The 57,671-nt window shown below is 61.5% G+C and carries 48 protein-coding genes and 1 other RNA gene (1 of these 49 running past the window's edge); 24 read left to right on the top strand and 25 right to left on the bottom strand.

From position 1 onward, the window contains the following. A protein-coding gene (locus DHV10_RS08655) for an ABC transporter permease (protein ID WP_109485957.1) crosses the window boundary here: on the bottom strand, nucleotides 1-2,135 show its 5' portion. Its footprint begins 430 nt before the window's first position; 2,135 of the gene's 2,565 nt are visible here — the first part of the coding sequence; it begins with the start codon at nucleotides 2,133-2,135; the stop codon falls past the left edge of the window. A 312-nt stretch (nucleotides 2,136-2,447) separates the two neighbouring features. Between DHV10_RS08655 and DHV10_RS08650 the strand changes: the two genes are divergently transcribed. Further along, nucleotides 2,448-3,722, top strand: a complete 1,275-nt coding sequence (locus tag DHV10_RS08650; protein ID WP_109485956.1) for an MFS transporter — start codon at nucleotides 2,448-2,450, stop codon at nucleotides 3,720-3,722. 140 nt (nucleotides 3,723-3,862) lie between these two features. On the opposite strand, the gene DHV10_RS08645 is transcribed toward DHV10_RS08650, so the two are convergent. Together DHV10_RS08645 and DHV10_RS08640 are read right to left on the bottom strand one after the other, a co-directional pair. Then, nucleotides 3,863-6,631 carry an ABC transporter permease gene (locus tag DHV10_RS08645; RefSeq protein WP_109485955.1) on the bottom strand — a complete coding sequence of 923 codons (2,769 nt, stop codon included), beginning with the start codon at nucleotides 6,629-6,631 and terminating at the stop codon, nucleotides 3,863-3,865. Beyond that, nucleotides 6,631-6,975, bottom strand: coding sequence for a PadR family transcriptional regulator (locus tag DHV10_RS08640; protein ID WP_109485954.1), 345 nt, complete (start codon nucleotides 6,973-6,975; stop codon nucleotides 6,631-6,633). The genes DHV10_RS08645 and DHV10_RS08640 overlap by 1 nt, the downstream gene beginning before the upstream one ends. Before the next feature lie 234 nt (nucleotides 6,976-7,209). Between DHV10_RS08640 and DHV10_RS08635 the strand changes: the two genes are divergently transcribed. Together DHV10_RS08635 and DHV10_RS08630 are read left to right on the top strand one after the other, a co-directional pair. Further along, complete coding sequence (locus tag DHV10_RS08635; RefSeq protein ID WP_109485953.1) at nucleotides 7,210-9,234, top strand: mechanosensitive ion channel; 2,025 nt, start codon at nucleotides 7,210-7,212, stop codon at nucleotides 9,232-9,234. Between the two features lie 215 nt (nucleotides 9,235-9,449). Continuing rightward, nucleotides 9,450-10,001 carry a DUF1697 domain-containing protein gene (locus DHV10_RS08630; protein WP_162601340.1) on the top strand — a complete coding sequence of 184 codons (552 nt, stop codon included), beginning with the start codon at nucleotides 9,450-9,452 and terminating at the stop codon, nucleotides 9,999-10,001. 8 nt (nucleotides 10,002-10,009) lie between these two features. Here DHV10_RS08630 and folP read toward each other — a convergent pair whose 3' ends face one another. After that, nucleotides 10,010-10,915, bottom strand: a complete 906-nt coding sequence (gene folP / locus DHV10_RS08625; RefSeq protein WP_239461403.1) for a dihydropteroate synthase — start codon at nucleotides 10,913-10,915, stop codon at nucleotides 10,010-10,012. A gap of 82 nt (nucleotides 10,916-10,997) precedes the next feature. On the opposite strand from folP, the gene dacB reads away from it, so the two are divergent. After that, entirely contained in the window at nucleotides 10,998-12,692 is a 1,695-nt protein-coding gene (dacB, locus tag DHV10_RS08620) for a D-alanyl-D-alanine carboxypeptidase/D-alanyl-D-alanine endopeptidase (RefSeq protein ID WP_109485951.1), read from the top strand. A 12-nt stretch (nucleotides 12,693-12,704) separates the two neighbouring features. Here dacB and DHV10_RS08615 read toward each other — a convergent pair whose 3' ends face one another. Genes DHV10_RS08615 through DHV10_RS08605 form a run of 3 tightly spaced genes read right to left on the bottom strand, consistent with a single transcriptional unit; the run spans nucleotide 12,705 to nucleotide 15,873 of the window. Next, nucleotides 12,705-13,820 (bottom strand): ABC transporter permease, encoded by a 1,116-nt coding sequence (locus DHV10_RS08615; protein WP_109485950.1) that lies wholly within the window; start codon nucleotides 13,818-13,820, stop codon nucleotides 12,705-12,707. After that, nucleotides 13,817-14,746: an ABC transporter ATP-binding protein gene (locus DHV10_RS08610; RefSeq protein ID WP_109485949.1), complete on the bottom strand. Its 930-nt coding sequence runs from the start codon at nucleotides 14,744-14,746 to the stop codon at nucleotides 13,817-13,819. The genes DHV10_RS08615 and DHV10_RS08610 overlap by 4 nt, the downstream gene beginning before the upstream one ends. Further along, nucleotides 14,743-15,873 carry an HlyD family secretion protein gene (locus tag DHV10_RS08605; RefSeq protein WP_109485948.1) on the bottom strand — a complete coding sequence of 377 codons (1,131 nt, stop codon included), beginning with the start codon at nucleotides 15,871-15,873 and terminating at the stop codon, nucleotides 14,743-14,745. The genes DHV10_RS08610 and DHV10_RS08605 overlap by 4 nt, the downstream gene beginning before the upstream one ends. A 262-nt stretch (nucleotides 15,874-16,135) precedes the next feature. On the opposite strand from DHV10_RS08605, the gene DHV10_RS08600 reads away from it, so the two are divergent. From DHV10_RS08600 to DHV10_RS08575, 6 genes are all read left to right on the top strand, one after another. Next, the gene (locus tag DHV10_RS08600) at nucleotides 16,136-16,498 is read left to right on the top strand and encodes a c-type cytochrome (RefSeq protein WP_109485947.1); all 363 of its coding nucleotides are present in this window, start codon (nucleotides 16,136-16,138) and stop codon (nucleotides 16,496-16,498) included. Nucleotides 16,499-16,517: 19 nt separating this feature from the next. Then, nucleotides 16,518-16,931: a hypothetical protein gene (locus tag DHV10_RS08595; protein ID WP_109485946.1), complete on the top strand. Its 414-nt coding sequence runs from the start codon at nucleotides 16,518-16,520 to the stop codon at nucleotides 16,929-16,931. 73 nt (nucleotides 16,932-17,004) lie between these two features. Then, nucleotides 17,005-19,062 (top strand): S9 family peptidase, encoded by a 2,058-nt coding sequence (locus DHV10_RS08590; RefSeq protein WP_109485945.1) that lies wholly within the window; start codon nucleotides 17,005-17,007, stop codon nucleotides 19,060-19,062. Between the two features lie 219 nt (nucleotides 19,063-19,281). Beyond that, nucleotides 19,282-20,196, top strand: a complete 915-nt coding sequence (gene lipA / locus DHV10_RS08585; protein ID WP_109485944.1) for a lipoyl synthase — start codon at nucleotides 19,282-19,284, stop codon at nucleotides 20,194-20,196. Between the two features lie 55 nt (nucleotides 20,197-20,251). Beyond that, nucleotides 20,252-20,839: a ribosome recycling factor gene (gene frr, locus DHV10_RS08580; RefSeq protein ID WP_109485943.1), complete on the top strand. Its 588-nt coding sequence runs from the start codon at nucleotides 20,252-20,254 to the stop codon at nucleotides 20,837-20,839. 287 nt (nucleotides 20,840-21,126) lie between these two features. Then, the gene (locus tag DHV10_RS08575) at nucleotides 21,127-21,666 is read left to right on the top strand and encodes a DinB family protein (RefSeq protein WP_109486507.1); all 540 of its coding nucleotides are present in this window, start codon (nucleotides 21,127-21,129) and stop codon (nucleotides 21,664-21,666) included. A gap of 14 nt (nucleotides 21,667-21,680) precedes the next feature. On the opposite strand, the gene DHV10_RS08570 is transcribed toward DHV10_RS08575, so the two are convergent. Both DHV10_RS08570 and gcvT read right to left on the bottom strand, forming a co-directional pair. Further along, the gene (locus tag DHV10_RS08570; protein WP_162601339.1) at nucleotides 21,681-22,799 is read right to left on the bottom strand and encodes a glycoside hydrolase family 76 protein; all 1,119 of its coding nucleotides are present in this window, start codon (nucleotides 22,797-22,799) and stop codon (nucleotides 21,681-21,683) included. 1 nt (nucleotide 22,800) lies between these two features. Next, nucleotides 22,801-23,955 carry a glycine cleavage system aminomethyltransferase GcvT gene (gcvT, locus tag DHV10_RS08565; protein ID WP_109485941.1) on the bottom strand — a complete coding sequence of 385 codons (1,155 nt, stop codon included), beginning with the start codon at nucleotides 23,953-23,955 and terminating at the stop codon, nucleotides 22,801-22,803. 117 nt (nucleotides 23,956-24,072) lie between these two features. Between gcvT and DHV10_RS27005 the strand changes: the two genes are divergently transcribed. The 4 genes from DHV10_RS27005 (at nucleotide 24,073) to DHV10_RS08550 (ending at nucleotide 29,918) form a co-directional block, all read left to right on the top strand. Further along, the gene (locus DHV10_RS27005) at nucleotides 24,073-24,246 is read left to right on the top strand and encodes a hypothetical protein (RefSeq protein ID WP_162601338.1); all 174 of its coding nucleotides are present in this window, start codon (nucleotides 24,073-24,075) and stop codon (nucleotides 24,244-24,246) included. Between the two features lie 74 nt (nucleotides 24,247-24,320). Next, entirely contained in the window at nucleotides 24,321-26,120 is a 1,800-nt protein-coding gene (locus DHV10_RS08560; protein ID WP_109485940.1) for a hypothetical protein, read from the top strand. Between the two features lie 185 nt (nucleotides 26,121-26,305). Further along, on the top strand, nucleotides 26,306-29,335 hold the full coding sequence (locus DHV10_RS08555; protein ID WP_109485939.1) for a DUF2339 domain-containing protein: 3,030 nt from the start codon (nucleotides 26,306-26,308) through the stop codon (nucleotides 29,333-29,335). A 16-nt stretch (nucleotides 29,336-29,351) separates the two neighbouring features. Next, on the top strand, nucleotides 29,352-29,918 hold the full coding sequence (locus tag DHV10_RS08550) for a hypothetical protein (RefSeq protein WP_109485938.1): 567 nt from the start codon (nucleotides 29,352-29,354) through the stop codon (nucleotides 29,916-29,918). Between the two features lie 2 nt (nucleotides 29,919-29,920). Here DHV10_RS08550 and DHV10_RS08545 read toward each other — a convergent pair whose 3' ends face one another. Next, nucleotides 29,921-30,337, bottom strand: a complete 417-nt coding sequence (locus DHV10_RS08545; RefSeq protein WP_162601336.1) for a hypothetical protein — start codon at nucleotides 30,335-30,337, stop codon at nucleotides 29,921-29,923. A gap of 189 nt (nucleotides 30,338-30,526) precedes the next feature. Between DHV10_RS08545 and DHV10_RS08540 the strand changes: the two genes are divergently transcribed. Both DHV10_RS08540 and DHV10_RS08535 read left to right on the top strand, forming a co-directional pair. After that, nucleotides 30,527-30,838, top strand: coding sequence for a hypothetical protein (locus tag DHV10_RS08540; protein WP_109485936.1), 312 nt, complete (start codon nucleotides 30,527-30,529; stop codon nucleotides 30,836-30,838). Between the two features lie 224 nt (nucleotides 30,839-31,062). After that, nucleotides 31,063-33,006, top strand: coding sequence for a PP2C family protein-serine/threonine phosphatase (locus tag DHV10_RS08535; RefSeq protein ID WP_109485935.1), 1,944 nt, complete (start codon nucleotides 31,063-31,065; stop codon nucleotides 33,004-33,006). Between the two features lie 106 nt (nucleotides 33,007-33,112). Here DHV10_RS08535 and DHV10_RS08530 read toward each other — a convergent pair whose 3' ends face one another. The 3 genes from DHV10_RS08530 to DHV10_RS08520 form a co-directional block, all read right to left on the bottom strand. Continuing rightward, complete coding sequence (locus DHV10_RS08530) at nucleotides 33,113-34,210, bottom strand: Rieske 2Fe-2S domain-containing protein (RefSeq protein WP_109485934.1); 1,098 nt, start codon at nucleotides 34,208-34,210, stop codon at nucleotides 33,113-33,115. A gap of 81 nt (nucleotides 34,211-34,291) precedes the next feature. Beyond that, a complete protein-coding gene (locus DHV10_RS08525; protein WP_204101372.1) occupies nucleotides 34,292-35,311 on the bottom strand; it encodes a hypothetical protein in 1,020 nt (339 codons plus the stop codon). 244 nt (nucleotides 35,312-35,555) lie between these two features. Next, complete coding sequence (locus DHV10_RS08520; RefSeq protein ID WP_109485933.1) at nucleotides 35,556-37,754, bottom strand: winged helix-turn-helix domain-containing protein; 2,199 nt, start codon at nucleotides 37,752-37,754, stop codon at nucleotides 35,556-35,558. 502 nt (nucleotides 37,755-38,256) lie between these two features. On the opposite strand from DHV10_RS08520, the gene DHV10_RS08515 reads away from it, so the two are divergent. Then, on the top strand, nucleotides 38,257-38,880 hold the full coding sequence (locus tag DHV10_RS08515) for a hypothetical protein (protein WP_162601335.1): 624 nt from the start codon (nucleotides 38,257-38,259) through the stop codon (nucleotides 38,878-38,880). A 263-nt stretch (nucleotides 38,881-39,143) separates the two neighbouring features. Beyond that, nucleotides 39,144-41,570, top strand: a complete 2,427-nt coding sequence (locus DHV10_RS08510; RefSeq protein WP_109485931.1) for an ABC transporter permease — start codon at nucleotides 39,144-39,146, stop codon at nucleotides 41,568-41,570. Nucleotides 41,571-41,622: 52 nt separating this feature from the next. Here the strand turns inward: DHV10_RS08510 and DHV10_RS08505 are convergent, their stop codons facing one another. From DHV10_RS08505 to DHV10_RS08470, 8 genes are all read right to left on the bottom strand, one after another. After that, entirely contained in the window at nucleotides 41,623-42,213 is a 591-nt protein-coding gene (locus DHV10_RS08505; protein WP_162601334.1) for a DinB family protein, read from the bottom strand. Nucleotides 42,214-42,544: 331 nt separating this feature from the next. Continuing rightward, nucleotides 42,545-43,753, bottom strand: a complete 1,209-nt coding sequence (hpnI, locus tag DHV10_RS08500) for a bacteriohopanetetrol glucosamine biosynthesis glycosyltransferase HpnI (RefSeq protein WP_239461401.1) — start codon at nucleotides 43,751-43,753, stop codon at nucleotides 42,545-42,547. A gap of 98 nt (nucleotides 43,754-43,851) precedes the next feature. Then, entirely contained in the window at nucleotides 43,852-45,108 is a 1,257-nt protein-coding gene (locus DHV10_RS08495) for an ABC transporter permease (protein WP_109485928.1), read from the bottom strand. 121 nt (nucleotides 45,109-45,229) lie between these two features. Next, nucleotides 45,230-46,486 (bottom strand): ABC transporter permease, encoded by a 1,257-nt coding sequence (locus tag DHV10_RS08490; protein ID WP_109485927.1) that lies wholly within the window; start codon nucleotides 46,484-46,486, stop codon nucleotides 45,230-45,232. A gap of 48 nt (nucleotides 46,487-46,534) precedes the next feature. Next, on the bottom strand, nucleotides 46,535-46,915 hold the full coding sequence (locus DHV10_RS08485; RefSeq protein WP_109485926.1) for a four helix bundle protein: 381 nt from the start codon (nucleotides 46,913-46,915) through the stop codon (nucleotides 46,535-46,537). Nucleotides 46,916-46,995: 80 nt separating this feature from the next. Continuing rightward, a complete protein-coding gene (locus tag DHV10_RS08480; RefSeq protein WP_109485925.1) occupies nucleotides 46,996-48,222 on the bottom strand; it encodes an ABC transporter permease in 1,227 nt (408 codons plus the stop codon). A gap of 310 nt (nucleotides 48,223-48,532) precedes the next feature. Then, a complete protein-coding gene (locus tag DHV10_RS08475; protein WP_109485924.1) occupies nucleotides 48,533-49,045 on the bottom strand; it encodes a hypothetical protein in 513 nt (170 codons plus the stop codon). A gap of 279 nt (nucleotides 49,046-49,324) precedes the next feature. After that, on the bottom strand, nucleotides 49,325-50,320 hold the full coding sequence (locus tag DHV10_RS08470) for an alkaline phosphatase family protein (RefSeq protein WP_162601333.1): 996 nt from the start codon (nucleotides 50,318-50,320) through the stop codon (nucleotides 49,325-49,327). 124 nt (nucleotides 50,321-50,444) lie between these two features. Between DHV10_RS08470 and DHV10_RS08465 the strand changes: the two genes are divergently transcribed. The 3 genes from DHV10_RS08465 (at nucleotide 50,445) to DHV10_RS27530 (ending at nucleotide 53,110) form a co-directional block, all read left to right on the top strand. Continuing rightward, nucleotides 50,445-51,821: a flavin monoamine oxidase family protein gene (locus DHV10_RS08465; protein WP_109485923.1), complete on the top strand. Its 1,377-nt coding sequence runs from the start codon at nucleotides 50,445-50,447 to the stop codon at nucleotides 51,819-51,821. A 203-nt stretch (nucleotides 51,822-52,024) separates the two neighbouring features. Next, nucleotides 52,025-52,867 carry a helix-turn-helix transcriptional regulator gene (locus DHV10_RS08460; protein ID WP_109485922.1) on the top strand — a complete coding sequence of 281 codons (843 nt, stop codon included), beginning with the start codon at nucleotides 52,025-52,027 and terminating at the stop codon, nucleotides 52,865-52,867. 93 nt (nucleotides 52,868-52,960) lie between these two features. Next, complete coding sequence (locus DHV10_RS27530; RefSeq protein ID WP_204101371.1) at nucleotides 52,961-53,110, top strand: hypothetical protein; 150 nt, start codon at nucleotides 52,961-52,963, stop codon at nucleotides 53,108-53,110. 57 nt (nucleotides 53,111-53,167) lie between these two features. Here DHV10_RS27530 and DHV10_RS08455 read toward each other — a convergent pair whose 3' ends face one another. The 3 genes from DHV10_RS08455 to DHV10_RS08445 all read right to left on the bottom strand — a co-directional run bounded on the left by DHV10_RS08455 (nucleotide 53,168) and on the right by DHV10_RS08445 (nucleotide 55,176). Further along, nucleotides 53,168-54,094 carry an NAD-dependent epimerase/dehydratase family protein gene (locus DHV10_RS08455; RefSeq protein ID WP_109485921.1) on the bottom strand — a complete coding sequence of 309 codons (927 nt, stop codon included), beginning with the start codon at nucleotides 54,092-54,094 and terminating at the stop codon, nucleotides 53,168-53,170. Nucleotides 54,095-54,257: 163 nt separating this feature from the next. Then, a complete protein-coding gene (locus tag DHV10_RS08450; RefSeq protein WP_109485920.1) occupies nucleotides 54,258-54,683 on the bottom strand; it encodes an antibiotic biosynthesis monooxygenase in 426 nt (141 codons plus the stop codon). A gap of 61 nt (nucleotides 54,684-54,744) precedes the next feature. Continuing rightward, on the bottom strand, nucleotides 54,745-55,176 hold the full coding sequence (locus tag DHV10_RS08445) for a dUTP diphosphatase (RefSeq protein ID WP_109485919.1): 432 nt from the start codon (nucleotides 55,174-55,176) through the stop codon (nucleotides 54,745-54,747). A 209-nt stretch (nucleotides 55,177-55,385) separates the two neighbouring features. Between DHV10_RS08445 and rsgA the strand changes: the two genes are divergently transcribed. The 3 genes from rsgA to DHV10_RS08430 all read left to right on the top strand — a co-directional run bounded on the left by rsgA (nucleotide 55,386) and on the right by DHV10_RS08430 (nucleotide 57,418). After that, complete coding sequence (gene rsgA / locus DHV10_RS08440; protein WP_109486505.1) at nucleotides 55,386-56,414, top strand: ribosome small subunit-dependent GTPase A; 1,029 nt, start codon at nucleotides 55,386-55,388, stop codon at nucleotides 56,412-56,414. 30 nt (nucleotides 56,415-56,444) lie between these two features. After that, an RNA gene (gene rnpB / locus DHV10_RS08435) (RNase P RNA component class A) lies at nucleotides 56,445-56,881 on the top strand. A gap of 309 nt (nucleotides 56,882-57,190) precedes the next feature. Then, the gene (locus DHV10_RS08430; protein WP_109485918.1) at nucleotides 57,191-57,418 is read left to right on the top strand and encodes a hypothetical protein; all 228 of its coding nucleotides are present in this window, start codon (nucleotides 57,191-57,193) and stop codon (nucleotides 57,416-57,418) included. Here the strand turns inward: DHV10_RS08430 and DHV10_RS08425 are convergent. Beyond that, the gene (locus DHV10_RS08425) at nucleotides 57,415-57,666 is read right to left on the bottom strand and encodes a hypothetical protein (RefSeq protein ID WP_109485917.1); all 252 of its coding nucleotides are present in this window, start codon (nucleotides 57,664-57,666) and stop codon (nucleotides 57,415-57,417) included. The two genes, DHV10_RS08430 and DHV10_RS08425, sit on opposite strands and share 4 nt — an antisense overlap. Nucleotides 57,667-57,671: the final 5 nt, after the last annotated feature.

Genomic DNA, 57,671 nt, shown 5'->3' with positions numbered 1-57,671 from the left:
TCCACACCGTAGAGCACAAGATTCGGATCGACTGCCGCCAGCGCCTTCCGGACTTTCTCTTCCATTCCCGGAGGATCTCCCGGCGCCCAGATCACGATGTTGTAGAGGAAATGCGAGTACTTCTCGCCCTCCTGCTCCTTCGGATCTTCGAGCCGAGCCGTCTGCAGCTCAGAGACCCACGCCATGGGCGTCACCGGTTCCTTGTAGTCGTACGTCATGTACCGGATGTCGCGGACCACGCCGACAATTTCGTACAGCCCGGCGTTCTTGATACGACCGAAGCCAAAATGCTGCCCGATGGGATTCTGGCCTTTGAAGAACCGTTTCACAAAGGCTTCGTTCACGACCGCAACGGTGCGCGTTGCCGCGGTGTCGTCTTCGTTGAGCGGCCGACCCATCACGGTTTTTGCGCCGATCGCGTCGAAGAACCCCGGCATCACGCGCGACCATCCAGCGCTTGTGTTTTCCTTCGGTCCCGGTTCGGGCCGGCCCTGAATGCGAACACCCGAGTTCCAGCTGTCGCCCGTCATGGGCGCATACAGCGCAGGCGCCGCCATGCGCACTCCCGGTATGTTCATCAGCCCTTCATCAACGCGACGAAAGACCTGCTCCATCTGCTCCGGCTTGTAGTTCCCCAGCGTTGGATTGATCCACGCGATATAGCGCCCCTGCGTCTCGAATCCAAAATCCTGATGCTCGAGATTGCGCAGGCTCTGGATCAGCAGTGCCGCCGCCGACAGCAGCACCAGAGACATGGCCGCCTGCGCGATCACCAGCGTCTTCTGCGCCCACGTCCGGCCCTGGCCTACGGAACGATTTGCTCCGCGCAGCGCCTCCACGGGATCCGCATGTGAAGTCAGCCAGGCGGGAGCTGTCCCGAAAATCACGCCCGTCACCACGGAGAGCGCCAGCGTAAACAGCAGCACCGTCCACGACGGGTCGGCATTCACCGGAACATAGTTGTTCGGTCCGCCGATCTGAAACGCGAGATGCAGAATCAACCGCGTTCCGCCATACGCCACAGCGACGCCGAACGCGCCGCCAATCACCGCCAGCAGCACGCTCTCCACCAGCGCCCTGCGCACCAGCCGCATGCGCGACGCTCCCATCGCTACGCGGACCGAAATCTGCGTACGGCTTCTCAGGCCGCGCGCCAGCATCAGGTTCGCCAGGTTGCCGCATGCCACCAGCAGCACGCATCCCGCCGCGATCAGCAACAGCTTCAACCCATCCCGATATTGCTCGCGCATCTCCGCGACACCGGCCGCTCCCGGAACGAGATGCAGCGTCTGCTGTTGCCAGAGCGGCTTCTCCACCGGCTCCATATCGGCCACATGACTCGCAAGCCAGTCGTGCAGTTCCACCCGCAGCTTCGCCTCCAGAACGGTCGGCGACACGCCCGGCTTCACGCGCCCCAGCAGATCAAGGTAGTTCAAGTTCGGCTGCTTGATGCGCGACACGGCTCCGGCGAGCACATCCTCGGCCGAAAGCGGCATCCAGAAATCCGGCATGCCGTTGCCGGCCAGCTTTGCTCCGTAAAACCCGGGCGGCGCCACCCCGATCACGGTGAATGCATGTCCGTTGATCTGGAAGCTGCCTCCAACGACCGATGGGTCCGAACCGTACCGCGCCTCCCATGTCCGGTAGCTCATCACCGCAACCGGCGCAGCGCCGATCTGATCGTCGGCGTCCGTCATCAGGCGTCCCGCCCAGGGCTGCACGCCAAGGGTGCGGAAAAAGTTGCCCGAAACCTCCTGCCCGTTGAACGTCTGCACCGCCGCCTGCGATCCGGCGCGGCGCACTCCCAGCTGCGCATTTCCCGCCTGCAGCGCTGCCAGATCCGCAAACTCCGGCGTATGCTCGCGAAAATTCTTGTACGCCTCCCACGAGAACAGCGAGAAGTTGCCGTCGAAACCCTGCGTGTATCCGCCCCAGTTGCAGCAGCGAAGCTTGTCGCCGATCCGCCACAACTCCTCCGGCTTGGCTACAGGCAGCGACTTGAGCATCACCTGGTGCACCAGGGTAAAGATGGCGGTGGTGGCCCCGATCCCCAGAGCCAGCGTGATCACAACAGTCGCCGAGAAACCCGGCGCCTTCCTCAACTGCCGCAGTGCGTCGCGCAAATCAGCAAGCATACATTCACTTCCTGAGCAGAAATCTTGATGCCCTCATACCCGTGTGGCCCGTCAAATCACGCCGAAGCCTCGGCGCAAGCGGACCCTTAGGGGGCAGATCCATGAAAGAAACCTGCACGAGAGGCACCGTTCCCCAAACGGCGCCTTCTCTCAAAACAGAAGGCTTATGCAAGATCATGCACAAGCCCCTTGTCCGAATTTCACCATCTCTGTTCACAACCGAACACTGTCGCTACTCCTGCAGTCTCCTTCCCGCGGCCCGGTGCCGGATTCCGCTCGCCAGCAGACGAGTGCTAGACTTCATCATTCCTCATGCCTGAAGCTGAATCGCAACGAAGTTCGCGGGAACTCTACGTGTACTTCAGCCTGCTCGCGCTGCTGGTGAACGTCACGAGCCCGCAGTGGGTGCTGGACATCCCGACCTCCTACATGCTGAAGGATCTGCTGCATGCCACTGCGTCACAGGTCTCCCGCTTTCGGCTGATCACGGGCATCCCTCTTTACCTGGGATTTGCTTTCGGACTCGTTCGCGATTCATGGAACCCGTTTGGCTGGAGAGATCCCGGCTACTTCCGCATCTTCGTGCCGCTCACGCTTATTGCTCTCGCAGGAGGAGCATTCTCGCAGGTCACATACTCCGGCCTGGTGTTCGGCATGCTGTTTGCCACCGTGTCTTACAGCTTCATTGCGGCGGCATTTCAGGGCTTGCTTGCGCTCGTCGGACAGGAAGACCAGATGCCTGGCAGGCTAAGCACGCTATCGAACATGGCCATGTGCACTGCCGCCGTTCTGGGGTATTTCGCCTCTGGCTGGATGTCCACGACGCTTTCACCTCGCCAGGTCTTTCTATTCGTCATGGCCCTGACCGCGCTTCTTGGCGCCTTTGCATTCTGGAAGCCGCAATCTGTCTTCAGGAATACCTACCAGAACCCTCACGCTCAACGGACCAACTTCTCAGGCGAAGTGAAGCGGCTCGCGAAACATCGCGCCATCTATCCTGTCATCCTCATCGCTCTGCTCTGGTTCTTCACGCCTGGAGTAAACACGCCGCTTCAGTACTACTTCGCGAATCAGCTTCATGCGCCGGACTCCGTCTACGCCAATTTTTCTGCAGTCATGTATGTCGGATTTATCCCGACAACACTGCTGTATGGCGTTCTGTGCACCCGGTTCCGGCCCAGCAAGCTCCTTTGGTGGTCGATGATCGTTGGGGTTCCGCAGTTCATCCCCATGGCCTTCATCCACACCGGAGGACAGGCTCTCGTCGCGGCATTTTTGATAGGTCTGCTGGGCGGTTTGGGAAACTCTGCTGTGATCGACATGGCGATCCGCGCCTGTCCCGCAGGTTTACAGGGAACGCTCATGATGATTGTCATGTCGCTGTATCCGCTGTCGTCTCGCATGGGAGATGTTCTTGGCTCCTGGCTTTTCGGCCTGAGCCCCACGCACGGATTTCAGTACTGCGTCGTAGCCATCACCTGCGTGTATGCGCTCATCCTGCCCCTCATCCCGCTCCTGCCGAAACAGATCATCGCAACTGCCGACGGAGAACAGAGCTTGGAGGATGAAGCGCTACTCCTCGCATAGCTCAGCCAATCGCACGGTTCGACGAGCCTCTCAGAAAACCGCGCAGTCGAGCGCACTAAAGACATCTGAAGGATCGGGCGCTTCGAACTGCACCGAACTCCACAGCAGACTGGAGAAGCGAACACCCGGTGCGGACGACTCTATTCCACCCGCAGGGCCTGAACGGGGTTGATGGATGCGGCCCGACGCGCGGGGATGAGCCCAGCTACTGCCGCAGCGAGCGCAAGCAACGCAACGGCTCCCGCCATGACCGATCCTTCCACGGACTTGATGTCGTAGAGCTGTGAGCTGAGGTACTTCATGCACAGCAGCGTAGTCGGGATGCCGAGAGCAAGGCCCGCAAGCGCCTGCACCATCGCGCCGCGCATCACCATGAACGTTACCTTGCTTCTTGCAGCTCCCAGTGCCATCCGGATCCCGATCTCGGCGGTGCGACGCGCCACTCCGTAGGCCGTTACGCCGTACAGACCCAATGTCGCAAGAAGAAGCGCCAACCCTCCAAAGAGCGAAGTGAGCCCCGATAGCAGCCGAGCCTGGCTGAACTGATCCGCGATCTGCGCCGAGAAGGTCTGAAACCGCACCACGCTCAGGTTCGGATTGATTCCCGCCAGCGTTTTTCGCGCTGACTCTTCCATGTCTGGAACCGGCCGGCTCGTCTTGAGGACGATGGCGCCGGCGTACATGTTTTCGTCACGATCAATGGAATCGGGCTCTGCGCTCAACGGGCGTTGAAGCGTGGGCACAAAGTACATCATGTGCTCGTTCCAGGTGGCGCTCTGATACGCCGTGTTCTCCACGACGCCGACGATCTCCCAGTCTCCCGCCGACTTTAAGTCTCCACCGAAGTGCTGGCCGATGGGGTTCTCGCCCGGTTTGAAGAGCTGCCTTACAAACTCCTGATTGACCACTGCGACATGCGGTGCGCTGACCGTATCGGATGGCAGAATTCCGCGCCCGCGCACCACGCGGGTTCCAACCGAATCGAAATATTCCGCATTCACTTTCAAATACGAAGCAATCGCGTTGTGCTCCTGTTCCTTCTTCCCCTGGATCTGCACACTCCAGCCGTTGTTGTTGTCCTCCATCGGCGTATAGCTCGTGATCCCCACTTTCTCGACGCCGGGCAATGCGTGAAACCGGTCTTCGATGGCGCGGTACAGGTCGCCGACCTGCCGCTGTGTATAGCCGGCGGTCTGGGGATTGATGTGGACGATATAGCGATTCACCGGGTCGAGCTTTAAGTCGATACGTTCCAGCTTGCTGAGGCTCTTGCCGAAAAGGCCGGCGCACACCAGCAGCACCAGAGAAAGCCCTGCCTGCAAGACCACCAGGCTCGACTGAAGCATTGTGGCGCCTCCTGCAACCGAACGCGTTCCGCCGCGCAGCGCATCGGCCGGTGTCGCCTTCGACGCGATCCACGCGGGCGCCGCGCCGAAGAGCACGCCCGTGAGCAGGGATAAGCCAAGTGCGAACGCAAGCACCGCTGGGGACGGGCTGGGATTGATGGGCACGCTCTCTGCACCGGGAAACGCCATCGCCAGCAGCATCTGCGTGCCCGCATAGGCAATGGCCAACCCCGCAAGACCGCCGGCACTCGCCAGCAAAATGCTCTCTGTGAGGAGTTGGCGGACGATCCTGCCGCGTCGTGCGCCGAGTGCGGTGCGCACATTCATCTCGGCCTTGCGGCTCATGCCGCGCACCAGCAGCAAATTCGCCAGATTGGCACAGGCAATCAGCAGCACCAGCCCTGACGCTGTCATCAGCATGCGCAGCTGCCGGTCATAGCCCTCCTGCATGGCCTGAATGCCGCCGCCTCCCGGCGTGAGCACGATGTGAAGCTGCCTGAGCCTCTCCGCACCGCTCTTACCGCTGAAGCGGCCAGTTTCAGCCAGCTGATGGCGCAACAGCGTGTTCACTTTTTCCTGCAAGCTGCCCAACTGCACACCTGGTCTCACGCGGCCGATCATGTAAAGCCACTGCACAGGCGTGTGGTGCACATAGGGCACGTTGGCGATCTGCGGCATCGACTCGACCGGTAAGTAGTATTCCGGCGGAGAAGGCAGCAGCCGATCGCCGTAAAAACCTTTCGGCGCGATGCCCACCACCGTGACCGGCCTTGTATTCACACGCAAGGTGCTGCCCACCACGCCGGGGTCGCCATGGAAGCGCGTCTTCCACGTCTCGTAGCTCATCACCGCCGTGAAGGGTGCACCTGCGGCATCATCGCGATCTTCGAGTACCCTTCCTACCGACGCGTTCAGTCCGAAGGTTCTGAAGTAGTTCCCCGATACGAACTCGCCCATCACCGAGCGCGGCGCTTCGCTGCTTCCATCCATGCGCACCACGACAGGCCTGTACGCAAAGCCCGCCTGCATCGCTGCCAGCTCTTCAAATTCCGGCAGGTTCTTGCGCAGATACTCGTAGGTATCCGTGCTGAAGAACGACATCTCCCCGTTATCGTGCGATCCAATCCCGACACAACAATCGTTATTGTTGCCCAGCCGTACCAGCGTCCTTGGATCCGCCACCGGAAGATTCTTCAGCATCAGCGCGTTGATCAGAGTGAATATCGCCGCGTTCGCGCCAATTCCCAACGCCAGCGTCAACACAGCTACGCTCGTGAACACGGGCGATTTGCGCAACATGCGCACTGCATACCGCACGTCCTGCAGCATGGTTTCCATCAAGGGCAGCCCTTTCTCCGCGTGATACTGCTCGCGCACGGCGCTCGCTCCGCCCCACTTGATCAGCGCCTGCCTTCGCGCCTCCGCGGGACTCATTCCCAACCGCTGATTGTGTGCCGTCTCCATGGCGATGTGTTCCTGCATCTCTTCGCGGAGACGCTGGCCGCCGTCACGCCGGAGGGCGAAATTCCACATCCGCTGACCCACTCGCCTTAAACTTTTCATCACAGCTCTTCCGCCCTGGCCGCGAGGAAGCGCGCCATGATCTCGGTGGTCTGCTGCCACTCGCGCACTTCGCTCTGCAGCTGCTTTCGTCCCGTCTTTGTCAGCCGGTAGTAACGAGCCCTGCGATTGTTCTCGGACGCGCCCCAGTCCGAGTCGATGGAGCCCTCCTGCTCGAGCCGCAGCAGGAGCGGATAGAGAGTGCCCTGATTGAGGGACAGCAGGTCTCCGCTGATCTGCTCGATGCGCCGCGCGATGCCCCATCCGTGGAGCGGCCCCAGCACGTCCAGCGTCTTCAGTACCATCAGAGCCAGCGTTCCCTGCATGACGTCCGTCTTATCGCCCATCCGTCCCTCACCTGTAGCTTTCCCAAAGAAGGGTTGCATACTCCCTTTGGGAAAACAACAGGGCAATGGCGCAACTCGTCACAAACACAGCGGGCTTGAGCTTAACTTCAGCACCCCCAAACTGTACGGGCCCGACCATCCGCTCGCACCCGGAATGCGTCCAAGCCTTCTGTGAATCTTGCACTTCGCCCTTTTGTGGCCCGATTTTCTTCGCTCGCAGACTTACCGGTACTCGTGATCGCAGCGGCCGGACTCACCACGGCGGTAGCTGTCTCCCAAACACAATCTCATCCCGGCAGCACGCCACCGGTTCCTCCGGGTTCGATCAGAACCGCCAGCGGCTCTGAGCCGGGCCAGCCCACCGCGCCAAAACCGGCCACTGCCGCGCATCTTGCCGCGCTTCCTGAACCGCTGCCGCCCAGCCTGACGCAGGGCATCCACGTCGACGAGCAGGCCAAAGCCATCCTTGCGCACCTCAGCGAGATCATTCGCTTCTATCGCATGACTGCAACGCCGGTGCAGAAGATAGGCGAGCCGAGCGATGTGCTTTACGCCGAGCAGGCGCAAACCGCGGCCACGCAGATCTCTCAGCTTGCTTTTCAGGCAGCCCGCGACGAAGCCGCCCTTCTCTCGCGGATCAGGTCCGCTTCATCGCAGCAATCGACGGTTGCAGCACCCGGCGAGGCCCAGAAGCTGCGCGAAGCGCAGTTGCACGTACAGCAGCAGATTCAGGACCTGCAAGCCAAATCGGAGGAGCTGGCGGCACAGCTCAAGGCCGCCAAACGCAAAGACCGCGACGGGATCGAGCAGCAAATCCAAATCACGAACGGCCAGCTCGAACTCGCGAAAGCTGAATCCGATGCCCTGGTGAAAGTCTCGGGAGTGTCGACCGCGCAAACCAATAGCGGCCTTCAGGCTGACATCGACAAGCTGCAGCACGCCGTACCGGAAGTGATCGACACGAAGATCAAGCCTGTCACCAACACAGTGGAAAGCATCGGCTCTCTTCGCAGCTCCGGCGTCGTCACCCAGGCTCAGGCCCTCTTTCAACTCCTCTCTACCCGGCGCGGCATCGACGAACGGATCGCGGAGGTGAAGAAGCTGCACGCGCAGGCGCTCGAGCTGCGCACGCCGCTCGTCAACATTCTTCGCGCCACGGTGCAACAGGGCCAGCAGCTTCAGGCGAGTACAAACTCTTCTGGCGGCTCTGATTCCAACGCCGCTGCGAGCGCTTCGACGCAGAACGGAAGCGCGAAAAAGCAATTCGACCAACTTACGGACGCGTTCAAGACAATCGCGGGCGTGTCCATTCCAGTCAGCCAGGAGGTACTCGTTCTCGAGCAGGCTGAAGGCAATCTGATCTCGTGGCGCGCAGCCGCAGACACGGAGCGGTCGAGCATCATTCACGAGTTGCTGCTGCGCGTGGTCTTCATTGCGATCGCACTTCTGCTCGTCTTCGGCGCGGGAGAGCTGTGGCGGCGCGGCGCAACCCGCTATGTGCAGGACATTCGCCACAGGCGCCAGCTTCTGGTTGTCCGCCGCCTCGTGATCGGGTTCCTCAGCGGGCTCGTACTAATCTTCGGCTTCGTGACGCAGTTCAGCTCGATGGCCACCTTCGCCGGACTGATCACCGCCGGCATCGCCGTGTGCCTGCAAACGCTGCTGCTCTCCATCGCCGCCTACTTCTTCATCATCGGCCGATGGGGCGTGCGCGTGGGCGAGCGCATCACCGTCGCCGGGGTCACGGGCGAAGTGATCGACGTCAGCCTGGTGCGCTTCTATCTGATGGAACTCGCCGGAGCGGGCGCGCAGCTTCATCCTACCGGCCGAGTTGCCGTCTTCGCCAATTCCGTCCTCTTTCAGACCGGCACTCCGCTCTACAAGCAGATACCGGGCACCAGCTACGCGTGGCACTCGCTCGCCATCAAGCTCAAGCCGGGTTCCGACTATCGCGGCGCTATCCAGGATGTCCGCGACGCGGTGCAGAAGGTCTACGGCGCGTACAAAGATCGGATGGAGCGCCAGTATGCAAGCACCGAGCTCTGGATGGATACCACGATCCCGCGTCCCGGCATCGAGATGAAGATGGACCTTACGGACGGTCTGCGGTTTGTCGTGCTCTACCCTGTTCCATTTTCCGATTCCGCCAGCATCGACCAGCAATACGCTCAGTCCGTTATCGACCTGATGAATCGAGATCAGAAAGTTGCTGCCGCGATTGACGGGCCGCCCACGCTGCAGGCTGTCGAGAAGACCTAGCGGTCGTCAGGCAGCCGTTCGGTTGCAGGATTTCTATAGGAGTCTGCGCAGCCGGGGATTGTCCTGAAGATTCGCCGCTGCGCGGGCGCCAGTCCAGAAGGCCTGTTTGTGGCCTTTCCGCTGGGCTACACTCGCGTCAGTGCCAGGGCAGTTTATTGAGCGCCGTAAACCTGATCGACACCATCTGGCAGAACGGCGCGGGAGGCCGATTAGATATGTCAACCTATGTCATCCTTCTGCGCGCCGTCAACGTGGGCGGAAACGGCAAGCTCTCCATGGCCGATTTTCGAAAAATACTCTCCGCGCTCAAATTTCAAAACGTTGAAACCTACATCCAGAGCGGCAACGCCGTCGTGGACTCGGACCTGCCAGCCGCTAAGGTTGGAGCGTCGATCGCCGCTGCGCTCGAAAAACTCACCGGCGCTCCCGTCGACGTCATCCTTCGAACTCACGACCAGCTCGACAAGCTGATCCGCGCGAATCCTTTTCCCGCTGAGGCGGCTGACGGCGCCCGCGTGCACGTCGCCTTCCTTTCAGCTCCCGCGGCCCCAACGGCGCGTGCCGCACTCGATGCGATCGTCGAGAAATATCCCAGCCGCCGCGACCGCTACCACCTCGCCGGCGACCACATCTACTTCCACTTTCCCGAAGGCGCTGGCGAGACGAAGTTCACCGGCAAAGCTCTCGACAAAGCCATAGGCGCAGTCGGCACGGGCCGCAACTGGAACACGGTCCTCAAGCTTCACGCGATGTCGAAGCGCAGGTAAGCGCCTGCTCAGCTCGCGGCCAACACCGCGTCGGCAATCCGCGCCGCCTCCACCGCCGCCCGCACATCATGTACGCGCACCAGGGAAGCTCCATGCAGTATCGTCGCCACCATCGCAGCAATGCTCGCCGTCTCGCGCGCGTCCACGGGCGCCTGCTTCCCTCCAAAGAGACCTGCCAGCGTGTGCCCCAGGAAAGACTTTCGCGAAACCCCCGCCAGCAGCGGCCGCCCGAGCTCAAGCAGCTCTGCCTGCCGCGCAAGCAGCGCATAGTTCTCTTCGAACTTCTTCCCGAAGCCGTATCCCGGATCCAGCACTATTGAGGCCGGCGCGACTCCTCTGGCTATCGCCTGCTGCAGGCTCTCCGCGAGTCCACTCCTCACCGATGCCATCGACGCGTCCGCCGGCAATTTCTCCTGGGCCCGCCACTCATCCGGACGCCCCCGCGTGTGCATCAACACCACTCCGCACTTCGCATCCGCGCACACGCGCGCCATCTCCGGATCCCACGTGAAGCCGCTCACGTCATTCACAATTTCCGCGCCAGCCTCGATCGCCGCCTTCGCCGTGGCGCTCTTATACGTGTCGGCTGAAATGACCGCTTCTGGCCGCGCCTTTCGGATCCCCTCGATCACGGGCAACAGCCGCGCCTGCTCCTCTTCAGCGCTCACCCTTGCTTCGGCCAGCCCAACCAGCGCGCCGGGCCGCGTGCTCTCCGCTCCCAGGTCGAGCACAGCCGCGCCTTGCTCCAGCAACTCCAGCCCGCGACGCACCGCCCCATCCGGGTCGAGGAAGTTCCCGCCATCGCTAAATGAATCGGGCGTAAGATTCACCACGCCCATCACCAGCGTTCGCTTGCCAAGCTCAAGCGAGCGCGAACGCAGTTTCCAATTAACGACAGCGCGAACCAAACTCATGCAGCTCTTTCGATACTTCGTCCAGACCTCCTCATTTTAAGAGCGCTGCCAGGCGCATCCGCCGCTTTGCTAAACTCCCTCCATGCTCCGTACACCGCGATGCTTCGCGCTGCTTCTGGCGCTGTCCCTTGGTTCAGGCTTTACCCTCGCAGCCCAGCATCGCGCCGCTCACGCCCCATCGCGCCCAGCACAACACACCGCACCAGCACGCGGCGCCATCGCCGATCGTATTCAGGCCATCCTGGCCGATCCGGCCCTCAAACAAACTGACTTCGGCATCAGCGTGACCACCCTCGACGGGCAGCCGCTCTACGGACTCAACGACGCCCGCCTCTTCACCCCGGCATCCAATGCCAAGCTCACCACCACCGCCGCGGCCTATGCGCTTCTCCCGGTAGATACCCTCACCTGGACCACCAACGTCGTGGCGAACGGCGAGATCGACTCTTCCGGCACGCTGCACGGCGACATCCTCATCCTCGGCGCGGGTGATCCCACAATGAGCGCCCATCACTACCCCTACCAGCCGCCCACTCCGCCGGCGGCCGCTCCCACGCCTGCAAACCCGCCTGCGAAGTCGCCCACCGGCAAACCCGAGGCAACTCCGACTCCTGAACAGATTCACGCCGAGCCCTTCGCCATGGAAGCTCTCGACCTCCTCGCTCAGCAGGTCGTACAAGCCGGCGTTCGCTCCGTGGAAGGCACCGTCGTCGGAGACGACAGTTTCTATCTCAACGAGCCCTACGGCACGGCCTGGGCATGGGACGATCTCCAGTGGGGCTACGGCGCGCCCATCTCCGCGCTTTCGTTCGCCGACAACTCCATCGAGCTCACCATCACCGCTGATCCAGAGAAACCCGGCTCCATGCTCGAGCAGTGGACGCCAAGCATTCAGTACTACACGCTCCAGAACAACATGACCATGGCTCCGGCTGGCGCAAAGGCGCACCCCGGCCTGGAACGTCGCCCCGGCGCGCTCCTTGTCCGCACCTGGGGCACTGCTCCCGCACAGGGCCTGCACGCGCCGCTCGCCGTGGAAGATCCTGCCGAGTACACCGCGGCGGCGTTTAAAGACGCGCTGCTCCATCGCGGCATCATCGTCAAGGGCGACCCCGCCGCCGCACACCGCCTTCCCGAAGGCACCGGCGATTTTATCGGAGAACGCTCCGAACCGCTGAAGCTCTTTCCTTTAAACCTCCAGACCATCGAAGCTCCCATCAACAACCGCCGCCTGCTCGCGCAGCACAAATCAGTGCCTGTGGCCGAGGACATCACGGTCACCAATAAGATCAGTCAGAACCTGCACGCAGAGCTCCTCCTCCGCATGCTCGGCAAAACTTTCGCCAAGGATGGCAGCCTCGCTCAGGGGACGCGCGTCGTACGCCAGTTCCTCATCGACACCGGCATCCCCGACTCCGATTTCTTCTTCTACGACGGATCCGGCATGAGCATGGACGACCGCATCACGCCGCGCGCCTACACGCACCTGCTCGCGTACGCTTCACACCAGCATTGGGGCGAGGCCTGGAAGAAGTCCTTCCCCATCGCCGGAGTAGACGGCTCGCTCTACAGCCGATTCCGCAACTCGGCGCTTAAGGGAAAGCTCTGGGCCAAGACCGGCACCTTGAACGAAACCAACGCGCTCTCCGGCTACCTGCAGGCAGCCAGCGGCAAAACCGTCGCCTTCTCCATCCTCGTGAACGGTCACCGCCCCGGCAGCCCCGCCGAAGTTCCCGCGATCGAAAGGATCTGCGAAGCGATCGCCGCATCGGAGTAGCGCGCCTGAGCGTTAGCTCGCGCCCCGCCGCACAAACAACCGCGCCGCCAGCAGCGTCGACCCGCAACCCATGACGGTCAGCACCGTCGCGCTCACCCACAGCTCCGTGATGCCTGCGCCGCGCAAGATGATTCCGCGCAGGATCTGGATGTAGTACGTAGCCGGAATCAGATGGCTGATCGCCTGGAAGAACGGCGGCATGTTCTCGATCAGGAAGATGTATCCCGACAAAAACACTGACGGCAGAATCGTTCCCATTGAAAGCTGAAAGGCCTCTGCCTGCGTCCGCGCCTTCGTCGAAATCACCAGCCCGATTCCCAGCACGGTCAGCAAAAACGGAATCGACAACACCAGTAACAGAACCACATTGCCGTGCACGGGAACCAGGAACACCGTGCGCATCACCAGCAGGATGGCGCACAGTTCCGCAAACGTGAGCGCACCATACGGAATCATCTTGCCCAGCATCAGACCCAGCGGCGCAACCGGCGTCATCGTCAACTGCTCGAGCGTTCCGCGCTCGCGCTCCCGCACCAGGCTCAGAGCAATCATCAGAATGGCCATCACCTGCAGCAGAATCGCGATCAGCCCCGGCACGAAGAAGTTTGCCGATCGTGTCGCGGGGTTGTAGAGCACTGAAGGCCGCACCTCCACGGGCATTGCGCCGCCCGGCAGCACGCGGCCCAAAGATTCCTTCAGCGCGACACCCGTCGCCGTGCTCATCGCCTGCCCGGCCACGCTCGAGTCCGACCCATCCACCAGCACCAGCACCGACGCAGTTGTGCCATCCAGCAGCCGCCGCGCGTAGTCATACGGAATGCGTATGCCGACCCTGGCCTTTCCCGCGCGCACCGCCTCATACATCTCATCCTGCGATTGCGCGTATGTCTTCAGCCAGAAAACATCCGAACCCGCAAAGGCCTCCAGCAGCCGCCGGCTCTCCTGCGTATGCGACTCGTCCAACACCACCGTCGGAATCTGCCGGATATTCGTATCCACCGCAAACCCAAACAGAAACAACTGCAGCATCGGAATCAGCAGCGCAAAAAACAGCGTCCCCGGATCGCGGATGATGTGAAGAAATTCCTTCCGGCATACCGGGACCAGTCCGCGAAAAAGCGCTCTCATCGCTGCGACTCCATGATCCGGTACGTCAGCGTGACAAACACATCCTCAAGCGACGGCTCGATCGTCTCGATGCTCGCCTGCGGCATTTTTCTGCGCATCTCCGCGACATGCGCGGTCTCAGCGAGGGCATGGATCGAATGCCCAAAGATCGTCGCCTCGCGCACACCCTGCATGTGCCGGATTCCATCGAGCATCTCCGAAGGATTCTCAACCTGGATCTGAATCCGCGACGTTCCCGCCGGATTCGCATCAGGAAGCTTCTGCAGTTCCGCGACCGTGCCCATCGCAATCAGCTTCGACAAGTAGATGTACCCGACGCGCCCGCAGCGCTCCGCCTCATCCATGTAGTGCGTGGTCACAAAGAACGTGACGCCCTGACCCGAGAGCTGAAACAGCAGATCCCACAGCGCGCGCCGCGCCACCGGATCGATCCCTGCCGTCGGCTCGTCCAGAAAGACCACCTCCGGCGAGTGGATAATCGCGCAAGCAAGCGCCAGCCGCTGCTTCCATCCTCCCGAGAGCTGTCCTGCGCGACGGGTCATATACGGCTCGATTCCCGTCAGCGCCTGCACCTCGCGCGTCCGCTCCGCAGCCCTTCCCGAGTCCAACCCATACACGCCCGCATAGAAGGCAATGTTCTCCGCAACCGTCAGGTCTTCGTAGAGCCCGAACTTCTGCGACATGTAACCGACATGCCGCCGGATCTCCGCCGCATCCTTGCGGATATCCATGCCGAGAATGCGCCCCGTTCCTTCCGTCGGCTTCAGCAGCCCGCAGAGCGCCTTGATGATCGTCGTCTTCCCCGACCCGTTCGGCCCCAGGAAACCGAAAAGCTCTCCTTTGCTCACCGCGAAGCTCACATCGCTCACGGCGGTGAATGTCCCGAATCGAATCGTCAGGTGATCGGCCGCGATGATCTCCGTCATTCGAGGCGCACCCTCGCAGACATTCCCGACTTCAGCACGCCCTGCGCGTTGTCCACATACACCTTGACGCCAAATACCTGGTGTTCGCGGTCGCTCTTGGTCTGCACATTGCGGGGCAGAAACTCTGCCTGCGACGCAATCTGCCCCACATGCCCCTCGAACGCGTGCCCGCTGAAGCTATCGACCTGCACCGTTGCCCGCTGCCCCACGCGCACGTGCGCGAGATCCGTCTCCGGCACATACACCTTCACCCATAGCTGCGACGCTTCCAGCATCGTGATCACGATGCGCCCCGCCTGCACCAGGTCTCCCGGCCGCACGCTCACCACTTCCACCACTGCATCCGCAGGCGCGCTCAGCTCCGCCTCGCGCAAACGCGCATCCAGCTCAGCCACACGGCCCTGCGCCTCAGCAAGCCGTCCACGCGCGGCGTCAACGTCTTCCTTGCGGAATCCTCTGCGCGCCAGCTGCGCCGCAGCATCCGCCTGCTTGAACTTTGCCTCCGCCGCATTCACATCTTCGGCCCGCGTGCCGGCCTGCAGCATGGCCAGCCTCTGCCGCATCGATTCGGCCCTCTGCTCCGCGCCATCCCGCTTATCGCGTGCGTCGTCGAACTGCTGGCGTGAGATCGTATCCGCCGCGATCAGCTTCTCCATGCGCTGGTAAAAGACCTGTGCATTCGTAGCATCCGCGGATGCAGCCTTGTAATCCGCCTGTGCCTGCTCAATCTCCTGCCGCCGCGGACCGTTCCGCGCTTCTTCGAACACCGCTCTTTGCGCCCGCGCCGTCGCTTCAGCCTGCGCAATCTCCTCCGGCCGGTTGCCGCGCAGCATCTTGTTTACATCTGCCTGCGCCTGATCCATTGCCGCGGTGGCCTGCGCTCGCTGCGCCTTCAACTCATCGCATTCGAAGCGCACAAGCGTCGCCCCTGCCTTGACCAGCTGCCCCTCTTCGACCGCGACCTCGGTAACTCTGCCGCCGACTTTGGACCCGATCTGGATCTCCCGCGTTTCGACCGTCCCCGAGAACTCGAACCTGTCGCGTCGCGCCATCCATGCCGACACGGCCCACACCACTGCGAGCACCACCGCCGCCGCACCCACCGCAATCGCGATCCGCCGTCTCATGCACCCCTCTGTCTAGTGTTTGCGTTCGAAATTCGAAAAAGTTTCACACCGGGCTGTACCCCGTTCATCGCAGCCTGACCGCGATGAACGGGGTGGCTACTGGCTACCGGCTACCGGCTACTGGCTACTGGCTACTGGCTACTGGCTACTGGCTACTGGCTACGAATCTCGCCGAACCCCGGACGCCCCACTGTGCTCCCCAACACACGTCTTTGTTCTCAAGCTCTTTCCCCCCATTCGCGGCTGTATCATCAGACCTGAGATGCGGATACGCTTTTCCAGCCTCCTCTTCGCTCTGCTCGTCTGCGCCGCCCCGTTCGTCGCCATCACCGGGTGCAAATCTCTCCCGCCCTCAAAGCCGTCTTCCGAGTGGACCCCCGAAGAAGCTCGCGGCGCGGCCGTCTTTCAGCAGGCCTGCGCCAAGTGCCACTACCCGACCTCAACGCATGGACTGCACGGACCCGGCCTCCAGGCCATCACGAAAGTCAGAGCCATGCCCTCCGGCGCGCCGCCCACGGATGAACGCCTCAGCGCCGTCATCCTCCACGGGCACGGCACCATGCCCGGCACCGCGCTCGACGACCAGCAAATGCGCGATCTTCTCGCTTATCTTCATTCGCTATGAGCGAAGAGCGATCTGAATCATGACCGACGAGCAATCCGGATCGAAACCGCCGGAGACCGGCGATCTTGCCTCCACTCCAACTCCGTACGCCGCGCCCCAGGCGAAGCTGCAGCTGATCGCGCTCCCCGGCCTGATCGCCATCTCTCTCTACCTTCTCTTGCTCTCCGTCGTCCTGGTCGTCGGAGCAGTCGGCGGACACTACCCGAAGCTCTTCCTGATTCTTCCCGTCTTCCTGCTCGCAGCCGCCGGCGGACTTCTGCTGCTCCTTCGCTGGGCCTGGGCCATGGCTCTATCCGCCGTCATTCTGCTTAGCGGATATCACCTCTGGCTGTTTGCGCATCTCCATCTCGCGCCGTCTCTCATCCAGGGACTGCTCAATCTCGTCTTCTTCCTCTATCTCATCCGCACGGAAGTCCGCGAAAAACTCCGCTGACGCCGTCCCACCCCATCAACACTCCGCCACATTCCGGTAGAGCCCTCGCAACCGCGAATGGTAATCTCGGCCCATGCTTTTCAAATTGGTGAAGTCTTCCCTCTGCCTCACTTTGGCCTTTGCCGCAATCCCTTCCATCCACGCCGCCGACACACCGAAAAAGCGCGACATCACCCTCGACGATCTCGCTAAATTCCAGCGCGTCAGCCCGCCCACCATCTCCCCTGACGGCGAATGGATCCTCTACACCGTCAGCCAGATCGATACGAAAGACGACAAAAGCGTCGGCCATCTCTGGATGGTGAAGTGGGATGGCTCTGTTCACCTGCAGCTCACCTACGGAAAAGAGGGTGCGTCGTCTCCGAAGTTCAGCCCCGATGGCCGCTACATCAGCTTCATGTCCTCACGCCCGGGCCCCGCGAAAGGCGATCAGGTCTGGGTCATGGACCGCCGTGGGGGCGAAGCCGAGCAGCTCACCAATGTCACCGACCAGAACATCGAAGGCTACTCGTGGTCGCCGGACTCGAAGAAGCTGCTCCTCACCCTTCATCCGAAAGCCGAACCCGATCCCGAGGAAGGCAAGCCGCCCGCGCCGCCCAAGCCCATCGTCATCGATCGCTACCACTTCAAGCAGGACATCCAGGGCTACCTGCGCAACGACGCCTACAACGCGCTCTACCTCTGGGACCTCTCCACAAAGAAAGCCGAGAAACTCACCAACGGCAAAAACGTAGATGAGAACGAAGCTCAGTGGTCGCCCGATGGCAAGTGGATCGCCTTCGAGAGCAATCAGGATCCCGACCCGGATCGCACCGACAACCCCGATATCTTTATCGTCGAGCCCAAAGCCGGATCAACCCCGAAGAAGCTCACCACCTGGACCGGCCCCGACGGGGGCCATCTCGCCTGGTCGCCCGACTCCCAATCCATTGCCTACACGCAGGGCGCAAAGATTGAACTCCTCGAGTACTCCCAGGCCAAGCCCGCGGTCGTGACCATCGATGGCAAGGTCAGCTATCCCGCCGCGAAGTTCGATCGAAGCGTCAGCCACCCCTACTTCACGCCGGACGGCCATCTCTCCTATCTCGTCGCCGACGACCGCAACGAATACCCCGCCGAAGTCGAGATGAACGGCAACGGCATCAAGCGCCTGCTTCCCGAACAGGGCACCGTCATGTCGCTCGATTCCGTCGCGGGCCACACGGCACTCCTCTATACCAACGACACAGCCCCGCCCGAGCTCTACGCCTTTGAGAACGGCGCCCTTCGCAAGCTCACCACGCACAACGACGCTCTCGTCGCCGAACTCAACCTCGTCTCCGCCGAAGACATCGCCGCCAAAGACAAAGAAGGCGTCGAGATCCACGGCCTGCTCACCAAGCCGGCCAACTACAAAGACGGCTCGCCCGTGCCGATGATCCTCTTCATCCACGGTGGACCCAACGGCCAGGACTCGCACGAGTTCGACTTCCTCCGTCAGTGGCTTGCCACCAAGGGCTACGCCGAACTCAACGTCAACTACCGTGGCAGCTCCGGCCGCGGACAGGACTTCGCCAAAGCCATCGCCGCCGACTGGGGCCACTACGAAGTCGAAGATCTCCTCGCCTGTGTCGACAAGGCAGTCGCGATGGGTGTCGCCGATCCCAACCGTCTCGCCGTCACCGGCTGGAGCTACGGCGGCATCCTCACCGACTACACCGTCGCCAGCACCGATCGCTTCAAAGCCGGAATCAGCGGAGCCGGCGTCGCCAACGCCATGTCCTTCTACGGCGTCGATCAGTACATCCAGCAATACGACAACGAAATCGGGCCGCCGTGGAAAAACCCGAAGCTCTACGAAAAGATCAGCTACCCCTTCCTCGAAATCGACAAGCGCGTCCACACACCCATGCTCTTCATGGGCGGCTCCTCCGATTTCAACGTGCCCCTCATCGGCGGCGAGCAGATGTACCAGGCCCTCAAATCCCTCGGCCGCCCAACGGAGCTCATCGTCTACCCCGGCCAGTTCCACGGCTTCACCCGCCCCAGCTATATCAAAGATCGCTACGAACGCTGGCTGGCCTGGTGGGACAAATACCTCAAACCCAACGCATCATCCTCACCCGCCCAACCCAACAAACAGGGTGAATAAGCTCGGGTGCCCCAGAGCTTGTCCTGAGCGGAGCCGAAGTGATCTCGTTTCGTTGGAGACCTGGGAACTACGAAAAGAAGACTGACAACTAGAATCACGGTGGGCGCCCCCGGTCCCTCGCAGTCGGGGACCGGGGCTGTTCCAAGGTGGCCAGACCTGGGACCTGAGAACTGAAGACTGACAACTGGCAACTGGCAACTCTCGTTACAATAAACCCAGATGGACCTCGTCCAGATCCAGCCCGCGCGCCGCACTCCTGCTCCCAAGCCCGACTGGCTCAAGGCCCGCGCTCCCGTAGGCGAAAACTACCACTCCCTCAAGCGCCTCGCCCGCTCTCTCGGCCTCCACACCGTCTGCGAAAGCGCTCAGTGCCCCAACATCGGCGAATGCTGGCACCACAAGACCGCGACCTTCATGATGCTCGGCAACCTCTGCACGCGCCGTTGCGGATTCTGCGCCGTGCCCAAGGGCCGCCCCGAGCCCATCGACTTGGACGAGCCGCGCCGCGTGGCTGAAGCGGTCGCCACCCTCGGCCTCGAACACGCCGTCATCACCAGCGTCAATCGCGACGACGACCTCATCGGTGGCGCGCGCATCTTCGCCATGGTCATTGAAGAGATTCGCCGCCAGGCGCCGGGCTGCCGCGTCGAAGTCCTCATCCCCGACTTTCAGGGCAATCGCGAAGCCATCCAGATCGTCGTCGATGCCAAGCCCGAGGTGCTGAACCACAACACCGAATCCGTCCCGCGCCTCTATCGCGCCGTGCGCTCCGGCGCCCGGTACGAACGCACCCTAGAACTCCTCCGCTACGCCAAAGAACTGAACCCAGCGGGCGTCACCAAGTCCGGAGTCATGGTCGGCCTCGGCGAAGAGACCCACGAACTTCTCTCCGTCTTCCGCGACCTCGCCGCCGTCCACTGCGACATCCTCACCATCGGCCAGTACCTGCGCCCCTCGCGCGACCACCTGCCCATGGCCCGCCTCTACACCCCGCGCGAATTCGCCGAGCTCAAAACCGAAGCCCTCCGCATGGGCTTCCGCCACGTCGAATCCGGCCCTCTCGTCCGCTCGAGCTACCACGCGCACGAACAAGCCGCGGCCACGGGCATCTCGTCCTCCGCAGCCCCCATGTAGGGTCTCCCCCAGGGTTTAGAATTACCGTTGGCAATTGATTCAATGGGGGTTGAAAATGGCTGCCTCGTTTATGTCGGGCAATGCAGCAACGAAATCACTCTACGCCGACCTGAAGCGTCGCATGGATCAGGCCGTCGCCGGCTTCCAGTCCAACCTCGCATCCACCCGCACCGGCCGCGCCAGCGCCCACATGCTCGACGCCATCAAGGTCGACTACTACGGCACACCCACGCCCATCACGCAGATGGCCCAGGTCTCCACGCCCGAGCCGCAGACCATCCTCATCCAGCCCTACGATCCCTCCATCGTCAAGGAAATCGAAAAGGCCATCCAGACATCCGATCTCGGTTTCAACCCGCTCTCGGACGGCAAACTCATCCGCGTTCCCGTTCCGCCCATGACTGAAGAGCGCCGCCGCGATGTCGTCAAGCACCTCAATCGCGTCCTCGAAGAGCACCGCACCGCCGTGCGCAACGTTCGCCGCGATGGCAATGACGCACTTAAGAAGCTCGCCAAGGAAAAGAAGATCAGCGAAGACGACGAGAAGCGCGCCACCGAAGAAGTGCAGAAGATGACTGACGAAGAGATCCGCCGCATGGAAGATCTCTCCCGCAGGAAAGAAGCCGAAGTGATGCAGGTCTGAACAGGCCGCACTTCGGACAAGAAGGATCGGGTGCCCCACATCTCCCGGCTTTTGGAGATGTGGGATATCAAAACCATCGCCGCCCGACCCCCTTCTCTTTTGAATCGAGCAACAATCCCACAACATCCGCCGGTGTCCCATCGAACACGCCGCCTTTGCGCGTTGGGTGGGAGACAAGAGGATCGGGTTCCCCACATCTCCCGCTTTTGGAGATGTGAGAGACAAAACCATCCAGGCCCGACCCTTTTCTTTTGCATCAAGCAAACATCGCGCAGCATCCCGTTCCTATGGCCCAAAACCTGTCCGAGACCGTCGCGCTCCTGGAGCGCACTCCCGCAGCTCTGAACGCACTCCTCCGCGATCTCCCTGAAGTCTGGACAAACCGCAACGAAGGCGAGGGCACCTTCACGGTTTCTGACGTCATCGGCCATCTCATCTTCGCGGACAAAGAAGACTGGCTGCCCCGCGCGCATCGCATCCTCGAGCACGGCGAATCCAAGGCGTTCGACAAGTTCGACCGCTGGGGTCATGTTGCAATCTGTCGCGGCAAGTCTCTGCCCGAGCTTCTCGACGACTTCTCTCGGATCCGCGCCGCATGCCTCGACGAGCTGCGCTCGCTCAATCTGGAGCCGGAGCAGCTCGACCTTCGCGGCAATCATCCCGCGCTCGGGGCCGTGACGCTCTCCGAACTTCTCGCAACGTGGGCCGCCCACGATCTGACGCACCTTCATCAGATCTCGCGCATCCTCGCCGGCAGCTATCGCGATGAGGTGGGCCCTTTCGCCGCGTTCCTCGGGGTACTTAAATGCAATGGCCACGGAGGATGATGGCCGGAAGCGTATCAGCGTGAGCCAACAGCAACTGCTGCCACCAGCGCATCCACACCCGAACTCTGCGTGCTCGCATTCACCTTCCCATACGGCGCGCTCCAGCTGGTCCCAATCTCGTACGCCGGCGGCTTCATTGCACTCCATACGCTCTCTGCATTTTTCAGAATGAAATCGCGATAGCTCGCGTTCGGCGCGGCCTGATCCAGCGCCGCCAGGTTCCGCATGAAGATTCCCTTGAACTGCGTTCCGTCTGCGCCGCAGTCTGGCTCGCACGGCTCGTGCAGAATGCCGTTCTTATCGATCAACACGGGATTCATCAGCGTCGCAGCCGCAATCGCATTCGCCTCATCCAGCAGCTTCGCGCTACGCGTCTGGCCATACAGTTCCGCAAGCCCACCCAGCACAACACCCTGGTTGTAGCTCCAGGTCGTCTTTCCGTTGTTGGCGCACTTTCCGTCCGCTCCAATCACAAGGCCGTCATTCACCTGGAGACCCGCGTTGATCATCCCGGTGTGCGCGAACCATTTCCACTCACGCTCTGCCCAATCGCGATAACGCGCCTTCTCCTTCTCGTCGCTGCTGCGTGCGGCCAGGTGCGCAGCTACGGACAGGAACAACTCATTCGCAATCGCGTTCTTGTACTTCCGCTCTTTGCTCCACCAGATCCCGCCCGAACACGTGTCGTCCCAACTCGCCGCCATGTCCGCGAAAATAGACTCCGCCATCGCGAGATACCGCTGCTCGTGCGTGACGTCGTATGCGCCGACCCACGCCAGGGCCCACCAGCCCTCGTCGTCGTAATAGTCGTTCAGAAAACCAGGGCTCGTTTTTTGCGCCGCCGCAAACACAACCGGAAACACTCCAGCGAACTGCCGGTCGCCCGTCGCCCGCGTGTAGTCGGCAAGCGTCGTGATCGCGTTCGCCGAGTTCCACCAGCCCGTGGTCCGATAGAGACCCGTTTTCGGCTCAAACCACGACTGCAGAGCCTTGATGGCAAGCGACGCTCGTTCCTGCGGCGACACCGGCGGTTCCCCGGTGCCAACTCGCTCCTGAGCGCACACTCGAGAGCCGACGCAGATTATGCACAGCAGCAGCACGAGGCCGCCGAGTAGTCTCCCCGCCTTCGTCACTCTACTTCTTCGCCCGTTTGTAGAACGGCAGCGGCACCTGCTTCGCGCGCACGCGGTTTCCCCGCACATCCACCAGCACGTCCGCTCCGCTCGTCGCAGCCGCCGTCTGCACCAGCGCCATCGCGATATTCGTTTTCAGAAACGGCGCCGGCGATCCAGAAGTGATCTGCCCGATCGGCTCACCCTCGAGCGAATACACCGCGTACCCATCGCGCCCGATCCCGCGCTCCACCATCTCGAGACCGATAATCTTCCGCTTCGGCCCGCCCTCTGCCTGCACCTTCGCCAGAGCCTCGCGCCCGATGAACTCACCCTTGTCCATCTTCAGCCAGCGTTCCAGCCCCGCCTCCAGCACGTTGATCTCGTCTGAAATCTCATGCCCATACAGGCTCATCCCGGCCTCGAGCCGCAGCGTATTGCGCGCGCCCAGTCCGCATGGCCTGATACCGTACGCCGCGCCAGCCTCCATCAGCGCATCCCACACCTTCACCGTCGTCGCTTCATCGCTGGGAATGTAGACCTCGAATCCGTCTTCGCCGCTGTAACCTGTGCGCGCAATCAGCACGTTGTGCACGCCCGCGACCTGTCCCCACGTGAACCAGTAATTCTTGATCGCGCTCAGATCCGTCTTTGTCAGCTTCTCCAGCGTCTCCTGCGCGCGCGGCCCCTGCACTGCAAGCTGCGAGTAGTAGCTCGAGTAGTCCGAGAGATGAATTCCCGGGTACCCGCCCACCTGCTGACGAATCCACGCGTAGTCCTTGTCCTTGGTGCCGGCGTTCACCACCAGCAGATAGTCGTTGTCGCCCAGCCGATGCACCAGAATGTCGTCGACAAATCCGCCCTGCGGGTTGAGCAACGCCGAGTAATGCGCCTGCCCATCCTTCAGCTTCGAAGCATCGTTCATCGTGATCCGCTGCACCGCCGCCAGCGATCCCGGCCCGCGAAACTGGATCTCCCCCATGTGGCTCACGTCAAACAGACCCACGGCGGTGCGCACCGCCATGTGTTCTGCAATCAGACCGCCGCCGTTCCCCGGGTACTCCACCGGCATGTCCCATCCGCCGAAGTCCACCATCTTCGCCTTCAGCGCGCGATGGGTTGCGTTCAATGCCGTCTTCTTCAATGCCGGTGCGACCGGTGCTGCTGGGGTGCTCATGACCTGTACCTCATTCCAAACTCTGCTATACCCTGCTAACGATAGGTTTCTCCAGGGTGCCGGGTCAAACCGGCGTCGCTCCACGTTTCCGGGCCATCAAAGCATCAGAAATCACGCATGAACCCCTTCCGCGGAATCCTCATGATCATTGCCGCCGCCATCGCCTTCTGGCGCGGCTGGCAGGTCCACACCGGCCGGTACGCATGGATGGCTTACGGGCTCGCCGTCCTCGCGCTTGCCCTCGCTGCCTGGCACTTTTTCAGCGCAAGGCGGCCAGCAACCCGCCTGTGACCGCGCTCCAACATTCCCGATAACCGACTGCGGCACGAAGGGCATCCAAACCAGAGCCTTTGTCTCTGTTCAGCATGAAGAACGCTGCCGAACTTCCCGCTTCGATCGCATCCCGCGCCGCTTTCAGCCCGCAGGAGATCTGGCGTTCAACGAGACTCTGGTTCATTCCCTACATCTTCGTCGCACTCGGCGCGATCTTTTATCTGCCGCGGCTTCTACCGCCCACGTCGCCCACCGCATCGGACTCCTATCTCTTCGGCTACAACAACCGCATCGGAATCCTTCTGCTCTTGTTCTTCGTCGCGCTGGGAGTTGTGCTCACCCGCGGCTTCCGTTTAGGTGGAACCAGCAACTCACTCGCCGATCGGCGGCTGCCCCGCTGGATCCTTGCGGCCTCCTTTCTTATCATCGCGCTCGGATGCGCCGCAATGTACGCGCTCGCCGGTCGCTACCACGGCTTTGGAGAATCCTTCTACCTCATCGATCGCATTGCTCTGCTCGACCAGGGCCGCACGCCCTATCGCGACTTCGAATTCGTCTACGGCCCTGCGCAGCTTTACGGGCCGCTCTTCCTCCATCGCCTTCTACCGCTGAGTATTGCCGATGCTTACTACCTCTTCTGGGCACTTAGCTATCTGCTCGGCGCGTTCCTGCTTTTCAAAACGATCGACGAACTTACCTTCCCCACTCCCGCAAAGTCCGCCGTATTCGCCCTGCTCTACTTCGCCGGTCTCTTCGCCATCGTTCGCATGGGGACGAACTACACGTTCCTGCGCTATGCGCTCCCTCTTTACCTCGTCGTGAAGCTGAACGCGCGTTTCCGCGACACCCGAGCGCCGCGCCTTGTCTCAGACGTGCTCGTCTGTGCCGCGTATTGCACGCTCCTGGTTCTCTTCTCGCCCGAAACCGCCGTCGCCTTTGCTTTTGCCAGCGGCTGCATGGTTCTTTTCTGCCGCTCGATCCCGCTCTCCCGGAAAGCCGTTATCGCGGCTCTGCTCATCGTCGCCTACGCCGTCATCTTCGCCGCCGCCCTTAAGCTCCATATCCTCGATGCCATGCTCGCCGACGGCGGCGGAGCCATCAGCTTCCCCATCGTTCCCGGCCTCACCATCCTCGTCTACTTCGCCGCTCTCTTCATCACGGCGTGCTGGCTCTACCGCTGCTTGGTCAGCCGCACCCCTGACGACCCGACACTCGGCCTTCTCTTCTACTCTGTCCCCATGATCGCCGCCGCTCTTGGGCGCTGCGACCCCAGCCACGTCTTCTGGAACGGGCTCGCCACTTTTCTCGCCAGCCTTCTCTACATCTCTCTCTTCAGAAGAGCCTGGCCTATCTACGCGACTGCGTTTATGCTCTGCGTCTTCGTCGCTCCGAATCTTTCCGAGCTCTACCTCTTCTTCCCACAACTTCGCTCTGCCCACGACCTCAACAACCATCCGAAAGCCCGGCCCACCGACAGCCAGATCAATGCATTTCTCGCTAGCTGGCCCGGCAGCTACGTCGCCCCATTCGGATTCCGCCCAGACGGCTTCGGCACCATCCACTCTCCTCGCATTGAATACGGCGCCTATGAAGACCTCATCGACGTGAGCACCCCTCACTCTGTTCAACGAAAGGTCTCCGAGCTGCGTGCAGATCCAACGCGCGCCCTCATCCTCCCCTACCGCTACGACGAGTACTGCATCACCCACCTTGGATCAGAAAAGAGCTATCTCTCTGTGCTCCTGCTCTCCCCCTACATCGGCAAGGTCGCCCACCGCGACTTCGCGCGCCAGCCCATCTGCCGCTACATCGACGACCACTACCAGGTGCTCATCGAGCCCTCCGGAGCAACCTGGTCCTACGGCATCTGGATCCCTTCCGCCAATCGCTGAGTTCTATTTCTATCGCTCGTAAGATTCTGGTCCCGCATCGATCCCAACTGAGAACTGAAGACTGACAACTGGCAACTGGCAACTGGCAACTGGTAGCTGGAAGCTGCTTTTCCCGATCACTGCCGGAACTGTCACAGCTCCACGTGTCCGTGTTTGCTAACCTCCTATCATTCCAACCATTGCTTATGGAACTCTTTCTGATCGCCGTTGTTGCCGTCGCTCTCATCATCCTCTGGAACCGCACCGGGGCTGCCCTCGACCGCACACGCAGCACCATCGATCGTCTCCAGAGCGAGATCGACTTCCTGCGCTCGCAACTCGCCGCACTCGCCAGAAACACAACCAGATCAGAAGAGCCGAAACCAGCCGCCCAGCCCGCCGCTCAGACGCCGCCTGCCGCCGCCCCCGCACCTCCGCAGCCTGCTCCGCAACAATCAGTTCACTCCGCTCCGGCCCCGCTCGCGCCTTTCACTCCGCCCGTCACGCCCAGGGCCCCCGAGCCACCGCCGGCTCAAACGCCGCCGGTTCAGCAGCCGCTTCCGTCATACGCTCCACAGCCACAGCCCGGACCATCTCGCCCTCAGCCCGAACCCGCCCGTGCCCACCTGGCCTCACTTGAACAAACGCTCGGTGCCAACTGGCTCGGCAAGATCGGGGTCGCCAGCCTCGTCATCGGAATCGCCTCGTTCCTCGCGTGGAAACTGCAGACCTGGGGCCCCGGCGGCAAAGTCTTCTGCGGATTCGCAGTCAGCCTGCTCCTTCTCGGCGGAGGCATCTGGCTCGAACGCAAACCCACTTACCGCCTCTTCGCCCGCGCAGGCATTGGCGGCGGCTGGGCCCTCGCCTACTTCACCACCTTCGCGGCCTACCACCTGCAGGCGGCGCGCGTTCTCAGCTCACTACCTGTCGATCTCGTCCTCATGCTCCTCGTCGCCGCGGGAATGGTCGGCCACTCGCTCCTCTACCGCTCGCAGACCGTCACGTCGCTCGCCTTCCTCCTCGGCTTCGGAACTCTCCTCACCAGCCATATTGAGAACCCCACCGAAACCGTTGTCTTCTCGCTCGCCGCCAGCGCCATCCTCGCCATCGCACTTGTGGTCGTCACCACGATCCGACACTGGGCTCAACTCGAGCTCTGCGGCCTGATCGCCGTCTACATCAGCCACTTCGTCTGGCTCAATGAAGTTCTTCCGCAGAACCACGCCGAGTTCGCCCAGTTCTGGCCATCCACGACGCTCATCCTGCTTTACTGGCTCATCTTCCGTCTCGCCTACGTCCTGCGCACTCCGCTCGACAGGCGCGAAGAAGACTTCTCCAGCGTCTCCGCGATCCTCAACTCCGCTGGCGTCCTTGGCCTTCTGAAATTCCAATCGGCACATCCCGAGTGGGCCTTCTGGGCGCTCCTCGTCCTCGGCGCCATCGAGATGTCGCTGGCATGGTGGTCGCGCTCCAAACGCCGTCAGGCGTTTGTCGTCCTCTCGACCATCGCCGTCGTTCTGCTCGTCTCCGCCGTACCCTTCCGCTTTCACGGAGTCAGCTGGCCCGTGCTCTGGCTCATTCAGGCTCAGGTTCTCGCCATTGCCGGCCTTCGTCTTGGCGAACCGATCTTCCGACGCCTCGGCCTAATCGTTGGACTCATCACCGGCGCCGTCCTCGCCCTGCACGACGTGATGCCGCTCGCTTTCGAGCGCCTCGTCTCGTCTGATACCGGCACACACTGGTCGCTGACCGCAGGTCTGGCACTCGCTGCCGTCCTCTACTGGACGCACGCAGAGATCTATCCCCGCCGCTGGCCCGCGATCGCAACCCATCCGCTCGAGGCCATCGCTTTACTCATCTCCAGTTGGCTCGCCCTCGGCGCAGCCGCCACCAGCCTCTGGGTCGCCATCCCCGCCGCCTGGCTCCCAGTCGCCTGGCTACTTCTCGTGCTTGTCATCGGCCTCGCCGCCGACCGGTTCTCAATCGCAAGACTCACCCTGGAAGCCGACGCCCTCGCCGTCGCCGCGCTCCTCGCCATCGTCTACTGCGACCTGCCGCACGACAACTGGGCTCATCGCACTCCGCTCCTCATCTCCGTCGCGCTCCTCTACTGCGGAATGCTCCGCAAGACCAGCGCCGGATCCCGCAACTATGCCGCCGCAGCCTACTCCTGGGCTTCCGCCGCTCTCCTCCCGTTCGTCACCTGGAACTTCCTCGAGCATCACCAGCAGTGGATCGCCATCACCCTCGTCGCGGAGAGCATCGCCCTTTTCGAGATCGGCCGCTTCACCCGCAAGAACTTCCTTCGCTGGCAAGGCTACGCCCTCATCGCGATCGCCTACTCCGTCTACATAACCTCTGACCTTCCTCTGGCCGTTTTCCAATTCCCCAATCCACCGCTCGATCGCAACTTCACTCTCGTCGGCTCCAATCTCCTTTCTGTGCTCATCCTTCTCGCTGCCGGCTACTGGTTCTACGAGCGCACCCGCACGGGCGAACCCGCCACCAGTACGGAACGCGTCTTCGGACTGCTCGGGAGCTGCGCCGGTCTCTTCTGTCTCATTGTCTGGACCGGAGTACGTCTTCCCATCTACTTCTCTGCCGGCGAAGTCTGGATCGCCACGCTCTGGGCCGCATTCGCAACGAGCCTCCTCGCAATCGCATGGCTCACCCATCGCCGGCTCTTTCTCTTTCAGGCAATTGCCCTCGCTCTCGCCGCCGTTCTTCGCGCTCTCCTCTTCGACCTCGCAGGCAACAATCGCGACGGCTTCTGGCACGGCCCGCTCTTCCATGCCTCGATCACCGCGCTCATTCTGCTTGCGGCACTCCCGTTCGCCTTCAAAATGCGCGATCCGCAATTCTGGAGCGGAAGCTCTCTTCAATCCATCGAGCCCATGACCCGTCTTATCCGCTCTCCCGAGCAGGGTTTCTTCTTCTCCGCTTTCGGACTCATGATCATCGCCCTCGCCGCCAAACTCACCTCCGGCCACATCACCATCGCCTGGAGCCTTCTCGGTCTCGGCACATTCCTCTTCGCTCTCGCGGTCGGCGAACGCAGCTTCCGGCTTGCCGGCCTCGGTCTTCTCCTCGTCAGCATCTCCAAGATCGTCCTCATCGACATCTGGCAGCTCTCCACCCCCGACCGCTTCATGACGCTCATCATCCTCGGGGCCGCACTCATCGCGGTATCCTTCCTCTACACCCGCTTCAGCTCCACGATCCGCAAATACCTCTAGGAGACCGCTCCCTCTCATGGAGTTCACCTACACTCTGACGGAAGACGATTACCTGAAGGCCGCCGCCATCAAGTTAGCTCGACCCACCGGGCATCCATGGTCGCGAATCCTGTCCGTGACTTACATCGTTTTGCTCTATCTGAGCGTCGGAGTCATCGTTGCGACAGGAAGAATATTGGAGTGGTTCGATCTGACCGGAGATAAGCTCGGCAACCTGCCGATCGGCGACTTACTCGCCTCCTCAATCATGCCGACGGCGATCCTGCCACTCGGCATTCTTATTCTTTTCAGAGCTGTCACGTATCTACCCAATCGCCGGCTTCGACGGGAACAGTTCAGAAGCTGTATCGGATGCACTGCGACAACCACCGCAGTCTTTTCTCTGGAATCGGTTGCATTTAGGTCCGAGGCAGGATTCTCGCAATCAGCGTGGAAGTGTTTCGCCAGATGGAAATCTCAAGAGGGACTTCTTGTCATCGCGAACCACGCCGGTACTCGACATATCGTCAAGGTCGCCGGACTGGACCAGGCACAACTAACTGAACTGATGGAGATCCTGGCGGCCGCTTTACCCCAAAGGTAGTTCTATCCTCGTCTCCGCGCCCGCCAGAACGAACTCACCCCGAGGTACAGGAACACCGCAATCACCACCGCCGACGAGAGAAACGTCCGGTGATCCGGCCCGTGCTGCCAGCTCTCCCGCGTCCTCCACAACACCGGCATAAACACCACGACCGGAAGCAGAAAGAACACGCTGACCACTTCGAGCAAGATCTTGCCACCCACTCTCTTGAATGGCTGAAAGAATCCCGAAACGCCTCGTCCCACATTCCGCGTCGCCTGCCCCGCGGCGCGTCCTCGCCCCTGTGCTCCTGGCGCGGCACTCGGTTGTACGCGCGCAGTCGTGCCTTGCGCATCCTCGCCCATGATGGCCTGTCCCGCCATCCGGCCCGCCACGCGCAGCCCGATCCCAAGCACCCGTCCAATCGTCTGTGGTCTCACTTCAATACCACCCCAGCAACGAAGACCCGCTGGGGGCCCGGATATGATGGTAGCAGCGGCGGACATCTCCTCGCCTCCTTGCATCCAACGCAAGATGCCAGTTGCCGGAGTGCCGCTCGCCAAGTAAGGTTGTTAAATCACTTGCCGAACCTGCGCTCTCCCCACCGCTGGTAGCTGCCGGAGGAAAACGTGACATCTCGCCTGCGCGAACTGATCCAACAACTCGGTGAAGCCATCCATGAGTCCGTCATCGAAAGCGAACAGATCGCCGGCGTTGTCCAAGACATCCGCAAGCACGGTTTCGACGTACTTCTCATGCTCGAGGCGACAATCGGCCTCAACGAAGTGAAAGAAGGCGAGAACGCCGAAGCCACTGAGACGGCCGAAGACGGCACCAAGTTCACCAAGAACGACGTGAACTTCCTCCGTTCCCTGCGCATCTCCATCGAGGGCGAAGACGCAGACCTCTCCGACTCCACCGACGAGCCCCAGGCCAGCTAAAGCCGCCACTGAGATTCCGCCAATCCACTCCGTCAAGAGCTGAGCTGTGATCGCGCTGTGCCCCGTTCATCGCAAGGTCCATCGCGATGAGCGGGCGTCCGCAATCCGCACCGATCCTCGATGGTTGTCGGCAGCTGACAACTGAAGACTGACAACTGACGACTGCTCTCGAAACCTTCTCCCGCGCCGACGCTCCGACCAAGTACCATGTTCTCGGCGCCCCCATGAGAAAGCTTCCCCTCCTCATCCTCCTGATCCCGCTTTGTCTGTACCTCAGGCTCAGCGCTCAGGAACCCGCGCCTAATTCCGACGACCCCAACCTCATCGACCGCCCTCACGCTCAGGACTGGATCACCGACGTCGACCCCGCATGGCTCGTTCGCGAAGGCAACGACCCCGCCTGGTCTTCTTCATCTTTCGACGACTCGCAATGGGAAACCGTCCGTCTCGACGACCTCGGAGCCGCCGAATCCGGTGAGCGCTGGTTCCGCCGCCACCTCAAACTCCATGACAACCATCCCGAACTCAGGCTGCTCATCCAGGGCGGCATCGGCACCTACACGCTCTACCTGAACGGAAATCAACTCCCAGGCCCGGAGATCCTCTCCAGCCTGCAGGTGAATCGCCCAGCCGAGCGGGTTTTCACCATCCAAGAGGGACCGACCGACGTTGTCATCGCATTGCGCACCCGCATCCCCACCGGCTACGCGGCCTGGCGCTTCCCGCAGTTCATGTCCGTCAACATCGGCACTCCCGACGCGATCGAGACCGAGCGCCAGTCGATGTACCACGACCGGACCTCCTACGCCATACCCGCACTCGTCATCAACGCGCTGATCGCCTTCGCCGGACTCGCCCTCTTCGCCCTCTACTCCCGCCAGCGCGGCCACACAGAATACTTCTGGCTCGGCCTATACTTCCTGCTCGTCGGCACCATCGACGTCATCTACTATCTCCAGCACTCCGGCTTCGTTCCTCTCGTCTGGAATGTGGGTCTCGCAGATCCAGTCATCTACGCGGCCATCATCACCCAGACACGTTTCACCTTCGCCTTCGGAGGCCATCGACTCGGGCGTCTCTGGAACATCTTCCAGAACCTGCTGATCATTCCCGCGGCATTCCCGTGGCTCGTCTGGTTTGGAAGCGTCAAATCGCAGACCTACATGATCATCGAGCCTCTGATCATCCTTCCGGTCGCGATCCTTCTCCCCATCCTGCTCTTCATCTGGTACCGCCGCGGCAACCGCGAAGCCGGCTGGCTCGTACTCCCCAGCCTTCTTCCTCCCATCACCCTCGCCCTCTATGACCTAGGCAGCGCATCGATCTACTTCGGCCTGAGCCGCTTTGAATTTCTCGTCAACACCATCAACATCGGCCCCGTCGAGCTCGAGCCCAACGACCTCGGCAATCTTCTCTTCCTCCTCAGCAGCCTCATCGTCATCTTCTTCCGCTTCTCCCGCGTCGCGCACGATCAGGCGCGATCTGCCGCCGATTTCGCCGCCGCGCGCGAAATCCAGCAGCAGCTCATCCCCGCCTCTCTCCCCACCCTTCCCGGACTCCACATCGAAGCCGCTTACATCCCCGCCGAAGAAGTCGCCGGAGACTTTTATCAGGTGATCGAGCAGCCCGGCGGCTCCGCGCTCATTGTTATCGGGGACGTGAGCGGAAAGGGTCTGAAGGCGGCCATGACCGGGACTCTCGCCATCGGCGCGCTGCGCACTCTTGCAGTTGAGAATCTTGCGCCGGCCGAACTTCTGCGCCGCCTCAACCGCCAGATCTGCGAGGCGAAAAATGGCGGCTTCATCACCTGCTGCTGCGCGCGCATCGATTCCGAAGGCGCCATCACGCTCGCCAACGCCGGTCACCTCTCGCCTTACTCAGGCGGCGTCGAAATCGAAGTACCCTCCGGCTTGCCGCTCGGCCTGGTCCCCAACGTGGATTATGAAGAGAGTCACTTCAATCTCGCGCCTTCGCGCACGCTGACTCTCGTATCGGACGGCATCGTCGAAGCTTCCGACTCCTCAGGCCAGCTCTACGGTTTTGAACGCACGCGAGCGATCAGCACGCAATCCGCTGCCGCGATTGCTGCCGCCGCGAAGGCCTTCGGCCAGGAAGATGACATCACCGTCCTCACCGTAGCTCGAGTCACCGTCCCAATCCCAGCCTGACGACAACTCTCGAACTGGAACGAAGCGCTACTGGCTACTGGCTACTGGCTACTGGCTACTGGCTAGAAGCTACTGACAACTGATGACTGGCGACTGAAAACTGCCTTCAGCTTCTCCAGTGCAGCTCCACCGCTCCGTCCAGCGGATGCTTCCCCGTCCCCTCGAGCCTTGCCTGCTTCAGCGCGAAGTACCACTTGGCCGGCTTGTCTGCATCGTCGATCAACATCAGGCTCGGATTGTGCTTCAATCCCTCGGCCTGCTGAATCATCGTCTCCTGATCCTGCCGCACAAACTTCGCGCCGAAGAACTTCGCAATCGGCTTCAAAAACGGAACCCAGTAGAAAACATTCCACGCTGCAATCACGTCAATCCTGCACGTCGAAGCTGTCACGGGAGTCACCGTGGTCAACGACGAAAACCACTTGTCTCCCGCGCGAATGATCTCCGTCCTTCGATTCGGCAGTACGAAGTCAATCGTTGTCTCCACCTTCTCCCCATATACGCCCAGCAACTTATACGGAGCCGAGTTCGCGCTCGGCGCATGCGCGCTCATTCTGAACCCTTCCGCGATCGGTTCGAACTTCTTCGTCTTCTCTCGAATGCTCCCGCGCGTCCGCCACCACCATGCCTGGTGCACAAACGGCCCATGCGCCGGGTCCATCAATCCAATAATCCCGTGATCCACATTGCAAGGCAGATCCGCCGTCAGAAACGCTGTCCTGTATCGCGGCCCGAACTTCGCCAGCTCCGGCACCGCCCTCAGTTCCGTCCCCTGCGCTTTCTTTCCGCTTCCCGGCCCGGGCACGTACACCCACGCGTGCCCATCCCGCTCCTCGCATGGATAGGCGCTCGCATAAATCCTTGTCGCATCGAGATGATCGTGGCTCGACAGCGAAGGAATCAGCTCGCAACGCCCGCTGCACGGCTCAAACTCCCAACCGTGATACCGGCACGTCACGCGATTCCCGTCGAACGAGCCCACGCTCAGCGGAATTCCCCGGTGCGGACAGCTGTCGCGCATCGCAAACACCCGCCCGTCGTTCCGCCTTCCCACCACCAGCGGAATCCCCAGCAGCATCGCCGTCGCCAGCTTGCCCTTCTTCAACTGATCCGTACGCAGCGCCGGATACCAGTCGTCGTAGATCAGCGTCGCGCTTGGCCCCTGAATCGGAACCCCAGCTTCACTTGTTGTTAGCAGCGGCATTCCGCTCCACGATAGCAGCGCACCTCCACAAAGAAGAAGAGCGGCCATCGCGGCCGCCCTTCTGATGTACGCTTGCCTCGCTTAATACGAGAGCACGCACCCGCCCGCGCCGCTGTTGAACGCGTTGCTCCACAGCGACTGCACCGGGAACGTCCCCGTCGAAAACTTCACGTCAGCCGACGCGCCCTGACCCGACGAGATCCACGCGCACTTGTCGCCATTCTCCGCGCCGCCCGAGTCCAGCCATCCTCCATTCGGGAACTGATCTGTCGCTGTCTCTGCCATCTCGTGCCCTTCAACAATCGTGATCCCAGCCTTCGATCCCAGCCCGTTGAAGTTCGCGCCGCAGCTCGCGCCCGCGTCGGTGATGTACGGCAGATTCGTGTATGCGATGTTGCCGGCGCTCGAACTCGTCGAGCTGTGCCACGCGCAGTACTGACTCCCAAACCCGCTCGCGTTGTGTCCATGCGAGGTCGCAATCACATATTGCACGCTCGCGTTCTTCGATGACGTCGTATTCCCGAAAAACTGCGCCGCGCGCACCGCTTCAGCCGCAAGCTGCGACTGCGTGGGATGCGACGGCGCCGCCGCTGCATTGTCATACCAGGCGGCGACAAAGATCCCGCTCGGATTCCCAGCCTTCGTCCCCGAAGTGCCGCAGGTATAGGTTCCCGTTGCCACGCCCTGGCAATACTGTGTCACCGAGTTGAACCACGAGGTGCCGCCCACTCCCTTGAAGAAGCTCACCAGCAGGCTTTCCTCGCCGCTCGGATCGTTGCTGTTCCACTGCGATCCCCAGAGCACCAGATAGACCTTCGGCGCGGTCTCCACGCCGATTCCTCCAACACCACCGTGATAGTACAAGTCATTCGATGTGCTTGCCTGATGCGGCTTCGCCTCGCCGCGCGCCTGCTCCGACGCCTCCTTGGTCGGATGAATCATCACCGGCGGCATGCCGCTTTCAATCTGATGCCAGCCGCCCGCGGCCTTGCCGTGGCTCGCATCGCTCTGCGCCATCGCAGGTGAAGCTGCAAGCGCCATGGCACAGACACAGCTGAAAATTGGCAATACGAGTTTTGGAGCAAGAGAGCACTTACTCATGGGGGAATCCTCCTCGAGATGTTGTCGGTTGACTGCTCTGGGGAATTACGATCCGGGACTTTCCAGTCGGGCCGCAAACTGCGCCGGTAACCCTTACCACCGGTCGATCGTGAATTGTTGTCGAGACTAGCCCGGCTCTTCGCAATCCGTCAAGTCGCCCCAGATCCCGAGGCGGCAAGACTTCCCTGCTCGCTCTCAGAACAAACCACTTATCCAATTGAAGCGCTTTCCACGCTTCGCGCATTCAAGGGAGCGAAACCCGGTACAGATTTCTCTGCACCGTCGCGTTGATCCACGCATAGTGCTCGGGGTCCATGCCGGGCACCAGCACCGAACGCGGCACCGCTCGTGCTCCCTTCACCACGCTCGGATCCGCCAACGGCGCAATCCCGTCGGCCGGGAAATCCGCCGGAAACGTCTCGCCCGGTCCCATCGGTATCGCAATCGCCTTGCCTGGACTGTTCCGCGATACATACTCGACGGTGATGTACAGAAACTTGCCGTCCGGCGACCAGTTCGGCGTGCAGTGATCTGTGCACAAAATTTTTTGGCTACCATCCTCGAGCGAGACGGCCAGGATCGTTTGCCGATGATCTTCTATCGGCCTCGCAGCCGCCAGGATAACCCACTTCCGCGCTGGCGAAATGCTCTGCAGATCCGAGATCGGGTAGGGAAAGACCTTTGACACATTTCTGCCATCCGGGTCAGCTTGCTCCACGTAATTCGTCCCGCCCTCTGCTTTCTGAAACAGAATCTGTCCCTGCGGTCCGAACTGCGGCATCCGCGCACCAGCGATTCCCAGCTTCACCGGAGCCGAACTCCGGTCCATCGGCGCGCGCCACAGCTCCGTCACGCCGTTGGCGCCCCACGTTGCATACACAACCTCTTTGCCATCACGCGAGATGTTGAACGAAGCCATCGACACATCCGGCAGCACCGCCTCGCTCTTTCCCGACTCCACCTCCGTCTGCCACAACTCCGTAGCCAACCCCTTTCCACGGCGCAGAAGGTAGTAGACGACCTTGTCTTCCTGTCTGAAGACAGGAGTGGGCCACCAGCCCACCTCGCCATCGGAAGCCAGCGTGTGATCGCCCTTCTCGTCGTGAAACACGATCGAGGTCTGGTAAACACCCAGCGACGTAATCAGAGAACGCCCGTCAGGATCGACTGCGATGCCTTCCTCCTCTGTCGGCCCTGAGGTGATCTGCTCCGGAACTCCCTCCGGAAAGCGCTGCTGCCAGAGGTGGGTGTGCCCGTCCACGTAGGCTGCGAAGTACATCCACTTCCCATCCGGCGACCAGGCCGCCGATGTACACGCGCCCGCCGGCCCAACATTCCGTGTCTGGCGCTCCCCCTCAATCGCGATCAGCCGGCACGGAGCCCATTCCCCGTTCCCGTTCATCTCCACCACGAGCGCCCAGCGCTTGTCCGGCGAAGGATAAGAAAGGTGAGCCATGCCCCGCTCGTGCGCGGGTGCATACAGATCCTGAACGTTCTCCCGCGTCATCGTAGACTTGACGACACTCAGGTGAATTCCCGACGGTGCCTGCGAATAGAGCACGTTCTGCGAGTCAAGCCACTGCAGGCCCGACGAATTCTTGAACAGAAGCCGCGGCTCTCCTCCCAGCGACGACACCACGTACGTCGAAAAGACTGGCCCTTCCAGCACCGTGTACGCAATCTCCGACCCGTCCGGCGAAAACGACAGTCCATATTTCAGTCGGCTGTCATCCGTCACCCGCCGCGCTTCCCCATTCGGCAGCAGCTTCACATAGATCTGGTCCACCGTCATGAAAGGATCCACACCGCGAATGAACGCCAGCATGCGTCCGTCCGGCGACAACGCCGGTTGCACCGCCGAGTCCGTGAAGTCCGTTAGCTGCGTGTACCTCACCTCGCTCGAGTGCTGTCGCGAACGATAAATCGCTGTCCCGCCAAACGCACCGAGCGCGCACAAAGCCGCTGCGGCATACCACCCCAGCGCTCTCCACCGTTTGCGAGCGCCGGCGGCCGGGAGAAGCTCCGTCTCAGCTTTGACTCCGGCAGTGACCCGGTACGCCGGCCCGGCCTCGGAGCTCACGGCAGCCGATTGATCCGCAGCCACTGGTCTCAACGGCTCGACCGTCGTCACCGGTGCAACGAACCGGTACCCCATCCCCGTGACCGTCTGGATGAACTTCGGCTCCTCCGCATCATCCTGCAGCAGATGCCGCAGCTTCCTCACCGCCGTATTGATCCCGTGCTCCGTGTCGACGAACACCTCGCTCGACCAAAGCCGCTCCGCAATCTCCGCCCGCGTCACCAGCTGCCCCTGCCGCGACGCCAGCAGCATCAGCAGCTCCATCGGCTTCCGCTCAACGCGAACCGCCCGCCCATTAAGCTGAAGCTCAAACCGCTGGCAGTCCAGCCGGAAATCGCCGAATTGGTACAAGGACCCGTTCATTGAGCGCCAGGAAACCTCAGACTACCTTCAACTCTTCTCGATCCGTCCAGCCTCGCCCGCTCACCCAATTACCAGCGCGGCACGCGAGAAGAACTTGGTCATCTCCTCCGAATCGACCCCCGATTACCACTGTGCGGTGACCCCTCAGTCAAACTCTCGGGCACGTTAGCTCTGGATCGCCTCCCGCTCAAATCCGTCGCGGAAGCACACCCGCATCGTCCTCTGGCCTTCGGGGAATACGAAACAGTGTGTCAGGAAACCGTGGGATTTGAAAGACCTTACCGCTTCACCTAAACTTCACCTCCGGCTTTACCTCCCCTTCATTGCCTCGTCCCCGCACTCCGCGCTTAGCTTCGTGTTCAGCCGGCAACGGCATTGTCGAACAGAACATGTCCTTTGACCGGATCCGGAGTCGTTGTTCCCCTCAACTGGCGGCGGCTCCGGCTCTCCAAAGGAAAACCTGTTTGAGAATGCCGTCTCTCCCGGCCAGGAGGAAAAGGACATGAGGTCAACAAATTGCAAGCTCGCATCGATGTTGGTCGCATTGGTGCTCGCCTTGATCACCGTTCCCGGCGCACTCGCGCAATGTGGATTCTCCAAGAACTACAAACCAGCCAGCTGGCAGCCGTCCATCGGCACCGCCCATCTGGCACGCACCGCCTTCGATGACGGCGATGCCGACGACGCATCCATCGTCGGCATGTGGCATGTCATCTTCACCGCAAAAACCGTGAACGGAAACCCCATCTCCGACATGGTTATCGACAACGCCCTTACCGTCTGGCACAGCGACCACACGGAGATCATGAACTCCGTTCGCCCGCCTCAGGACGGCAACTTCTGTCTCGGCGTCTGGAAGAGGACCGGAACCTCCAGCTACTACCTCAACCACTTTGCCTGGTTCGCCAACCAGTTCCCGAACAACACGAACAACGGCATCGGCGCACCCGTGGGCCCAGCCCGCTTTACCGAAAAGGTCACGGTCTCTCCCGACGGCCAGCACTTCACCGGCACTTTCACGCTCACCGCCTACGACACCGGCGGAAACGTGATGGTCGCTTTCACAGGAGCCCTCTCCGGCACCCGCATCACCACCTCAACCACCACAAGCGATCTCTTGCAGTAGTCCCACACCTGTCGCGAACTCAGCAACGGGTGCCCCCGGTCCCTCGTCTTCGGGGACCGGGGATGCATCCACCCGAATTGATCCTGTCCGAATCCGAACACCCGCACGCCGGAGCGGACAAAGTCTCCCCCGCCGCCGTCCGTCCCCCGTTCTCCTAAACCAAAGGTGACATTGGTCTTGCCCATCACCGTGCTTTGGCGCACGGCATGCTCCATCGCTTTCAACTACTCTTCATTCCCCAAGAGCACTCTATGGAGGCGTCCATGGCCGGACTGCTTGGGGATATACGCTTTGCCTTGCGTCAATTACGCAAGAGCCCCGGATTCACCTTCACCGCCGTCCTCATGCTGGCGCTCGCCATCTGCGCCAACAGCACCGTCTTCAGCTGGATCGATGGCACCATGCTCAACCCCGTCCCCAAGGCCCGCAATACTAGCGAACTCGTCAGCGTCATGCGCGGTCAGTGGAGCACCTCGCCCGCGCCGCCCTTCTCCTATCTCGACTACCGCGATCTCCGCGAGCGCAACCACTCCTTCACCGGAATGCTCGCCTACCACCACGACTGGCTCACGCTCACCGGCAACGGCATGCCTGAGCGCATCTACGTCGCCAACGTCTCCGCCAACTTCTTCGACGTCCTCGGCATCAAGCCCGCACTTGGCCGATTCTTTCTCCCGGGCGAAGAAGCCCGCGAAGGCGGCGCTCGCTACGTAGTCCTCAGCTACTCGCTCTGGAAAAACATATTCGGCGGCGATCCCAACATCGTCGGCAAGCCCATCGAACTCGCTCGCCAGTCAGGAACCATCATCGGTGTCGCACCTGAAGGCTTCATCAACGCCATGCCCGGCGTTCGTCACGATGCGTGGGTTCCCATCGATCCTCTCGGAACCGACAAATGGCGCATGACCCACCGCAGCGCCAATTACCTCAATGTCCTCGCGCGTCTCAGACCCGGTGTCACCCGCCAGCAGGCCACCGGTGATCTCGAAAACATGATGCGCCAGATCGTTGTGGCCTACCCCACTGAGCACATCGGCGCAAACAACATCACCCTCGATCCCATGTGGCGCTCCCCGTTCGGAGCCAATGTCTATCTCGCCCGTTCTCTCCCCATCCTGCTCGCGATCGCCGCGTTCGTTCTCCTGCTCACCTGCGTCAACGTGGCAACCCTCGCGCTTGTCCGCTTCGTGGCCCGTCGTCGCCAGATCGCTATCCGCGAGTCGCTCGGGGCCGGCCGCTTTCAGCTCATGCGCCAGATGATCCTCGAAGGCCTGATCGTGTCGCTCGCCGGTGGTCTCGTCGCCCTCGCCCTAACCGCATGGACAGCGAAACGCTTCGCCGACTTCATCCCCCCCAACGCGAACCCCATCGTGCTCAACGGCACCGTCGATCACAACGTCATCGGCATCATCGTCGTGCTCTCGATGCTCGCGACCCTGATCTGCGGCGCGTTTCCCGCGCTTCGCTCTTCCCGCGTCAACGCCGCCGAAGTGCTCAAGGAAGAGGCCGGCGCCATCTCCGGCGGACACCACCGCCGCCTCCTCAGCGGCCTGGTCGTCACGCAGATCGCGCTTTCCCTGGCCCTGCTCGTCTCCTCCGCTTTATTCCTGCGCACGCTTCGCAACATGAGCGGCGCCGACCCGGGCTTCCGCCAGGATCACGTCCTCACCGCATCTCTCGCCCTGGGCATCGCCGGCTACTCCGATAAGGAAGCAGACCTCATCGAGCACAAGATCCTTGAGCGCGTCTCCGCTGTCCCCGGAATCAAAGTGGCTGCTCTCACCAACTGGCTTCCGCTCTCCTTCAACGGCCGAAACGCCGACGTCTACCCCGAGGACTACGTCCCTCAACTCCACGAGTCGCACGAAGTGCGCCGCGCCGACGTCACGCCCGGCTACTTCTCCCTGATGGGAATTCCGCTCACGGCCGGCCGCGACTTCACACGCGATGACACTCGCACCGCGCCTCCCGTCGTCATCGTCGACCAAACCCTTGCTGATCGATACTGGCCCGGCCAGAATCCACTCGGCCGTCACGTCAAGATCTGGGGCCGCCTGTACACCGTCATCGGCGTTGCAAGAAATTCAAAACACCAGTTCGTCAACGAGCCGGTCGAGCCCATGATCTACCGCAGCTTCTTTCAGAACCCAGACGATCCCACCCTCATGGTCCAGACCACCGGCGATCCCGACGCCCTCGCACCCGCCATCGAAGAAGCTATCCACCAGGTCGACCGGCAACTCGTCACCTTTGACGTTCGCTCGCTTGAGGAGACCACTCGCGCCTCCACCATCTTTCCCGTCATGGCCAGCACCTTTGCCGCAATCTTCGCCATCATCGCTCTCGTACTTGCGGCAACTGGAATTTACGGCGTCATCTCCTACCGCACCCAGCTCCGCACCCACGAAATCGGCATTCGCGTGGCCCTCGGTGCATCCCGTGCCGATGTCATGCGCCTCGTCCTGATGCAGGGTATTCAACTCACCATCGCCGGCCTTGCTCTTGGACTCGCTCTCGCCTTCGGTCTCACCCGCTTCATCGCCAGCATGCTCTATGGAGTCAGTCCCACAGACCCCATCACCGCTCTGGCAGTCGTTGCGCTTCTCGCAGTGATCTCCGTGCTCGCCTGCTACGTGCCGGCTCATCGCGCCATGAGCATCAACCCCGTCTCCGCGATTCGCGAGCAATAGAAAAGGCCCGGCCGCCGTCAGGCTCCGGGCCTCTTCTGATTCTTGCTCCGATTTACATGCCGCCGCCGCGGCTCGCCGGAGGAACAATCCCGTTCATCCGCAGATAAACCACCATCTGTCCGTAGTGATCCATCATGTGCGCCAGCCCGAACGACGCCATTCCGCCGCGCGTTCCATGCTCCGTCATCACAAACGCATTCTCGGCCGTAATTCCGCTTACATACGTATGCGCCTGCGCCAGCGAGTCCTTCAACGCCTGAATGATTTCGGCCTTCGATTTCAGCTTCTCGATCGCATCGCTCTTCGCCTTCAAGTCTGCTTCTGACATGTTGCCGCCGAAGAAGTACCAGTTCGCATCCGCGACATGCTTCACCTGCGCGCCGAAGCTGCGCACGCCCTTGAAGTCGCCCGCCGTCGCAGCAGGAGAGAAGTCGAATTTGTCTTCCGGCATCGCCTCTGCCGCGTCGACAAACTCCTTCTCCATGCCGCTGAGAAGTTTTCCATACGTCTCGGACGGCGACATAGCCGTGCCTACCGCCGGCTTCGCCGGTTTCGCCGAATCCTGTGCCAGAGCAAATGCGGGTGCCGCAGCGACCGCGCAACACAACAACATCCGGCTGACAATCTGTGAGGGGATTTGCATCGATCTCTCCTTGTACGGTCTCCCGGTTTTCACCAGCGCAAACAGCAAACCATGGACCGCGTGAGGCCAAATCTACCAGACCCCTCCCGCGCGTCGATAGCGGCAATCCGTGAATCCGTCACAAATCGCCGGAATAGTTTCGAACCGGCCCCACCACATCGCAAATCGGCGGCTGCCGTATCGGATCAACGAACCTCGGGTGCCCCATCCAAGCTCTGCTTGGGTGGGAACGAAAATGCCGATCATCAGAAGACACGGCACTGTCGGTGGCGCCAGAAGCGTCAGGGCACGACTTTAGTCGTGCCGAAAACAGTCCATCAAAAACTGGGCTTCAGCCCCTGCGTTGATCGATCGCCGGAATCAGCCTCCCCTTCCGCACCTCAAACCGCTCGCCCCGCCACACCACCGTGTTCGACGCGAATCCCCCAATCCACAACCCCGTCGCAATCACATCCCGCACCGGCAGCAGCCATAGCGAAGGCAGCACCTGGTGATCGCCCAGCACCTCCGCTCCGACCGTCATCGCCAGCGACAACCTCAGAAAGAAGCACAGCGCCAGCAGCCACAAGCTCACCGGACTCGCACCGCTCGCCACCACATTCAGCAGCGCCAGCGTCAATCCCTGCGTGAAGATCAGCCCCGCATATCCGCCGGGCCGCGCATCGCGCACGGTGCGCAGCCAGCGCAGCTGGTGATCGCAGAACCCGCGCCAGTCATACGCCGGCACGCTTGTCTCCACTACATCCGAGCTCAGCGCAATGCGATATCCAGCCTTGTAGATCCGCTCTCCCAGTTCGTAATCGTCCGCAAGCTGATCGGCGATCGCCGGAAACCCGCCGATCTTCCCCAGCGCCTCGCGGCTCACCGCAAGCGTTGAACCCAGCCCATACCGCAGCCCGCCCTCCAGTATCCGTGCCATCAGCACGCTCGGCATAAAATCCGTCGCGATCGTCAGCGCCTCGAGCCGCGAACCAAGAGTTCCATGCGCCCGCCCGCGATACAACGCGGTGACCAAACCCACCGGCTTCGGCGCCTGATGAAACGGCCTCGCCTCTTCCGGAGCGAAGTGCCCCATCACCCGCGTCAGATAATGCGCGCTCACCGTGATATCCGAATCATTGACCAGCAGAAACTCGTGCCGTGCATGCGGCACCATCTGCGCCAGCGTGCTGACTTTCCCATTCGACCCCAGCCGCTCGGGACACTCGATGAGTCGAATAACTCGCTCCGGAAACTCCGCCTCGAGCTCCCGCACCGCCGCCACCGCCGGATCTTCCAGAGAACCCACCCCAAACAGCAGCTCGTACTCCCCCGCATACTCCTGCCTGCAGTGGCTGCGGAACGCATCCAGCATCCCCGGGTCGAGCCCCTTCAGCGACTTCAGAATCGACACCCCCGGCGCATAACTCCCCAGGGGCTGCCGCCGCGAAGAGATAAACAGCCGCGCCGCCGCCAGCGCCGCAACAAAGTACCCCATCCCCGCCACAGTAAGCACTGTGGTCAGTCCCTCAACCCCCACCGCCAATGCATGTGATTGCACGAAGTCAGTCTAGCGAACTCGAGCTTCCAGTCCCTAGCTTTTAGCCTCTAGCAAGACACCGCTCACCCTCCAGCCAGCAGCTAGTAACTAGAAGCTCATCATTCGTAGCGGAGTGCCTCAATCGGATCCAGATTCGCCGCCTTCCACGCGGGATAAATCCCGAACACCAGTCCAATCCCGCACGACACCGTGAACCCCGTCACGACCCACAACGTTGACATCGCCGCGGGCAAGCCAATCGGCAGCAGATACACAATCCACGTCAGCACCGCGCCAATCAGAATTCCCACCACGCCTCCAAGCGCCGTCAGCGTCACCGCCTCCACCGTGAACTGCAGCAGCAGCGCCCGCCTTGTCGCCCCGATCGCTTTCCGCACTCCGATCTCGCGCGTTCGCTCCGTCACGCTCACCAGCATGATGTTCATCACGCCTACGCCGCCCACCATCAATCCCACGCTCGACACCGCGATCATGAACAGCACTAGTCCGCCCGTCAGCTGATTCCACAGCTTCGACAGCGAATCCGGCCCGAAGATCTCAAAGTCATCCGGCTTATCGAGCTTCACCTTGCGCCGGACCCGGAGCACCTCTCTGATCTCCTCCTCCACCAACGTCTTGTTCCGCTGATCGTCGTACTTCACGCTGATGTACATGTCCTTGATTTCGGGATACAGGCTGTGAAACGTCCCCAGCGGAAAATACAGCCCGTTGTCCGCCGGATTCTTCCCCGAACCAAACGGCTGCTTGCGCTTGTCCACCACCCCGATCACTGTGTACATCCCCGGCCCGACGTTCACTTCCTTCCCGATCGGATCGTCGCCGCCGAACAGCTCCTCGGCCGTATCGTGCCCCATCACGCACACGTGCGCATGCCGCTGGTCTTCCTCCTCGGTCCAGAACCGCCCCGCCGTCATCGCCAGGTTGTAGATAAACTCCGTCTGCGCAGTCGAGCCCGCCAGAAATGCGCCCGAAATCTTATGTCCCTTGTACTTCAGGTCCACATCGCCCACGTGGAACTGCTCATTCACGTGCCGGTAGCTGCCGTCCGTCGCCACCACATGCGGCATGTCTCGCAGCGCCAGCACATCATCCAGCGTCAGCTTCTTGCGGGTGAGCATCTCGGTCGTGGGCCGCACGCCGATCAACGGCATGTGGAATACCCAGAACACATTCGACCCCATCGAGGTCACCCAGTCATTCACTCGATTATTGAGTCCTGTAATGACAGAAGAAATCGTGATCACCGTGGTCACGCCGATCACAATGCCGAGAATCGTAAGCCCCGAGCGAAGCTTGTTCGTCCGCAGCGTATCCAACGCCATCCTGACGGATTCCCGCGTCTGTCCCTGGGCCATCACGCGCCGGCTCTTCCTTATGTGGCAGTATGGCAACCATTATGCGCCAGATTCGCGCATCGAAGCACCGGTATTCGCGTCGGCTTTCCGAGCCTATGTCCCTAGCCCCTGAAGCACTCCGCTACTCGTAGCGGAGTGCCTCAATCGGATCCAGGTTCGCCGCCTTCCACGCCGGATAAATCCCAAACACCAGCCCGATTCCGCACGACACCGTAAACCCGGTCATCACCCACAAGGTAGACATCGTTGCCGGCAGCCCGATCGGCAGGAAGTAAATGATCCACGTCAGCACCGCGCCCACCAGAATCCCGATCACGCCGCCTACCGCGCACAGCGTCACCGCTTCGGTCGTGAACTGTACCAGCAGCGTCTTCTTCGTCGCCCCAATCGCCTTCCGTACCCCGATCTCGCGCGTCCGCTCCGTCACGCTCACCAGCATGATGTTCATCACGCCTACGCCGCCCACCATCAACCCCACGCTCGACACGGCAATCATGAACAGCACCAGGCCGCCCGTCAGCTGGTTCCACAGCTTCGACAGCGAGTCCGGCCCGAAGATCTCAAAGTCATCCGGCTTATCCACCTTCACCTTGCGCCGAATGCGCAACATCTCCCGGATCTCTTCTTCCACGAGGGATTTGTTTTTCGGATCGTCGTACTTCACGCTTACCCACATATCCTTGTCTTCCGGATGCAGGTTGTGAAACGTGCCCAGCGGGAAATACGCCATGTTGTCCTGCGGATTTTTTCCGCCACCGAACGGTTGCTTTTGCTTGTCGAGCACTCCGATCACCGTGTAGAGCCCCGACTCAATCGCCACTTCCTTGCCGATCGCGTTCTGATCTCCGAACAGCTCCTCCCACGTATCGTGTCCCAGTACCACAACGTGCTCGGCGCGCTTGTCTTCTTCGTCCGTCCAGAGGCGGCCCTGCAAAATCGTAAAATTCGCCACCAGCGCTACCTGCGCTGTCGATCCCTGCAGGATCGTGCCCGCAATCTTCTTCCCGTTGTAGCGCACCGAAACGTCGCCCACACGGAACTGCGACTTTACGTGCTGATACCCTCCATCGGCCGCCACCACATGCGGCAGCGTGCGCAGCGCCACCACGTCGTCAAAGTTGAGCTTCTTCCGCGCCAGCATCTCCGTCGTTGGCCGCACGCCGATCACCGGCATATGGAATACCCAGAAAACGTTGCTCCCCAGCGAGCTCACAAAATCCTGCACGCGATTATTCAGCCCGCTGATCACCGACGAGATCGTGATCACCGTCGTCACGCCGATTACGATTCCCAAGATCGTCAGCCCCGACCGCAGCTTGTTCGTGCGAATCGTCTCCAGCGCCATCTTCACCGACTCGCCCGCCTGTTGTCCCCGCATGTTTCCGTCACTCCAAGATTGAAGTTGCCAGTCCCCAGTTGCCAGTCGTCAGTCCGCGCTAAGCCGAGAGCGCATATTTCGCACTGAATGAATAAGCGAATAAAGCATCCTACCTACTTCCTCGGACATCTCCAGAGATTTCTCGATCTGGCCATCCACACCGATCTGCAGCTCTCTTGCAAGCTCTAGTTGTGTTTGCAACTCATAAGTTGATCCCCGTGCAATCCCTAGGAACTGTCCGAATTCTTTCGAGTTCAATCTGCCGTGTCCCTCGGCGATGTTGCTTGCGATCGAAACGGCCGATCTACGCATTTGACTGGTGATTCCATACATCTCTTCGCGCGGAAATTGCTTGCTCAACTGATAGATAGCTGCTGCCAGCTCCATAGACTTCTGCCAAACCACGAGATCGCGATAACCCCTCGACATTCTTTTCTCATCTTTCCGACCTCGCTAGAACTACTTTGCTTGAACTGGAGACTGGCAACTGGTAACTGGTAACTGTCTTCCTACATTTCCGCCCTTAGAGCGACCACCGGATCCAGCCTCGCCGCCTTGCTCGCCGGATAAACTCCGAAGAAGATCCCCACTCCGCTTGCAAGAAAAAGTCCCAGGAACACCGCCCATAGCGGCACCGCCGTCGGGAAGCCCACAAACACCGTGATCAGCTTGCCCACCAGCACGCCCATCAATATCCCAAACACCCCGCCGATGCCCGCCAGCGAAGCGCTCTCAATCAAAAACTGCACCAGCACATCCCGCTGCTTCGCGCCAAGAGCCTTGCGCACGCCAATCTCCCGCGTCCGCTCCGTCACGCTCACCAGCATGATGTTCATGATCACCACGCCGCCCACCACCAGAGCGATCGAACCCAGCCCCATCACCACCCAGGCAAAAACGCCGAGCAATTGATTTGCAATGTCGAGGAACGTATCGTTCGTCTGAATCTCAAAGTCATCCGGAGTTCCCGGCCCGAGATGGCGCCGCGCGCGCATGATCACCCGCGCCTCATCCTCGGCACGCGCCATTACATCCGATGTTCCCGACGCGCGCGCATAGATGTCCACCGAATCGTTGTAGCCGTAGATCTGCTGGTAAACGCTGATCGGAATCGACACCCAATTATCCTGCGACTGCCCCAGCGTCTTGCCTTGCCGGTCGCCCACACCCACAATCGTGAACGGAATGCCGTCGACCCTGATCTCTTTGCCCAGCGGATCGCCGTCCCCGATCAGGTTATCGACAATGTCGTACCCCACAATGCAGTTGTGGAATGCATGCTCCTCGTCCGCCGGCGTAAATCCGCGTCCCAGCGCGATGTCGATATTGTTGAGCGACATCATCGAGGACGTCAGCCCGCGCACCAGCGTGTTGTTGCTCGAGTGCCCGTTGTAGACCACCTTGGTCGACTTGAACAGCGAAGCCCCGACCTCGGTGCACTGCGTGCACCCTTCCTTGATCGCCTCGTAATCCTCCATCCGCAGAATCTTTCGCTTCTGGAAGCTGAAGTACTGGTCCGCCGAGAGAATTACGCTCGACATCCGGTTCACCGTGAACACATCCGCGCCGTACCCGGACAGCTTTGTCGAGATGTACTTCTTCGCTCCCTGCACCAGCGTGAGCACCATGATCACCGAGGCCACGCCCATCACCACGCCAATCAGCGTCAGGATGGAGCGCATCTTGTTGCCCCACAACGATTGAAACGCCAGCTTGAAAGCCTCGAGAATGCTCATGAATCCACTTTCCGTGTTCCAGAACCGTCTGCGCAGTGTCCTGCGCGCGCCCAGGGATCAAAAAGCAGGGACTGCCTCAGCCGCTATCCGGCGCAAGAATCCTCAATATCCCCGGTATTTGAGAGACGTCCGAACCCGCCCATCGGCCTCAGAAACCGACAAGCCCATCCTACCCTCTCATCAATCGGTACGCACCCCGATGGGACAAGGTTCCGCCACCCTGTTGCAGACTGGCTTTGATCTGCCACAATCCGGCTCGGCAGGCTGGCGCACCAGTAGACTCTGAAGGCTGATGGCTGAGAGCTGAGAGCTAAACCGGCCCTCTACTCATATTCCGCGCCTCCGTCACATTGTCCGGATCATCCGTGAACCGCTTCCCCTCGCGGAAGGCGAACTTCTTGTCCTCTCCATCCACCCGCCGGATGCAGTCCTGCGCTCCGTCATCCCACGTAACCCGCGCCTCTCCGTTCACATACGCCCAGCGTCCGCGTACGTGGCGCAGCGACCGCCAGGCGCTCCCGTCGTCGTTCAATATGATGGAAAACTTCCCGCCGTTCCCGTCTCCCACCTCCCACTTTCCCAGAAAGTGGCCCCTGGGCGGCGCCCCGGCAGGCGTCGGTCCTGCATCCGCCACAGCCGAGTTCCCCGGAAACTCAATCCGCGCCACATCCGCCATGCTGAAGCTCTGCCGGTGCCCGTCCTTGAACACAATCACGATCTGCCCCGAGCCGCCCTTCGTAACCCGGCCCTGCGCCACCCCCGAAAGCAAAGAAGCCCCTGCCACCAGCCCACACGCCAACACCCCAACGACAAACTTGCGCATCGTTCTCCTCTTCCTCAGCGGCCGAACCAAAAACCGGCTAGACCGCGCCCCCATTATCTACGGAAACGCAATCCCCTCAGTTCCGGGCAGTTATTACCTTCTCCAGAACCTCGGCTGCCCCACGTCTCCCGCAATTGGAGACGTGGGTAACCTAGCTGTGAATAGGAGGCTGGAGTCTGGCAACTGGCAACTGGCAACTGGCAACTGGCTACTGGCTACTGGCTACTGGCTACTGAAGACTGAAAACTGATGACTGATAGCTGACAGCTGACAGCTGTCTCACGGAAACACCGAGAACATCGCCCTCAGATCCGTCGAACTCCCCGCGTTCCGCATCAGCGGATAAACCCCGAAGATCTCCTGCATCGTCCGCAGCGTCGACCCATGCGTGTAGTACGTCGAATTGTGGTAGTGATTCCCCTTAGCAAATGGCGACAGCACAATCATCGGCACCGGCCCATTTCCTGAAGCCGCCTCATCCCACGTGATAAACAGCGCTCCCCCGCTCCGGTACGCAGTCGAATCCAGAATCATCGGCACCGTCTTCTTGAGCCACGCATCCCCATGGGCGATCGCATTCCCTCCGCAACTATCATGCATGTCATGACAGAGGTTCGGAGTGATGAAGTTGTACCGCGCCACCCTTCCCGACGCGAGATCGTGTTCCAACTGGCTCATGGGCCGAATATGGGCTATACAGTTCGCCGATGAGATCGACCGGTTATTCGTCTGATCGCTGAAATACACGAAGGGATTGTGTTTGGGCGCATAAAGCATGTCGCCATTCACATCTGTTGCTCCCTCGTTGCGCACAGGACAATTCGTTCCAGTGACGTTCTCGTCATACGAGCGCCACGAGATTCCCGCGTTCTCCAGCAGCTTTACGAGGTGCTCATGTGTCGTCAGGTTGTGCTCCGACGGCGGTCCATCATCCCTGATCCCGAAACCCGTTCCCGCCTCCAGCCACAAGTAGTTCGGCAGACTGGGATGAACCCCCTGCGGAGTCCTGTAGTTGTTCGCGTACGACGCCATCGGCAGCAGCGTGTAGTTGATGTAGGGCGCCGCCGGATTCCCTTTGATGTTCCCGCTCTTCGCGCCCGTCCAGTTATGGTTTTCCATCACGATCACAAACACGGTCTTGATGTGGTGCAAGGTCCTCGCCGCATCCGGTTCTGGCTGCATCGCAGCGGGTTCCTGCCCCGCGCTCTTCAATATGAGCGCGAAAACTACAGCCGCAACGGCAAAGCCGCTGAGCACTCGGCGAACTGGGTTCATAGAAACTCCTCGTGGGCCTGACCGGCCCTGACCCAAAATTGGAGAATGAAGCCCGACTAACCCGAAGTTGAAGCCCAGACTAAGAATTTGACCTGCCGGGCTTAGATGCAGCTCAGCCCAAAGCGTGGCCCCAATTCCCGTTGACTTCCGGACCCGCGCCGCATCCAATTTCCAGATGGAAACGGGCAGACAACGAATCCTGGTTATCGGTGCCGGTATGGCCGGACTCACCGCGGCTCGCCGTCTGGCCGAAGCCGGCCGCCAGGTCCTCGTGCTGGAAGCCCGCGACCGCGTCGGCGGCCGCATCCGCACCATCCGCGAAGGCGACCAGATCCTCGAACTCGGTGCCGAATTCATTCACGGCCACCCGCCCGAACTTTGGGACCTGATCCGCGAAGCCGGCCTCAGCACCTACCCCATCGACGGAACCGACTATTGCCATCGCGACGGCAAGCTCCGCAAATGCGACGAGCAAAGCCCCATCTTCAAGTTCCTCAACCAGCTCGAGAAATGGAAAGGCCCTGACCTCGCCTTTGCCGACTACCCGCCCCTCGAAAAGCTTTCACCCGAGAAGCGCGAGGAGGTCATCAACTACGTCCAGAGTTTCAACGCCGCCGACTATCGCCAGATCGGTATCCACTCCCTCGCCGTCCAGCAACACGCGGAAGACGAGATCCAGGGCGACGAAGTCTTCCGCATTCGCGAAGGCTACGACCGCCTCCCCCAGTTCCTCGCCTGGAAAGCCCGCGAAGCCGGCGCACGCATCGAGCTCTCCCGCCCCGTCGAGCGCATCGAGTGGCGTCGCGGTCGCGTCGAGGTCTACGCTCGAGATGGCGGCGAACTCCTCGAACTCACCGCCGGCAAAGTCATCATCGCCGTCCCCCTCGGCGTACTCCACCAGTTCGGCGTCGTCTTCGACCCCGTGCCCCACGCCCTGATTGCCGCACACCAGCTCTCCATGGGACCCGTGCGCCGCTTCACGCTCCTCTTCCGCGACCGCTGGTGGGCCGAGCACGACGACCTCAAGCTCTCAAAGCTCAGCTTCCTCTTTGCGCACGACGCCATGCCCCCCGTCTGGTGGACCGCCCACCCCTGGGAAACCCGCACCCTCACCGGCTGGATCGGCGGCCCGCGCTCGGCCTCCTTCGCCCAGTGCACCCGCGAACAGGTCGGCGACATCGCCTGTCAGGAGCTCGCCCGCATCTTCTCTCTGCCCATCGACTACCTGCGCAACCAGCTCGTCTGCTGCGCCACACAGGACTGGCAGACCGATCCATACGCCTTTGGAGCCTACAGCTACGTCCCTGCCCGCGGCCTCGACGCCGTTCTCGAACTCGCCACTCCCGTCGAAAACACCCTATACTTCGCCGGCGAACACACTGACGTCACCGGCCACTGGGGCACCGTCCACGCCGCCATCCGTTCCGGCGAACGCGCCGCCAAACAAGCCCTCATCCCCACCCGCGCCCAACTCCACCAGATGACCGCCCGCCCCGCCTGAAACCGTACGGCGTCACCTCGCCCCTTCTCCCGGAGGGAGATCCGAGAATAGCCCACCGTGAAACGCTGGGTGCCCCCGGTCCCTCGCGTTTGGGGACCGGGGTTTCATAGACCTCAAGCTTTTCAAGCCGGATAACAATCTAAATATTTCGACAGTCCCTTCCCCCTCCCGCCCAATCCAATAGTCATAATCAGGACACCTGCATGCCATCCCCCTGCCCCGAAATCTCCTCCGACCTCCTCCTCAATTCCCCCTCCGTAGCCATCCGCGACGTCTACTGCCGCGGCACCCATCGTGATCGCGGCGCCGAAGAACACGCCCGCGTCACCTCGCTCGTCTTCACCTATCGCGGGACCTACGTCCGTCACGTCGGCCACAGTCAGTCCGTTGCCGAAGCCAACCAGGTTCTCTTCTTCAATGCCGGCGAATCCTACCGCGTCAGCCATCCCGTCTCAGGCGGCGACGCCTGCCTATCCCTCGTCGCTCATCCCACACTCCTTGCCGAGATCGCGCAGCCCGCACTCCTCGACAACAAATCAACCGCGACCTTTCGCCCCAATCGCCTTCGCATCGACGCCCGCACGCAGGCCCTCGTAGCCATGCTCCGCTACAGCCTCCGCGAAGGCACCGCCGAGTCTCTCGAAGCCGAAAGTCTCGCGCTCACCCTCCTCCAGCGCGCCCTCGGTCCTCGCACCACCCGCGGTCCGCGCGGTACCTACGGCAATCAGCGCACCGTCGACCGCATCAAGCTCCTCCTCGCCTCCAATCTCACCCGTCGCTGGACCCTCTCCGACATCGCCGCCGAGATCCACGCCTCTCCCATCTACCTCACGCAGGTCTTCCAACAGGTCGAAGGCATGCCCCTCTACCGCTACCAACTCCGTCTGCGCCTCGCCCGTTCCCTTGACCTCCTCTACAAGTACGACGACCTCACCGCGCTCGCCCTCGAAGTCGGCTTCTCCGGCCACAGCCATTTCACCGCCGCATTCCGCCGCACCTACGGACGCTCCCCATCCGCCTTCAAACGCGCCGCTCTCGGCCGATGACAATCAATCAATTCTCTAAAGATCGCGACAGCCCCGTTATCACGCCCCGTGGCCTACTATCCCTACCCGAACATCGGGTCAGGAGAAACCATCATGGCTGCTGCCACATGTGCCGCTTGCGACTACCCCCTCGATTCCAACGCCATTAAGGTCACAATCGCCGGCAAAACCGTAGAAGTCTGCTGCGAAGACTGCGCTCAGAAACTCCGCGAAGCCAACGCCTCTGCCAAAGCCGCTGTCTAATCCAAACACCAGCGGCGCGAACAGCCCAAGCTGCACGCGCCGCATTACACACAGTCCCTATTCCCTAATCCCTACTCCCTGCGCCGCCTCAATCCCCTTCGCATACGGCGTCCCCGCGAAACCGAAAGCCCGCGCATACTTCGACGAATCGAACAGATACGGCGAGTCGTTCTGATACAGCATCTCGTGCACTTCGCGAATCGTCGCATCAAACCACCCTGCCATCTTCACCATCGTCCTCGACAGAACCCGATACCGCGGCTCCTTCCCCATCGCCTGCGCCGCCGCCTGAATAAACTCCCTTCCCGTCAGCGGCTGGGGTGCAGTCGGCAAATGCCACGTCTGATTCCACGCCGTCGGGCTCTCCGCCAGCTTCAAAAGCGCCTCCGCCGCGTCGGGCACGTACGTGTACGAATGCGGCATCGCATCGCTCACCAGGCACATCGCCTTCCCGCCTTTGCGCAACGGCTCGAACACCATCACATTCGGAATCCCGTTCTTCGCATCGGGTCCGTAAAAGTCCGCCGCCCGCGCAATCATCGCTGTCAGCTCGCCGTCTTTCCACGCTCTTTCCAGCCTTCTCGCGATTTGCGCGCGCACGGCGCCCTTCCGGCTCGCCGGATTGTAGGGAGTCTCCTCCGTCATCGGCCCATTCACCCGGCCATACATATATACGTTGTCGAAAAAGATCAGCTTCGCCCGCGCCTGCTTGCACGCGTCCACTGCGTTGTCGATGATCCGCGGCCACTGCTCCGCCCACAGCTTGTGATCGTATTTCAGCCCCGCCAGCAGAAACACAACGTCTGAGCCGGCGACCGCCTCTACCGTCTGCTCATGCTTCGTCAGATCGGCGATCCGCACATCCGCCGCTCCCGGCGGCGCGCTCGCGTGTCTGCTTACCGTTCGGAATGGGAGCTTGCGCGCCGCGAGTAACTTCACCAGCTCATTGCTGACACTGCCACCCGCTCCAAGAATCGTGTACATGGGACGCCTCCTCTCCGCCCAGAAGCATACCCCCATTTCCAGCGAATGAAAGCTCCATCACGTTTCTCTGTGGTTGGAATCAATCCATGCATCCAACCTGTTCCCTGTTCCCTGTTCCCTGTTCCCTGTTCCCTTGTTCCCTAATCTTTGTTCCCTGCTTCTTTCACTTGAGCGTCCGGTCCGATCGCCCTTCATCCGGCTCATCAATCCGAAACGCCTTCTGCGCATCCGACGGACGATTCACCTTCGACGCGCGTCCATGCCGCAGCATCCGCCGGTGCGCCTCACCCCACGACGGAAGCTCCTCGCCCTCCTGCGTCCAGTGCGCTACGGAAGCCTCATCGCACCACTCCATCAGCTTCCGCATCGACTCCCCGTGCGGACCGGCCGTCATAAACGCCTTCATCGCCGCTTCCGACTCCCAGCAGGTAAGTGTCCAGAACGCATTACGCCGGTCGCGAAGCACCTTCGCCGCCAGGCACCCCTCCGCCTGCGCCGTCTGTTTCCCAATCCGCATTGCCGAAACAATAAACGCGGGCATAAACCGCCAGGACCGCACCCGCAACCGCGTCACCGACACTAAAGCCATTCTCGATCTCGCATCTAAGCTGTCCCTCGTTCCCTCGTTCCCTAATCGCTGTTCCCTGCCTCTACCCCGAACTCCCAAACCCCTTCCCCAGCCGCGCCGACTCCTCCAGCGTCTCCACCTGCTCCACGACCCCCGTCAGCACCGGCACCGGAATCATCTGCGCAATCTTCTCTCCCGCCTTCAACTCCACCGCCTCCAGCCCGAGGTTCGTCATCACGATCTGCACCTCGCCGCGATACCCCGCGTCAATCACGCCTGCCGTCGTCGCAATCCCCTTCGACGCCATTGACGACCGGTCCCGCACCAGCAGTCCCAGCGGCACACCCGTCTCCGGATGCCGCGCCTCCACTGAGATTCCCGTCCGCACACGCACCGTTCTGTGCGGCTCCAGAAACACACCCTCAAGCGCGAAAACATCGTATCCGAGATCCTCGCCCGCATGCGCCACCACCGGCAGCCGCGCCCCTTCTTCCAGCAACTTCACCCGTAACATGTGTCCATACTACCCGCCAGTAGCTACTAGCTACGAGCTACGGGCTACAAGCTAGTAGCTAGGAGCTACCGTTCTCCTGCTTCTTCTGCTAACCTTCTCACCCGAGGCGCCGCTGTCCGAAACTGTCTAACTCGTCCTCTCACTTCTCGCCTCACCTGAGCGCCCGGTGAGGTGTGCACTCCCGCTTCAACCCCGAGAGGATCCTCACAGTGCAATTACACAACCTCGGCTGGAATGGCTTCTTTGCCATCCAGCAATGCCCCGGCACACCCGCGCGCGTTGCCTCCGCCTCGCGCGACCGCTTCACCGTCTGGACTGAGACCGGCGAACTCGAAGCTGTCGTCAGCGGAGACCTCCGCCGCAACTCATCCCTATGGCCCGCAGTCGGAGACTGGGTCGGCCTTCGCCCCAACACATGCGTCATCGACCGCGTCTTCGAACGCAAAACCACGCTCTCGCGCAAACAACCCGGCAAGCCCATCGAAGAACAAGTCCTCGCTGCCAACATCGACACCCTCTTCATCGTCACCGGCCTCGATCGCGACTTCAACGAGCGCCGCATCGAACGCTACCTCGTTCTCGCGCAACAAAGCGGCGCGCGTCCCGTCATCGTCCTCAACAAGGCCGACCTCGCCCCTTCCCTCAACCTCGACGTCGACCAGATCCTCCATCGACTCTTCGCCTGCACCGGCGATCCAGTCCTCCCCATCAGCGCCGCCACCGGACTCGGGCTCGAACAGCTCAGCGACCTCATGGCTCTCGGCGAAACCGCCGCTCTCATCGGCTCCTCCGGCGTCGGCAAATCCACCCTCGTCAACCGGCTCCTCGGCCTCGCTCTCCAGCCCACCGGCGCAGTCCGCGCAGACGATCAGCGCGGCCGCCACACCACCACCACCCGATCCATGTTCGCGATGCCCTCCGGCTGGCTCCTCATTGACATGCCCGGCCTGCGCGAAGTTCAGCTCTGGGCCGGGCCCGATCAGCTCGACTCCGCCTTCCACGACATCGAGCAGCTCGCCCAGTCCTGCCGCTTCCGCGACTGCACCCACTCGGGCGAACCCGGCTGCGCACTCGCCGCCTCCGACCTCGACCCTGCGCGTCTCGAAAACTACCGCAAGCTCCAGCGCGAACTCGACTACCTCGACCGCAAACTCGACAAGCGCCTCATGAGCGAAACCAAAGCCCGCTGGAAAGTCATTCACAAAGCCATGCGCCACCACCCCAAAACACAACGGTGACTCGCGCAAACAGCGGTAAACTAAACACGGCAAGGGGACCGGGCGGTCGCTGCCGGTGCGATGTACGCAAGTACAGAGCAGCCGGGGGAGGAAAGTCCGAACTCCGCAGGGTAGTGTGCCGGATAACGTCCGGGATGCGGGCTTCAAGGCCCGTAGACGGCCAGTGCCACAGAAAACATACCGCCGCCGGAAACTCGTTTCCGGCGGTAAGGGTGAAAAGGTGCGGTAAGAGCGCACCGCTCCGGCGGTAACGGCGGAGGCAGGGTAAACCCCACACGGAGCAAGACCAAATAGGGAGGAAAGCGCCCGCTAAGAGTCAGGCGGCGCTGCGTATCGGCCCGATGCGCCAAGGCGGCTCGAGCAATTGCCGAAACCTCCGGGTAGGTCGCTGATGAGCGCCGGCGGTAACGCCGCGCCTAGAGGAATGACCGCACACGACAGAATTCGGCTTACAGGCCTCTTGCCATCATCTTCGTCGCGCCGACAACGCCCATCTTCACAACCATCCCTGTTGTGTCCGGGTTTCACCGAGCGTCCGACAAATAAACCTAGGGTATTTACCAGGTCAGCGCATCCAAGCATTCAGTAAGACGGGCCCCGGACGTGAGCCGCAGCCCGCGTGCTCCGTCCAGCGAAGAGCCCGCCGCAAGGCGGGCTTCTCGCAAACACTCACTTCCTTCAACGAGGATTGCCGCTCCGAGTACTGAGGAGTTTGTGCTTTCCGCTTTCACCGTCTCTTCACGCGGCATCCAAGTAGGTGAAAGAGGAACGTCTCCTTGCCCACGTTCGACCGGGACAAAATCCTGACCGCAATCGCGCTCCCGTTCCTGGCGATCGTCGCCGCGATGTTCGCGCTGGTGCGTCTCATTCTCCGCGCCATCTCGCGCCTCACCGGCTGGCAGGTCGCCTGGCCTCCCGTGCTTGTAGAGGATGAAGCATCGCCGCGCACCCGGCCTCACTCCAGAACAACCGCGCCGCCCCGGCGCCGCCGTACGCGCCGCTAGTTCACCCTCGCGATCGACCACCCGATATAGGCCAGCACTGAATCCGCCGCCAGACAGAGAAACCACCGCACCCAGTAGGGCCAGTGCACCTGCGTGCGAAATGAGATGGAGAGAGTCAGCGCGCTCAGCAGAATGCAGGAGATTCGCAGGGTCAGCGGCAGTTGAGAAGCCCCGATACCAATAACCGCGAATGCCAGCCCAACAATCCCGAGAGTGTCCGGGAGCCCCGAGTGATCCAGTCGCAGCACGCCTG

Origin of the sequence: Occallatibacter savannae (genome assembly GCF_003131205.1) — a bacterium.
Classification (GTDB): domain Bacteria; phylum Acidobacteriota; class Terriglobia; order Terriglobales; family Acidobacteriaceae; genus Telmatobacter; species Telmatobacter savannae.
This window is presented reverse-complemented; position numbering and strand designations above follow the sequence as displayed.

Coding starts and splice junctions, on each gene's coding strand:
- lipA (WP_109485944.1), top strand. CDS start 19,282: ATGGACCTCGTCCAGATCCAGCCCGCGCGCCGCACTCCTGCTCCCAAG.
- DHV10_RS08520 (WP_109485933.1), bottom strand. CDS start 37,754: ATGAACGGGTCCTTGTACCAATTCGGCGATTTCCGGCTGGACTGCCAG.
- DHV10_RS08485 (WP_109485926.1), bottom strand. CDS start 46,915: ATGTCGAGGGGTTATCGCGATCTCGTGGTTTGGCAGAAGTCTATGGAG.
- DHV10_RS27005 (WP_162601338.1), top strand. CDS start 24,073: ATGAACCCCTTCCGCGGAATCCTCATGATCATTGCCGCCGCCATCGCC.
- DHV10_RS27530 (WP_204101371.1), top strand. CDS start 52,961: ATGGCTGCTGCCACATGTGCCGCTTGCGACTACCCCCTCGATTCCAAC.
- DHV10_RS08650 (WP_109485956.1), top strand. CDS start 2,448: ATGCCTGAAGCTGAATCGCAACGAAGTTCGCGGGAACTCTACGTGTAC.
- DHV10_RS08445 (WP_109485919.1), bottom strand. CDS start 55,176: ATGTTACGGGTGAAGTTGCTGGAAGAAGGGGCGCGGCTGCCGGTGGTG.
- DHV10_RS08575 (WP_109486507.1), top strand. CDS start 21,127: ATGGCCCAAAACCTGTCCGAGACCGTCGCGCTCCTGGAGCGCACTCCC.
- DHV10_RS08475 (WP_109485924.1), bottom strand. CDS start 49,045: ATGCGCAAGTTTGTCGTTGGGGTGTTGGCGTGTGGGCTGGTGGCAGGG.
- gcvT (WP_109485941.1), bottom strand. CDS start 23,955: ATGAGCACCCCAGCAGCACCGGTCGCACCGGCATTGAAGAAGACGGCA.
- DHV10_RS08535 (WP_109485935.1), top strand. CDS start 31,063: ATGAGAAAGCTTCCCCTCCTCATCCTCCTGATCCCGCTTTGTCTGTAC.
- DHV10_RS08555 (WP_109485939.1), top strand. CDS start 26,306: ATGGAACTCTTTCTGATCGCCGTTGTTGCCGTCGCTCTCATCATCCTC.
- folP (WP_239461403.1), bottom strand. CDS start 10,915: ATGAGTTTGGTTCGCGCTGTCGTTAATTGGAAACTGCGTTCGCGCTCG.
- DHV10_RS08605 (WP_109485948.1), bottom strand. CDS start 15,873: ATGAGACGGCGGATCGCGATTGCGGTGGGTGCGGCGGCGGTGGTGCTC.
- DHV10_RS08615 (WP_109485950.1), bottom strand. CDS start 13,820: ATGAGAGCGCTTTTTCGCGGACTGGTCCCGGTATGCCGGAAGGAATTT.
- DHV10_RS08550 (WP_109485938.1), top strand. CDS start 29,352: ATGGAGTTCACCTACACTCTGACGGAAGACGATTACCTGAAGGCCGCC.
- DHV10_RS08640 (WP_109485954.1), bottom strand. CDS start 6,975: ATGGGCGATAAGACGGACGTCATGCAGGGAACGCTGGCTCTGATGGTA.
- dacB (WP_109485951.1), top strand. CDS start 10,998: ATGCTCCGTACACCGCGATGCTTCGCGCTGCTTCTGGCGCTGTCCCTT.
- DHV10_RS08530 (WP_109485934.1), bottom strand. CDS start 34,210: ATGCCGCTGCTAACAACAAGTGAAGCTGGGGTTCCGATTCAGGGGCCA.
- DHV10_RS08510 (WP_109485931.1), top strand. CDS start 39,144: ATGGCCGGACTGCTTGGGGATATACGCTTTGCCTTGCGTCAATTACGC.
- DHV10_RS08480 (WP_109485925.1), bottom strand. CDS start 48,222: ATGAGCATTCTCGAGGCTTTCAAGCTGGCGTTTCAATCGTTGTGGGGC.
- DHV10_RS08450 (WP_109485920.1), bottom strand. CDS start 54,683: ATGGCTTTAGTGTCGGTGACGCGGTTGCGGGTGCGGTCCTGGCGGTTT.
- DHV10_RS08610 (WP_109485949.1), bottom strand. CDS start 14,746: ATGACGGAGATCATCGCGGCCGATCACCTGACGATTCGATTCGGGACA.
- DHV10_RS08505 (WP_162601334.1), bottom strand. CDS start 42,213: ATGCAAATCCCCTCACAGATTGTCAGCCGGATGTTGTTGTGTTGCGCG.
- DHV10_RS08455 (WP_109485921.1), bottom strand. CDS start 54,094: ATGTACACGATTCTTGGAGCGGGTGGCAGTGTCAGCAATGAGCTGGTG.
- DHV10_RS08560 (WP_109485940.1), top strand. CDS start 24,321: ATGAAGAACGCTGCCGAACTTCCCGCTTCGATCGCATCCCGCGCCGCT.
- DHV10_RS08595 (WP_109485946.1), top strand. CDS start 16,518: ATGACCGACGAGCAATCCGGATCGAAACCGCCGGAGACCGGCGATCTT.
- DHV10_RS08515 (WP_162601335.1), top strand. CDS start 38,257: ATGAGGTCAACAAATTGCAAGCTCGCATCGATGTTGGTCGCATTGGTG.
- DHV10_RS08525 (WP_204101372.1), bottom strand. CDS start 35,311: ATGAGTAAGTGCTCTCTTGCTCCAAAACTCGTATTGCCAATTTTCAGC.
- DHV10_RS08630 (WP_162601340.1), top strand. CDS start 9,450: ATGTCAACCTATGTCATCCTTCTGCGCGCCGTCAACGTGGGCGGAAAC.
- DHV10_RS08645 (WP_109485955.1), bottom strand. CDS start 6,631: ATGAAAAGTTTAAGGCGAGTGGGTCAGCGGATGTGGAATTTCGCCCTC.
- DHV10_RS08470 (WP_162601333.1), bottom strand. CDS start 50,320: ATGAACCCAGTTCGCCGAGTGCTCAGCGGCTTTGCCGTTGCGGCTGTA.
- DHV10_RS08590 (WP_109485945.1), top strand. CDS start 17,005: ATGCTTTTCAAATTGGTGAAGTCTTCCCTCTGCCTCACTTTGGCCTTT.
- DHV10_RS08460 (WP_109485922.1), top strand. CDS start 52,025: ATGCCATCCCCCTGCCCCGAAATCTCCTCCGACCTCCTCCTCAATTCC.
- DHV10_RS08490 (WP_109485927.1), bottom strand. CDS start 46,486: ATGCGGGGACAACAGGCGGGCGAGTCGGTGAAGATGGCGCTGGAGACG.
- DHV10_RS08600 (WP_109485947.1), top strand. CDS start 16,136: ATGCGGATACGCTTTTCCAGCCTCCTCTTCGCTCTGCTCGTCTGCGCC.
- frr (WP_109485943.1), top strand. CDS start 20,252: ATGGCTGCCTCGTTTATGTCGGGCAATGCAGCAACGAAATCACTCTAC.
- DHV10_RS08495 (WP_109485928.1), bottom strand. CDS start 45,108: ATGGCCCAGGGACAGACGCGGGAATCCGTCAGGATGGCGTTGGATACG.